52 protein-coding genes, 1 tRNA gene and 1 pseudogene are annotated in these 57,671 nt (G+C 38.8%); 16 read left to right on the forward strand and 38 right to left on the reverse strand.

Annotated elements, in window-relative coordinates:
• Positions 1–335: 335 nt before the first annotated feature.
• The 7 genes from AACQ83_RS15440 to AACQ83_RS15470 all read right to left on the reverse strand — a co-directional run bounded on the left by AACQ83_RS15440 (position 336) and on the right by AACQ83_RS15470 (position 5,169).
• Complete coding sequence (locus AACQ83_RS15440; protein WP_112878432.1) at positions 336–1,328, reverse strand: sterol desaturase family protein; 993 nt, start codon at positions 1,326–1,328, stop codon at positions 336–338.
• 21 nt (positions 1,329–1,349) lie between these two features.
• Positions 1,350–1,829: a hypothetical protein gene (locus AACQ83_RS15445; protein WP_112878433.1), complete on the reverse strand. Its 480-nt coding sequence runs from the start codon at positions 1,827–1,829 to the stop codon at positions 1,350–1,352.
• 62 nt (positions 1,830–1,891) lie between these two features.
• Entirely contained in the window at positions 1,892–2,371 is a 480-nt protein-coding gene (locus AACQ83_RS15450; RefSeq protein WP_112878434.1) for a Gfo/Idh/MocA family protein, read from the reverse strand.
• Entirely contained in the window at positions 2,364–2,606 is a 243-nt protein-coding gene (locus AACQ83_RS15455; RefSeq protein WP_158537785.1) for a pyrimidine/purine nucleoside phosphorylase, read from the reverse strand. Before AACQ83_RS15455 ends, AACQ83_RS15450 begins: the two co-directional genes overlap by 8 nt.
• A gap of 48 nt (positions 2,607–2,654) precedes the next feature.
• Entirely contained in the window at positions 2,655–3,257 is a 603-nt protein-coding gene (locus AACQ83_RS15460; protein WP_112878436.1) for a hypothetical protein, read from the reverse strand.
• 3 nt (positions 3,258–3,260) lie between these two features.
• Positions 3,261–4,007, reverse strand: a complete 747-nt coding sequence (locus AACQ83_RS15465; RefSeq protein ID WP_112878437.1) for a ferritin-like domain-containing protein — start codon at positions 4,005–4,007, stop codon at positions 3,261–3,263.
• A complete protein-coding gene (locus AACQ83_RS15470) occupies positions 3,991–5,169 on the reverse strand; it encodes an MFS transporter (RefSeq protein WP_112878438.1) in 1,179 nt (392 codons plus the stop codon). The genes AACQ83_RS15465 and AACQ83_RS15470 overlap by 17 nt, the downstream gene beginning before the upstream one ends.
• A 608-nt stretch (positions 5,170–5,777) precedes the next feature.
• Here AACQ83_RS15470 and AACQ83_RS15475 point away from each other — a divergent pair.
• Complete coding sequence (locus tag AACQ83_RS15475; RefSeq protein ID WP_240000829.1) at positions 5,778–6,113, forward strand: Abi family protein; 336 nt, start codon at positions 5,778–5,780, stop codon at positions 6,111–6,113.
• Between the two features lie 280 nt (positions 6,114–6,393).
• On the opposite strand, the gene bioH is transcribed toward AACQ83_RS15475, so the two are convergent.
• Positions 6,394–7,170 (reverse strand): pimeloyl-ACP methyl ester esterase BioH, encoded by a 777-nt coding sequence (gene bioH / locus AACQ83_RS15480; RefSeq protein ID WP_112878440.1) that lies wholly within the window; start codon positions 7,168–7,170, stop codon positions 6,394–6,396.
• A gap of 39 nt (positions 7,171–7,209) precedes the next feature.
• On the opposite strand from bioH, the gene gntX reads away from it, so the two are divergent.
• The 7 genes from gntX to AACQ83_RS15515 all read left to right on the forward strand — a co-directional run bounded on the left by gntX (position 7,210) and on the right by AACQ83_RS15515 (position 13,176).
• Positions 7,210–7,893, forward strand: coding sequence for a DNA utilization protein GntX (gntX, locus tag AACQ83_RS15485; protein WP_112878441.1), 684 nt, complete (start codon positions 7,210–7,212; stop codon positions 7,891–7,893).
• Between the two features lie 59 nt (positions 7,894–7,952).
• Complete coding sequence (gene nfuA / locus AACQ83_RS15490) at positions 7,953–8,528, forward strand: Fe-S biogenesis protein NfuA (RefSeq protein ID WP_112878442.1); 576 nt, start codon at positions 7,953–7,955, stop codon at positions 8,526–8,528.
• A gap of 127 nt (positions 8,529–8,655) precedes the next feature.
• Positions 8,656–8,991: a thiosulfate sulfurtransferase GlpE gene (gene glpE, locus AACQ83_RS15495; RefSeq protein WP_112878443.1), complete on the forward strand. Its 336-nt coding sequence runs from the start codon at positions 8,656–8,658 to the stop codon at positions 8,989–8,991.
• A gap of 8 nt (positions 8,992–8,999) precedes the next feature.
• A complete protein-coding gene (gene glpG / locus AACQ83_RS15500) occupies positions 9,000–9,848 on the forward strand; it encodes a rhomboid family intramembrane serine protease GlpG (RefSeq protein ID WP_112878444.1) in 849 nt (282 codons plus the stop codon).
• Between the two features lie 17 nt (positions 9,849–9,865).
• Positions 9,866–10,624 carry a DeoR/GlpR family transcriptional regulator gene (locus tag AACQ83_RS15505; RefSeq protein ID WP_112878445.1) on the forward strand — a complete coding sequence of 253 codons (759 nt, stop codon included), beginning with the start codon at positions 9,866–9,868 and terminating at the stop codon, positions 10,622–10,624.
• Positions 10,625–10,864: 240 nt separating this feature from the next.
• Complete coding sequence (gene glpD, locus AACQ83_RS15510) at positions 10,865–12,367, forward strand: glycerol-3-phosphate dehydrogenase (RefSeq protein WP_112878446.1); 1,503 nt, start codon at positions 10,865–10,867, stop codon at positions 12,365–12,367.
• Positions 12,368–12,696: 329 nt separating this feature from the next.
• Entirely contained in the window at positions 12,697–13,176 is a 480-nt protein-coding gene (locus tag AACQ83_RS15515) for an Hcp family type VI secretion system effector (RefSeq protein ID WP_112878447.1), read from the forward strand.
• Between the two features lie 244 nt (positions 13,177–13,420).
• Here AACQ83_RS15515 and AACQ83_RS15520 read toward each other — a convergent pair whose 3' ends face one another.
• Both AACQ83_RS15520 and AACQ83_RS15525 read right to left on the reverse strand, forming a co-directional pair.
• On the reverse strand, positions 13,421–14,116 hold the full coding sequence (locus AACQ83_RS15520; protein WP_112878449.1) for a hypothetical protein: 696 nt from the start codon (positions 14,114–14,116) through the stop codon (positions 13,421–13,423).
• Positions 14,117–14,389: 273 nt separating this feature from the next.
• Entirely contained in the window at positions 14,390–14,623 is a 234-nt protein-coding gene (locus AACQ83_RS15525) for a ribbon-helix-helix protein, CopG family (RefSeq protein WP_232832401.1), read from the reverse strand.
• Positions 14,624–15,049: 426 nt separating this feature from the next.
• On the opposite strand from AACQ83_RS15525, the gene AACQ83_RS15530 reads away from it, so the two are divergent.
• Positions 15,050–15,925 carry a hypothetical protein gene (locus AACQ83_RS15530; protein ID WP_240000825.1) on the forward strand — a complete coding sequence of 292 codons (876 nt, stop codon included), beginning with the start codon at positions 15,050–15,052 and terminating at the stop codon, positions 15,923–15,925.
• A gap of 466 nt (positions 15,926–16,391) precedes the next feature.
• On the opposite strand, the gene AACQ83_RS15535 is transcribed toward AACQ83_RS15530, so the two are convergent.
• A complete protein-coding gene (locus AACQ83_RS15535; protein ID WP_240000826.1) occupies positions 16,392–16,598 on the reverse strand; it encodes a hypothetical protein in 207 nt (68 codons plus the stop codon).
• Between the two features lie 406 nt (positions 16,599–17,004).
• On the opposite strand from AACQ83_RS15535, the gene AACQ83_RS15540 reads away from it, so the two are divergent.
• Together AACQ83_RS15540 and AACQ83_RS15545 are read left to right on the forward strand one after the other, a co-directional pair.
• A complete protein-coding gene (locus AACQ83_RS15540; protein ID WP_046396352.1) occupies positions 17,005–17,277 on the forward strand; it encodes a type II toxin-antitoxin system TacA family antitoxin in 273 nt (90 codons plus the stop codon).
• Positions 17,268–17,756, forward strand: a complete 489-nt coding sequence (locus AACQ83_RS15545) for a GNAT family N-acetyltransferase (protein WP_112878451.1) — start codon at positions 17,268–17,270, stop codon at positions 17,754–17,756. Before AACQ83_RS15540 ends, AACQ83_RS15545 begins: the two co-directional genes overlap by 10 nt.
• A gap of 215 nt (positions 17,757–17,971) precedes the next feature.
• On the opposite strand, the gene AACQ83_RS15550 is transcribed toward AACQ83_RS15545, so the two are convergent.
• From AACQ83_RS15550 to AACQ83_RS15575, 6 genes are read right to left on the reverse strand one after another with little or no spacing between them, the layout of a single operon-like run.
• The gene (locus tag AACQ83_RS15550) at positions 17,972–18,601 is read right to left on the reverse strand and encodes a bifunctional 4-hydroxy-2-oxoglutarate aldolase/2-dehydro-3-deoxy-phosphogluconate aldolase (protein ID WP_112878452.1); all 630 of its coding nucleotides are present in this window, start codon (positions 18,599–18,601) and stop codon (positions 17,972–17,974) included.
• 15 nt (positions 18,602–18,616) lie between these two features.
• Positions 18,617–19,561: a sugar kinase gene (locus tag AACQ83_RS15555; protein ID WP_112878453.1), complete on the reverse strand. Its 945-nt coding sequence runs from the start codon at positions 19,559–19,561 to the stop codon at positions 18,617–18,619.
• Positions 19,558–20,982: a glucuronate isomerase gene (gene uxaC, locus AACQ83_RS15560; protein ID WP_112878454.1), complete on the reverse strand. Its 1,425-nt coding sequence runs from the start codon at positions 20,980–20,982 to the stop codon at positions 19,558–19,560. Before uxaC ends, AACQ83_RS15555 begins: the two co-directional genes overlap by 4 nt.
• Complete coding sequence (locus AACQ83_RS15565) at positions 20,979–22,457, reverse strand: fructuronate reductase (protein WP_240000830.1); 1,479 nt, start codon at positions 22,455–22,457, stop codon at positions 20,979–20,981. The genes uxaC and AACQ83_RS15565 overlap by 4 nt, the downstream gene beginning before the upstream one ends.
• A gap of 42 nt (positions 22,458–22,499) precedes the next feature.
• The gene (locus AACQ83_RS15570) at positions 22,500–23,801 is read right to left on the reverse strand and encodes a TRAP transporter large permease (RefSeq protein ID WP_112878456.1); all 1,302 of its coding nucleotides are present in this window, start codon (positions 23,799–23,801) and stop codon (positions 22,500–22,502) included.
• Positions 23,802–23,828: 27 nt separating this feature from the next.
• Positions 23,829–24,335 (reverse strand): TRAP transporter small permease, encoded by a 507-nt coding sequence (locus AACQ83_RS15575; RefSeq protein ID WP_112878457.1) that lies wholly within the window; start codon positions 24,333–24,335, stop codon positions 23,829–23,831.
• Positions 24,336–24,631: 296 nt separating this feature from the next.
• On the opposite strand from AACQ83_RS15575, the gene AACQ83_RS15580 reads away from it, so the two are divergent.
• The 3 genes from AACQ83_RS15580 to uxuA all read left to right on the forward strand — a co-directional run bounded on the left by AACQ83_RS15580 (position 24,632) and on the right by uxuA (position 27,764).
• On the forward strand, positions 24,632–25,612 hold the full coding sequence (locus AACQ83_RS15580; protein ID WP_112878458.1) for a TRAP transporter substrate-binding protein: 981 nt from the start codon (positions 24,632–24,634) through the stop codon (positions 25,610–25,612).
• A gap of 117 nt (positions 25,613–25,729) precedes the next feature.
• On the forward strand, positions 25,730–26,491 hold the full coding sequence (locus tag AACQ83_RS15585) for an FCD domain-containing protein (protein ID WP_112878459.1): 762 nt from the start codon (positions 25,730–25,732) through the stop codon (positions 26,489–26,491).
• Between the two features lie 85 nt (positions 26,492–26,576).
• On the forward strand, positions 26,577–27,764 hold the full coding sequence (gene uxuA, locus AACQ83_RS15590) for a mannonate dehydratase (protein WP_112878460.1): 1,188 nt from the start codon (positions 26,577–26,579) through the stop codon (positions 27,762–27,764).
• Between the two features lie 337 nt (positions 27,765–28,101).
• Here uxuA and AACQ83_RS15595 read toward each other — a convergent pair whose 3' ends face one another.
• From AACQ83_RS15595 to AACQ83_RS15685, 19 genes and pseudogenes are all read right to left on the reverse strand, one after another.
• Positions 28,102–28,272, reverse strand: a complete 171-nt coding sequence (locus tag AACQ83_RS15595) for a hypothetical protein (protein WP_158537786.1) — start codon at positions 28,270–28,272, stop codon at positions 28,102–28,104.
• Positions 28,269–29,726: an anti-phage dCTP deaminase gene (locus tag AACQ83_RS15600; protein WP_240000827.1), complete on the reverse strand. Its 1,458-nt coding sequence runs from the start codon at positions 29,724–29,726 to the stop codon at positions 28,269–28,271. Before AACQ83_RS15600 ends, AACQ83_RS15595 begins: the two co-directional genes overlap by 4 nt.
• A gap of 535 nt (positions 29,727–30,261) precedes the next feature.
• The gene (locus AACQ83_RS15605) at positions 30,262–31,854 is read right to left on the reverse strand and encodes a serine hydrolase domain-containing protein (protein WP_112878462.1); all 1,593 of its coding nucleotides are present in this window, start codon (positions 31,852–31,854) and stop codon (positions 30,262–30,264) included.
• Between the two features lie 171 nt (positions 31,855–32,025).
• The gene (locus AACQ83_RS15610) at positions 32,026–33,621 is read right to left on the reverse strand and encodes a serine hydrolase domain-containing protein (RefSeq protein WP_112878463.1); all 1,596 of its coding nucleotides are present in this window, start codon (positions 33,619–33,621) and stop codon (positions 32,026–32,028) included.
• A 177-nt stretch (positions 33,622–33,798) separates the two neighbouring features.
• Positions 33,799–35,394 (reverse strand): serine hydrolase domain-containing protein, encoded by a 1,596-nt coding sequence (locus AACQ83_RS15615; RefSeq protein ID WP_112878464.1) that lies wholly within the window; start codon positions 35,392–35,394, stop codon positions 33,799–33,801.
• A gap of 307 nt (positions 35,395–35,701) precedes the next feature.
• The gene (locus AACQ83_RS15620) at positions 35,702–37,297 is read right to left on the reverse strand and encodes a serine hydrolase domain-containing protein (RefSeq protein ID WP_112878465.1); all 1,596 of its coding nucleotides are present in this window, start codon (positions 37,295–37,297) and stop codon (positions 35,702–35,704) included.
• Positions 37,298–37,598: 301 nt separating this feature from the next.
• Complete coding sequence (locus AACQ83_RS15625) at positions 37,599–39,191, reverse strand: serine hydrolase domain-containing protein (RefSeq protein ID WP_112878466.1); 1,593 nt, start codon at positions 39,189–39,191, stop codon at positions 37,599–37,601.
• A 370-nt stretch (positions 39,192–39,561) separates the two neighbouring features.
• A complete protein-coding gene (locus AACQ83_RS15630) occupies positions 39,562–41,151 on the reverse strand; it encodes a serine hydrolase domain-containing protein (RefSeq protein ID WP_112878467.1) in 1,590 nt (529 codons plus the stop codon).
• A 160-nt stretch (positions 41,152–41,311) separates the two neighbouring features.
• Positions 41,312–42,904, reverse strand: coding sequence for a serine hydrolase domain-containing protein (locus AACQ83_RS15635; protein WP_112878468.1), 1,593 nt, complete (start codon positions 42,902–42,904; stop codon positions 41,312–41,314).
• A 511-nt stretch (positions 42,905–43,415) separates the two neighbouring features.
• On the reverse strand, positions 43,416–43,574 hold the full coding sequence (locus tag AACQ83_RS15640; protein ID WP_158539352.1) for a hypothetical protein: 159 nt from the start codon (positions 43,572–43,574) through the stop codon (positions 43,416–43,418).
• Between the two features lie 8 nt (positions 43,575–43,582).
• The gene (locus AACQ83_RS15645; RefSeq protein WP_112878469.1) at positions 43,583–44,683 is read right to left on the reverse strand and encodes an amidinotransferase; all 1,101 of its coding nucleotides are present in this window, start codon (positions 44,681–44,683) and stop codon (positions 43,583–43,585) included.
• A gap of 653 nt (positions 44,684–45,336) precedes the next feature.
• Positions 45,337–45,642 carry a Cro/Cl family transcriptional regulator gene (locus AACQ83_RS15650; RefSeq protein ID WP_112878470.1) on the reverse strand — a complete coding sequence of 102 codons (306 nt, stop codon included), beginning with the start codon at positions 45,640–45,642 and terminating at the stop codon, positions 45,337–45,339.
• Between the two features lie 803 nt (positions 45,643–46,445).
• The gene (locus AACQ83_RS15655) at positions 46,446–47,384 is read right to left on the reverse strand and encodes an alpha/beta hydrolase family protein (protein WP_112878471.1); all 939 of its coding nucleotides are present in this window, start codon (positions 47,382–47,384) and stop codon (positions 46,446–46,448) included.
• A gap of 336 nt (positions 47,385–47,720) precedes the next feature.
• The gene (locus AACQ83_RS15660) at positions 47,721–48,170 is read right to left on the reverse strand and encodes a hypothetical protein (protein ID WP_112878472.1); all 450 of its coding nucleotides are present in this window, start codon (positions 48,168–48,170) and stop codon (positions 47,721–47,723) included.
• 114 nt (positions 48,171–48,284) lie between these two features.
• On the reverse strand, positions 48,285–49,421 hold the full coding sequence (locus AACQ83_RS15665) for a DUF6973 domain-containing protein (RefSeq protein WP_112878473.1): 1,137 nt from the start codon (positions 49,419–49,421) through the stop codon (positions 48,285–48,287).
• 52 nt (positions 49,422–49,473) lie between these two features.
• On the reverse strand, positions 49,474–50,133 hold the full coding sequence (locus AACQ83_RS15670) for an alpha/beta hydrolase family protein (protein WP_240000828.1): 660 nt from the start codon (positions 50,131–50,133) through the stop codon (positions 49,474–49,476).
• Positions 50,134–50,557: 424 nt separating this feature from the next.
• Positions 50,558–51,151 carry a hypothetical protein gene (locus tag AACQ83_RS15675; RefSeq protein WP_112878474.1) on the reverse strand — a complete coding sequence of 198 codons (594 nt, stop codon included), beginning with the start codon at positions 51,149–51,151 and terminating at the stop codon, positions 50,558–50,560.
• Positions 51,152–51,563: 412 nt separating this feature from the next.
• A pseudogene (locus AACQ83_RS15680) lies at positions 51,564–51,944 on the reverse strand (virulence RhuM family protein); the annotation flags it as partial.
• Positions 51,945–52,142: 198 nt separating this feature from the next.
• Positions 52,143–52,237: transfer RNA gene (locus AACQ83_RS15685), tRNA-Sec, on the reverse strand.
• 239 nt (positions 52,238–52,476) lie between these two features.
• Between AACQ83_RS15685 and prlC the strand changes: the two genes are divergently transcribed.
• Together prlC and rsmJ are read left to right on the forward strand one after the other, a co-directional pair.
• A complete protein-coding gene (gene prlC / locus AACQ83_RS15690) occupies positions 52,477–54,519 on the forward strand; it encodes an oligopeptidase A (protein WP_112878475.1) in 2,043 nt (680 codons plus the stop codon).
• A 5-nt stretch (positions 54,520–54,524) separates the two neighbouring features.
• On the forward strand, positions 54,525–55,268 hold the full coding sequence (gene rsmJ, locus AACQ83_RS15695; RefSeq protein ID WP_192881036.1) for a 16S rRNA (guanine(1516)-N(2))-methyltransferase RsmJ: 744 nt from the start codon (positions 54,525–54,527) through the stop codon (positions 55,266–55,268).
• 37 nt (positions 55,269–55,305) lie between these two features.
• Here the strand turns inward: rsmJ and gdhA are convergent, their stop codons facing one another.
• Both gdhA and uspA read right to left on the reverse strand, forming a co-directional pair.
• Positions 55,306–56,649 carry an NADP-specific glutamate dehydrogenase gene (gene gdhA, locus AACQ83_RS15700; RefSeq protein WP_112878477.1) on the reverse strand — a complete coding sequence of 448 codons (1,344 nt, stop codon included), beginning with the start codon at positions 56,647–56,649 and terminating at the stop codon, positions 55,306–55,308.
• A gap of 261 nt (positions 56,650–56,910) precedes the next feature.
• Entirely contained in the window at positions 56,911–57,342 is a 432-nt protein-coding gene (uspA, locus tag AACQ83_RS15705; protein WP_036779007.1) for a universal stress protein UspA, read from the reverse strand.
• Positions 57,343–57,671 lie beyond the last annotated feature (329 nt).

Raw genomic sequence — 57,671 nt, forward strand, 5'->3', positions numbered from 1 at the left:
ATGGTCAAACAATGTGATTGTGGGGCACCAAGCCAAAGAAATAAGCTTAAGAAAGCCAGCTGGTGTGATGATTACCGTGCAAAAGTTTTCTTTGGCTGAATATCAAACAAAGTATGCTCGCGCCCTGATGCTGCCAGAGTCGCGGCGTCTTCTAAGAGAAGCGTTTTAGCTTCAGAAAACGGGATAATATCGTAATCATTATCAGACATTTTTAAGACTCCGTTTAACTTCTTTCATTCGTTTTAACAAATTCAGTTAATTACAGGATACACAATGGATAGCAGTATATTCGTCGCTCTAACGCACTTGACAAAAGTGTGTATTTACAGGGACTGCTACCGGAGACCTACAATCATTTTCTTCAGTCGTTTTACAACTCGTTTAAAAGGAGTTACATACATATTTTTCACACCAGAATAATCATCGTATTTTTCGCCAGTTGCACCAAAAGTCAACACTTCATCTGCCTGAGGCATAATTTGTGTTTTAAATAAGCGATCCCAAAATGAAAAAATAAAACCAAAATTTTTATCATGGTGTTTAACAGAACTACTATGATGTAATTGGTGATATGCAGGGCTAACAAGAATATCTCTAATAAAAGGAGGATATCTTAAGTAAACCATAGAATGTTGTAAATTCAAACCAAACATAAGAAGTAAAAACATAAATACATTTTGCCCAGCAAAAAGAATATACTCGTTCTGAGCATTGAAAAAATAAGACACTCCACCTGCATATACACCTGTAAATAAACTTGCTATCAGAATAAAAGATCCTTGATTTACAGGGTGCGACCTATAAGCAGTTAAAGGTGTAAGATTTTCAGCAATGTGATGAATTTTATGGAATTCCCACAACACCCTGATTTTATGATATATAAAATGTTCGAAAAAAACTGCAAAGTCAAAAACAATAATTGCTCCTAAAGTCAAAACCAAGTTGAGAGCTATGCCAGGAATAACATGAAAATGAGGAATGCCAATGAATGACAGGAGATTTATAGTTCCTTCTTTAAATAATAAATCTGACGATAAAATAAGGGAATATGTAAATCCAAACACTATCTTGTCGACAAAATAAAAAATGAAATCATCCTTTGATGATTTAGATGTTAATTTATGCGCTTTAACTACTATTTTGCTGACTTTTAATGGATTGACCGATTTATTTTTATAGGAATAAAACAAAACGGCAATCAAAAAAGCCATAAACAAATAGCCAATGAACAACCCATGACTTGGTGCAAAAAACACAGTTAATCTTTTAAAAAAAGGAATAGCAATATCCTGATATATAAAATCAAAATAACTACTGAGATTCTCCATATTTTTTCCATTTGTTTTAGTTTAAATTTGCAGAGAATCTGATTGACATTGTATGGTTTCAATCAGTCTTATAGCATCTAAAGATTTTTTTTGAAGTTCATCAAGTATATATTTGTCTTTATTTCCTTTGATGAAATCAATAAAATTATATACCATTCTGTGATGTTGTAGATCTTTAAGGAATATTTTTTTATATTCCTTATCAACCAATGGCTTTAGTCCCGATGTCATTTTTACTCTCAAAAATGGCAGCATCTTACCATAGACAAAGGAGCCGCAATATGGCATTACAAAATCTTGAATGCTAATCTCGCCCTTTTCACCAGATATTGTTACTTCCTGCCTAGCTGTAGAACCCCGATAGGATGAAGCTATACTGAAAGTTATATTAGAGCTTGTTAAACCTATAGCATTAAATTCGAGAATAGCTCCTGTCTCTTTCTTCAAAACAAATGAGTTTAATTTAGATATCTCTTTTCTTTCAATAAGCGATAAAATCATACGAATAGAGTATCAACCAAGATCGCCAAGGGCACCTTTATCCTCAAGATAAAGGTTAAATTTTATATGTGAATAATCAGTACTCGGCCAAAAAAATTTGAGTCGATTCTGACAATTTTGCCCACATGTTTATTTATTAGTTTCGGTAATGAATTATATAACTCATTATGCACAAAGTGCGTTTCATCCATCCAAATAATATTTCTCTCTTTTGAGAGTTCAATAAATTCCGAGAGAAACACAGATGAAGGCAAAGGCTTTTCAACTAAAGTATGCTTTTTATACTCGAGACATAATCTCATATAAAACTCTTTTGTTGAACTGGGAGTTGCAATATAAACTGCATCCAGTCCCGGATCTTCGAAAAAAGCTTCAGGTACATTGTAGCCTTTTCCTTTTCTGCTACAGAACTCGCCACAAAATGATTCTGCGTTATTTTTACTTCTTGATAATACAGAATAAACTTTAACACCAATATTAGCACAACTCTTAGCTATGACTTTTGCCATTAATCCTGTGCCAATAATTCCTAAATTAATCATAAAAGCACCTATAATCTAAATGTTCTGTTACTTCGACTTCAAAGGTTAAATTTTTAGGAACAATAATTTCATCACCAGATTGTACTAATGTCCTCTTTCCCTCAATGATAAAATAGGCTTCTCCACTATAAATCCTAAAATGCTCAGTAGTTTCCGCAAGCCAGCGATATTTACCTTTTACCATAAAACCAAAGGTCACCAGATTATCATATTCATCTTGAAAATTTCGGATCACAGATCTCCCGTCAAAAAAATATATGTCTCTATAAATTTATATCGGCCATTACACATAGTAAGTACTTAGCTCCTTTATATAATCATCGTCGATACTTAGTTTTTCTTTAAAAGGTGATGTGATAACTTCAGGTACAGGATCGTAACCAAGATGTAACCTTTTATCGAATCTTAATGATAAATCCCGTGTATAACACAAAATAAGTTGTAATCTATTTTTATATGGACAAGGCTCTCTCCAGTGTTCAAATTTCTTCCCGTCTAAAATCAGAAGGTCACCAGATTTCATATTTACCGGTTTGTTTTCTACGTATAAACTCCAATCAGCTTCCTCTTTAGTATGTATGCCAATCGAGATAATGTAATCTACAGAGTTTCTATCCTTATGCTTTGGAAGTGCATATTCCTTTTTATAATTCCATAAAAAAGAATAACTCGGATATACTTTTTCATTTACAATGTCTGATACTAAATCACAGTAATGGCTCAGCATGGCTTCAAAATAAGGTGTGGCATAATACATATGGGCTCTGGTTGAGTCATTATTCCCCTTTAAATGACCTAAATTTTCTGAGATAGCTAAATATCTGTAAATAATATTTATTTCTCGTTCTGTTATTGCATTTTCGATAACATGAACACCATTGAACATTAATCATCTCTCCATTATTTTATTAATGAAGTTATCATGTCGGTTTTTAATTCTGGTTTCAATTTCATCAGCCGGGATACCGCTGATATCTGACAGCCAGTTAACCCCATCTTTATTAACGTGCAATATTTTCTTAAAAGTAGTCAGATGATCTATAACCATTTCTTTTTTAGCGGGTGACTGCTCGATAAGCTCCCTAAAGTATGTAATTCCCATTTGAACATGTCTCGCTTCATCCTGCATTGCTCCCTTATATATCTGGCCGATTAAGCTTTTATCACCGAAAGCGTGAATAAAAATGTTAAATTGCTCTAGAGCACCATTCTCAAGAAAAACATGACTGAGAAATGTTTCATCAAAACTTCTTAATTTGGCAAAGTGTTCAATACATATATCCCTAGTTTTCGGTAAATCCTTTATGCTGCCATTTGCTAAAATTGCATATTTCGCGAAAAGTTCAGAGTGTCTGGCTTCATCATTAACAGCTTGGGCTAGTCCTATTTTCAACGAAAAATCACCACATTGAAGCAGTAACTCCACAGCATTTTGCATTCCCAAAATTTCAACATGAACAGATAAACTCGCAACGACTATAGCTGTCTCGTATAAGCTTTCAGGGATCAAATCTCTCCCGGCCAAGTTCCAATTCAGATTGCTATCCCATGTTTGCTTAGTTTTTCCTTTCAAGTACAAGTCATAGTGTTTTGCATTGATAAAATCAATATTACTAAGCTTATTTTGGTTGTACATATTTATTCCTCTCCTCAGTTAATTTATGCTTTTTAAATAAAAAATACAGAAATATCACAGCAAGCAAGATGCTTGTTAATCTAAAAGTGAATTCGATAGAAATGAGTTTTGCAATATACCCACCAATAATTGGCATCAAAATTGCCACTACAGATGAAATCTTCTGTATATCTCCTGTAGCTTTTCCTACGTGCTCAAAACCAATAATATTTCTTACACCGTATCTAATTGCGAAAAACGTCACACCAGAGGCGATACCAACGAGAAAAACCAATAAATAATATGTAGCATAGTGATATGTTTTTGCGTCTAAAAAACCAAATCCCCAAAAAGCCACAAAATTAGCCATAACGGAAAATAATAAGACATTCTTGGCTGACAACCTTTTAAGTAACCAGCCAGAAACTCGCGTTCCTACTATGCCACCGACCCCGAGAAGTGAAATTATGTAGCCTATACTACTTTGATTTTGCCCAATCTTCTCGAAGAAGATACCGAGCATATCATTGCTAAGAAAAAAGGCTAAGTTTGACAAAGTATAGGCCGAAACAAGTAAATATAAATCCGGTTTATTTCGCAATTGCTGTACGAATGAGAAACGTTCTACAGCAGTAACATTTATACTTTTATTTACATCAAGCCGAGAAGTATTATCAAAGTACGATGTCAACATGCCGACCAGATTAAATGCCATTGATAATAACAGGACAAACCATAACCCATAGTTTGTGTTTAGATATACAACAAGCAATGGAATGATTATTCTGCTAAAGTTGGTAATATATCCATAAATCTCATAAAATCTTTGAGATTCATTATTATCTACATTCAATTTTGTGTTTGATATTCCAAGCCCACACCGACAGGTTGTCTTGATTAATGTAATAACATAAAGAAATATAATTGGATCAGCTACAGATAGAAAAGGCATGGTAATGCCATTAATAAAGAACAACAATGTCCTCCAATTTAATACATTTCCTTTGTCAAACAGCTTGCCGAATAATCTACTTGCCACCAGAAATGGAGCAGCGAAGCAAGCACCCAATATCCCCATTTCGGATGGAGTAGCATGCAGGCTATATATAGCTATGATGCTTAAAATAGCGTAATCAAGATAAGTATCAAGTTCGTGGACACCTATACTAATGTACTTTTTCATCAGTTATCACCCAAGTGAGGATAGGTATAAATAAATTTTTACACCTATCCTTGGTTTTTAAAGTTTTATATTAGCTAGCTAGAGGTTGATAGTCCATGATGTCTCATTTTTAAACTTTAGGTTGATATATTGCCTTTAAAAATCATTCAAATACATACCACATAAAAGATTGAATAATATTTTATCGTATTAATCTCATTGCCCACTTTGCTTTTATTTAATATATCTATTTAGTAGTATCACTAAACTCTGAGCTAACTGCCCTTTAAACAGATCTGAGGTTAATTAAAAAAATAATCAATTCAATGTGAGGTAGTCATCACCTGACCTTGCTGAAAAGATACTATAGATTGTGAATATCAACACCCGCGATAGCGTCAATCCACCGACGAGATCAGCGGGTTTTTTTCATGTACAGAAAAAACTTAGTAGAATTATTTTGTTAATAACACTTTCTCAACACTAATCATATGAGATTCTATTAAATTTCTGTTTATAACAAACCTTTCTTAACTCCAGCAGAGCTGGTAAATATTCATCTTGAGGATAAAGGTGTTTTATTTACTCATCCCTTTAATAAAGTTTTCGCTGAGAAAGCGCTATCCCTAATTAATTGGTATAGATTCAAATCATACTTATATCCTTATTTAAATCATTCAACGAAAGAATATTTGCCAGGTACTGAATTTAAAAATGGCTTTGACTTATATTTGTTTGACTGTGAATTAATAGAACTATGTAACAAATACATATTAAGAATAGAAGTTAAAGCAAAAAGTATTTTTGACCAAATCATAACAAAGTATCTAAACGACCCTTTTTGGTATCTCAGTGATGATGTATTCACACCAAATAAAGCACCATATCAGGAAAGAATGGAAATAAAAGCGCTCATGGAGAAATCTACTCAGGAATTCGCTGTTTACTATAAAAATAATGTCTAAGACTTTGATAAGCCCATCAGAAAAGTTCGAAGTTGAATTTAAAAATCTCATAAATAAATACAGTTATATAAATATTTTAACTCATTCAATGGGAATTCCCTCAGGATGGGACAAGGAAAATATATGGAATTAAAAGATAGAATTTGCCTTTCTTAGTAACAAATTGAATCCCTATGATTTATCTAATCGTCAGAAGAACTAACATTGAGCCGCCGCATTCACTCGGCGGACGCTTCACTTTTCCAAACTACGCCAATAAAAATCTGTTATCTCATCAACCTTACAATGCTTCTCTACTAGCAAAATCAGTCAACAACCCAACAAACTCATCAGGATGAGAAATAAAAGGCGCATGAGCGGCATGACGCATCATAGCTGAAACTGAACTCGGCCATTTTTCATCAAGAATATTGAGGATTTTTCTTGGCACCAACCCATCCAGATAACCGTAAATCCGCAGGAATGGGATGGCAAGATCAGCCAAAGGCTCCCTTAAATCTTCGGTACGCAAAATTTCCAGACCAACATGCAGCACTTCGACAGAAGGCATCGGCTGCGCCAGCACAACAGATTTCAACAATCGCGCATCTTGACGGGCGCTATCTGTGCCTAATGTCTGTAAAGCAAGAAAACGCTCAACTGTGCGCTGGAAATCTTCACTCAACTGATGTTCGAAATCGCGCAAAACCTCCGGCTTAATCCCCGGCCAGTCACTTTCTGCGCTAAAATGCGGTGAAGAAGCCACGGTAATTAATCCGGCAACCTTATCCTGATGGTCAAGGGCAATCCGGCTGGCAACTAATCCTCCCAACGACCAACCTAGCCATAGCGCATTTTCAGGCGCATATCGCCAAACTTCATCCGCCATGTCAGCAAGATTCATCGGGCCATATTTCTGGCTACGGCCATAACCCGGTAAATCCACCAGATGCAAACGAAAATGCGGAGCGCATCGCATTTCAATGGAACGCCAAACTTCCGCATTCAGCCCCCATCCGTGCAGCAACACAAGATCACGCGAATCTCCCGCAGAAGTCTGCCAAAATAGATCAGCCATTGTTATTCTCAACTTTATTTGCCATCAAGGAAGAAACCTATGCTAACAATGGTTGGGTACTGTTGGCTATGCCGTCAGCCTCTTTGGTTTCCACATCATGGAGTATGCAGTTTTTGCAACAAGCGGCTGAAACGTTTGACAAACATGTGCCCGTGCTGCGCTCTACCCTCAGAACTCTCTTCACTGCCTTGTGGACGCTGCCTCAAAAAACCGCCTCTATGGGAAAATATGATAGCGATTACCGACTACTGCCCACCACTGAGTGGCCTGATTCGTCGCTATAAATATCACGGTACCCCACAACTTGCGTCAGTTCTGGCGCGTCTGTTTCTGCTGCACTGGCAACAGGGCTATCGTGATGGACGATGGTATAAACCCAACATTCTGCTCAGTGTGCCACTGCATCGACGCCGGCGCTGGAAACGGGGATTTGATCAAAGTGTATTAATGGCAAAGCAGTTATCAGAATGGCTACAATGCGATTACCAGCAAAGCTTTCTACAGCGGACGCATGCTACACTACCGCAAAGAAATTTATCGGCAGCACGGCGTAAAATTAATCTCAGGAAAGCATTTCAGCTTTGTGGCTCCGTCGCAGGACAACATGTCGCCATACTTGATGATGTGATTACCACCGGTGCGACCATGACTGAAATTTCCCGTTTGTTAATTCGTGCTGGTGCCCATTCAGTGCAGGTCTGGGCGATTTGTCGAACCTTGTAGTCAATACGAGAATGGGCGTATTATAACCAACTATAGCAGTCAACTATTGAGCAAATGATATGATTAATATTACTGAAGCAGCACAAGCTCATTTTGCCAAATTACTGGCAAACCAAGAACCGGGTACACAAATTCGTGTATTTGTCATCAATCCAGGCACACCTACCGCTGAGTGCGGCGTATCTTACTGCCCGCCTGATGCTGTTGAAGCAACAGATACTGAATTGAAATTTGATCAACTGTCAGCTTACGTTGACGAACTGAGCGCCCCTTTCCTTGAAGAAGCTGAAATTGATTTTGTCACCGATCAGTTAGGCTCTCAGCTAACATTAAAAGCCCCTAACGCCAAAATGCGTAAAGTTTCTGATGATTCCCCACTTGTCGAACGTGTGGAATACGTTTTGCAGTCACAAATTAATCCACAGTTAGCCGGTCACGGTGGCCGCGTTAGCCTGATGGAAATCACGGATGATGGTTTTGCTATCCTTCAATTCGGCGGCGGCTGTAATGGCTGTTCAATGGTTGATGTCACCCTGAAAGAAGGGATTGAAAAAGAGTTGCTGAACATGTTCCCGGAACTAAAAGGGGTAAAAGACTTGACTGAACACCAACGCGGTGAACATTCTTATTACTAATAACGTATTACTGATCACTTATTACTGATAACAAATTTTCCCGCTCGGATAATCGTCGGGAAAACATTATTACAATAATAATCTAACGGGATAATCTCTAAGTTTTCAAGAGCAAGTCAAAATATATATGGAACATTTTCAAACCATCAGCCCTGAGCAGGCTTATCAACACTGGCAGGATAAATCCGCCATTATGGTGGATATCCGCGATCCACAGAGTTTCCGGGCGGGTCATGCATGTAATGCTTTTCATTTAACCAACGACACATTGAATGAATTTATGTTACAGGCCAATTTCGAGCAGCCGGTTATGGTTATGTGTTATCACGGTCATAGCAGCCAGAATGCCGCTCAGTATTTATTAAACATCGGTTTTGAAGCTGTCTACAGCATTAATGGCGGTTTTGAAGCTTGGCGCAGAGACTATCCTCACGCTGTTGACTCCTTACCTAATCCGGCATAACACACCTCATGATCCGCGTAATCGCTATTTCAAACCCGCGTCTAGCGCAAGCCTTTATCGATTATATGGCAACCCATCAGGTCCATCTCACTATGCGCCCCAGTCACGATGAGCAACACGTCGAACTATGGCTGGAAGATGACACTAAACTTACTCTAGTTCAGCAAGAGCTAGAGCAATTTACCCGCGATCCGCTAAATGAACGTTATCAAGCGGCCAGTTGGCAATCTGGCGATGTGAATCACCCATTGAAGTACCACAATAATCTGAATTGGCAATATTTAAGTCGTCAGGCAGGTCCGTTAACCATCACGGTTTTGTTCCTAAATATCGTCGTTTATCTCTGGATGCAATTTGCCGGTGATGATCAGGTGATGTCTTGGCTGGCATGGCCTGACGATAGCCAACATATGGAACTATGGCGTTGGGTCACTCACGGCTTACTGCACTTCTCACTACTGCATATCATCTTTAATCTCATGTGGTGGTGGTATCTTGGCGGGCAAACAGAAAAGCACCTCGGTACAGGAAAACTGTTTGTCATTATGATTGTTTCCGCTGTTTTCAGCGGCTGGGGACAATCATTATTCAGTGGTTCTCATTTTGGCGGCCTTTCTGGGGTTGTTTACGCTTTAATTGGTTATGTCTGGCTAACCGGTGAACGTGCTCCCGAACGTGGTATCGGTGTTCCCCGTGGTTTGATGGCTTTTTCGATCTTCTGGCTGATTGTTGGATACTTCGATGCATTTGGACTATCGATTGCCAACGCCGCCCATTTCTCCGGTTTAATTATCGGTTTACTGATGGCGTTGTGGGATAACCGTCATACATTCAAAAATAATAACCGACACTTTTAGACACTTAGAGGACTATCGTGAAGCAAACTCAACGGCATGATGCAATAGTTGAGCTGGTACGCCTTCAGGGCTACGTCAGCACTGAAGAGTTGGTTGAACACTTTAATGTCAGCCCCCAGACTATCCGCCGTGATTTGAACGACTTGGCAGATAAAAACAAAATACAGCGGCATCACGGCGGTGCCGCATTGCCATCAAGTTCGGTTAATACTGCCTATCATGACCGCAAGATCATGTGGTCAGAAGAGAAAGCACGTATTGCGCAACGTGTTGCTAGCCATATCCCGGATGGCGCAACGCTGTTTATTGATATTGGCACCACACCCGAAGCTGTCGCTCACGCACTGTTAAATCATAAAGCTCTGCGGATTGTCACTAACAACCTCAATGTCGCTACCCTGTTGATGACAAAAGAAGACTTTCGTTTAATTCTGGCGGGTGGGGAGATTCGTTCCCGTGATGGCGGGATTATCGGTGAAGCCACACTGGATTTTATTTCTCAGTTTCGGCTTGATTACGGCATTCTCGGCATCAGTGGCATTGACATGGATGGCTCATTACTGGAATTTGATTACCATGAAGTACGCATAAAGCGCGCAATTATCGAAAACTCCCGTTGTGTTATGTTAGTCACTGACCATTCTAAATTTGGCCGCAATGCTATGGTTAATCTGGGTAACATGAATCTCATTGATCATCTATTTACTGACCAACTTCCCCCGCCAAGCATCCAGAAAGTGATTGAGCAATATAACGTGCAGCTCGAACTCTGCTAAGAATTTTTTCTATATTCAGGGGATAGCACTATCCCCTATCTCCTTGCCGTTCCACAATTACACCATCTTTTAGCTTCTTCATTAATACCATGTAAATCATATGGATAAGGTAATATTTGTTATCTATATCACGTGAACATATTTTTTCTTAGCAAATAGTTGGCTATTGATCGATTTCTGATTACAATCTTGAGCGAAAGCGAGCATTAAAGAACTATTTCGAACATTTTAGGGGGATGCATGGAGACTAAAGACTTGATTGTGATCGGCGGCGGGATCAACGGTGCCGGAATTGCGGCAGATGCTGCTGGCCGGGGACTCTCTGTTCTGTTGCTGGAAGCACAAGACTTAGCCAAAGCCACATCATCCGCCAGTTCAAAACTGATCCACGGTGGCTTACGCTATCTAGAACATTATGAATTCCGTCTGGTCAGCGAAGCGCTGGCAGAACGTGAAGTTTTACTGAACCTTGCACCACACATCGCTTTTCCGATGCGTTTCCGCCTGCCGCACCAGCCACATTTGCGTCCAGCATGGATGATCCGTATTGGCCTGTTCCTCTATGACAATTTGGGCAAACGTGTCAGCCTGCCTGGCAGTAAAGGGCTAAAATTCGGTGCCAATTCTGTTCTGAAACCAGAATTGGTCCGTGGCTTTGAATATTCTGACTGCTGGGTTGATGATGCTCGTTTAGTTGTCCTTAACGCTCAAGAAGTCAAAAAACGTGGCGGGGAAGTCCGTACCCGAACAAAAGTGACCCGTGCATGGCGCGAACAAGAGGGTTGGATGGTTGAAGCCGAAGATCTGCGTACAGGTAAGACCTATACTTGGCGTGCAAAAGGTCTGGTTAATGCTACCGGCCCCTGGGTTAAAGAATTCTTTGACGATGGCCTGAAATTGAAATCACCTTATGGTATTCGCCTGATCAAAGGCAGCCATATTGTGGTGCCAAGAGTGCATGATGAGCCGCAAGCTTATATTCTGCAAAACGAAGATCACCGTATCGTATTTGTTATTCCCTGGATGGATGAATTTTCCATTATCGGAACCACCGATGTGGAATATCAAGGTGATCCAAAAGAAGCGAAGATTGACGATCAGGAGATTAATTATCTGCTGAGAGTTTACAACGACCACTTCAAGAAACAACTTAGCCGTGACGATATCGTCTGGACCTATTCTGGCGTACGTCCACTGTGCGATGATGAATCCGATTCACCTCAGGCAATTACGCGCGACTATACCCTTGACATTCATGATGAACAGGGCAAAGCACCATTACTGTCTGTGTTCGGCGGTAAATTAACTACTTACCGTAAGCTGGCAGAACACGCAACCGAGAAGCTCATGCAATATTATCCCAATGCCGGAAAAGCCTGGACCAAAAATGGTCAGTTACCGGGGGGTAATCTGGAAGGGTGCGATCGTGATGGTTATGCCCGTTTATTGCGTAAACGTTACAACTGGTTACCGGAAGGTGTTGCTGTACGTTATGCGCGTACTTACGGCAGCAACAGCGAACTGATTCTGCAAGGTGCTAATAATCTGGCAGATCTGGGTGAATCTTTCGGCCACGGTTTGTATGAAGCAGAGCTTCGTTATCTGGTTGATAATGAGTGGGTTGTTGAACTGGATGACGCAATCTGGCGCCGGACCAAATTGGGTATGTGGCTGAATGAAGAACAGAAGCAGCGCGTTGCAGCATGGTTGGCGGAGAATGCTAAACCACGTAGCGAGATTTGATTTTTCTTCACAGAAAATCATTGATCTTCCAGTTTAGAAAACGCGACTACCGCGAGAATATTAAAAACTTTCTCGCGGTTTTTATTACGTTGAACTTACGTCCTATTTTTCCAAACGTTATATTAGTCTTTACAATTCAAAATTGACACACAAATTAGCAAAATATTATATATATTAAGTGTAAAATACTGCCCTATTCTCCATGTTGGAGCAATTAACCTACGAACATTTTAAGATTCTTATATAAATAATACTTTTGATTCTTTTATATTATGGAGATAATATAGACACTTCTATTAACTGTTATGGGATTAATATAGGATGTTTATATGAGCTTTTCTATTTACTTAAAACTAACTGGCCGCAAACAAGGGTTAATATCATCAGGGTGTTCAACATCTGACTCCATAGGAAATAGATATCAAATTGGACATGAAGATGAAATTCAAGTTTTATCTTTCGTTCATAGTCTAACTAGAGAACAAAATTCTGATCATCACCCAGTAGATTTCATAAAAATAATAGATAAATCATCTCCTCTACTTGGCATAGCTATTTCTAATAATGAAGTTTTAAATGCTTTTTTTGATTTTTACAGAATTAATTCTTTTGGTGTTATGGAAAAGTTCTACACCGTTGAGTTAAGAGATGCTTCTATTGTTGATATATGTGCTAATTATCCTCACAGTATAGACAGTTCAAATGCAATACCATTTGAAACTATTTCTCTAGCATACAAAAGCATAACATGGAAACACCACATAGCTGGAACTTCAGGCTATAGTATATGGGATGATAGAGTGTACTAACACATTATTAATCAATGCCATACCTTATTGTTGAAGTTATTTTAACTTCAACAGTTTTTTCTTTACTTTTATTGTAACAAAATACGACGCTATAAGAATAATTATCCCTCCAATTATACCAAACCCTTCTGGGGTAATTACAAACCATGCTAAACAAAGAGCAAATGTTATGAAAATTCCAACAAGATCTATTACAAAAGATTTAATCAAGTCCATTTTTCTTCACCAATTATCTCATGTTAAGTTAAAGGTAAATTAGTCTTTCTATTTCATCTAAAAGTAATTTTTCATCTTCTAAGGTTATGATATTTTTTCTATAAATATTTATTAATTTCGACATGTATGGTTCAACCAAAAAATAAAGCATTTCTAACCCCTTTTTCTTTAAGGCTAAATATGTCACAGGGGATTCTATTTTTAATTTTCGTGCAGATCTAGCTGCTTTTTCAAAGATCCCATAAATAGCAAGGGAGTTTATTGATATGTTTAAAAATGTTGCTATTTTTGCCTTTACAGATGGAAGTGCATTTATCTTAACCGATATTAAACTTGTTATTGCAGTAGCTACACTAATCTTTGTTGCTGTTTGAACGCCATATGTTGCTACTACTAAATTAAATTTCTCAGATATAATTCTTTGTGTTCTCTCAGGAATAAAATCATACATTGTATTTATGATTGTAAACACAATATCATAAATGACATCTCCTTTTTTAAAAATCGTCTTAATAGCTGCATCAATCATTCTCTGGTCTTCATTGGATATCTGCTTACCATAAATATCTTTATACAAAAAAGCTTGAGAGTTTCTCAATCTAACTAAACCTAAATAAATATCCTCCATAGTTGAATATACAATTGGTGCAGATTTTCTTGTTACATTATCTATGTTTTTTGCTATAACATGATCAGCCTGTTTTTTGTATGACAGATAATCCATAATAGAACTCCTTAGCCACCTATAGAATAGTCATTACAACATAGACATTTTCATTAATATAACTAATATGTCAATAGAAAAAGATAATAGATGTCACAGTTTCTCATAGATAGTAAGTGCAACATAACTACGCTACGAGCAAATAGGCCCGTATTCCTTTAAGCCATTCATAATCTCATTGGCATGATCTTTAAACCTTATGTTATGCAATACTTGCAATCATACCGTCAATATCCTATAAATATTTAGTATCAAATAACGACTTCATAGCAGTCATTGCCACTCCTTGCGTAAATTATTTTGATATTCCAATCCATCCGATTTTTTATCCCCCCACAAACCGAAAGCACTATTATTCTGTTCTGAAATATTAGCATCAAGATAAGCATCTATTGCTTTTCGGATCTGTGCAGCACGTGACTTATCAGGAGAACGTTCCTTCAAAATCTCAAGCTTCCTAATCGTTTCTTCCGGTAAATCTATATTAATTCTTACCATAGCAACCATATTTATTTCCTCTTATCAGATATCAGGTGTATGTATCGTATACCTCATTAGTTCGACTGTCTATTTTTTGGTCCAAAAAATTATTTTGATAACTAATCAACAAATTTTACTCTGAAAATAGCAATTGATCATGTAAACAAAACATTTAAAACATGTGACTTTTCCATTTGCAATAATACCTAAAATAGCCTATAAATAAAGCTATTACATACATATTGATACGGCTTTTTTAATTCTATCTTTGATTAATATACGGAGATGAGAATAATCATATTTGATACTACTGCCAACTATCTCTTTGATTAACTAAAAATTCAAATAAAAACAAATTCTTAAGTTATTTTTAGGGAATAAAATTAACAAACGACTTGGTAGCAATAGGTCCCCCCCAAATTATAACTAGCGAGATATTACATGATTATAGATATGAATATTAATGAATTATTAACAGCCGAAGCCTCATTTATGCTGGGAACCCTGACGTTAGAATCTAACATTATCGGGGTTATGAAATACGAAGATGGCGCCATTTTGATAACCCAAGATAGTCCGTTCTACCCGAAGAACTATAAGTGGCCAGACCAACTACATGATAATGGCATAATCTCAATAGATGATAAAGAACTCGCCGTGACAAAAGTTTATACCACTGGCCTTATTGATGGTCATTTATATATAGACCAGGAAATAACGAAACAAGCAACACCGCCAGCTAAAATTATGCCAGCACACTACTTACCTGATTTACAGGGAATTTCTGAAAGAGATCTCATAGGGAAAACGGTAACTCTATCTGTGAACGATAAGACAAGATATAGGGTAAGTGCCACACACTCGATGGCTCACTTTATGTCTCTTTCTTTGAATAAAGCAACTAATCATATATGGTCTAAAGTATACGATACCGATGATTTAGGAAACTATAATTTAGATAAAGCCGCCATTTACCAATCTTCTATCACAGAACTTCAATCCATTGATATTTATCGCTTTGGTAAATCGATCAAAAAGAAAGGATTTGATGAAAATATATTAATTGAAAACCTAGATAAAATTAATAGGGAAGTTAATAACACACTTAATAATTGGTTATCTCAGGGTGCGGAAATAACCATTGAATATCAATCAAAAGAGATTAATGATACCAGATTATGGAAATCTACAATTGATTCTACGGTGGTCACTATCCCATGCGGAGGCACTCATATAAATAATATTAATGAGGTCAAAGGCGTAAATGTTGAAATAAAGATCGGTGAATCTGCTGATTTTATTCAAATAACGACTCGTTGTGAAATATAGAGCCATGAGCCTCAATTTGCTTTATTTATTTTTTATCTTATACCCTATGGATTTCAAGATGCATCGCGACGGCAAGGGAGCGAATCCCCGGGAGCATAGATAACTATGTGACCGGGGTGAGTGAGTGCAGCCAACAAAGAGGCAACTTGAAAGATAACGGGTATATATAATACTGGGCCAAAATTGGCCTATTATCAATAAATCGGTGCTAAGATTATGACATATTATAACTATCAAACATCGCTAATCTAAAGTTTATTCCTTATAATAAATAAAAAAGCAAAACCTTCTCATAAATCTATTTTATAAGGATTGAATGACTAATAGAATAACTGCAAAAAAAGAAGCAGATTTTCAAGTTCCTTCTTATAACCTATATCCCTCATCCTCTTACGCAAATAAAATATTTCATGAATATACTTCTACATAAATTAAATACTTCTCTGTTGTTCTACCATAAGAAATATCAATCTTTCTGTAATAAATCTTTGACAGTATATCCTTGATTGGGATGATTCGGTGTTTGTGGAAATGCCATCATTAGGTTCTGCTTATTAAGCAGTAGTTTTATATGGTGCTGTCTGAGATTCTTTGCAGAACGATTAAGTAGTATGCTTAACACATCAATACGGATATAGTGAGACTCACAAAGTTTCATAATAATCGATTGCATTTGTTCTAGCTCTAATCGACGATTTTCATAAGCTGGGTTTCAATTGCATTAAGATATTTTCAGGTATCAAGCTCACTGTCGGTAATTCTAACAAAGTTTGTTCTGGTGTCTGACGTTCATATAAATTAGGCCGACGCCAGTCAGCAGAAGACCATCCACTATACCCAATGGATTTCAAGATGCATCGCGACGGCAAGGGAGTGAATCCCCGGGAGCATAGATAACTATGTGACCGGGGTGAGCGAGTGCAGCCAACAAAGAGGTAACTTGAAAGATGACGGGTATATATATTTGTAACCCAGCATGCTTACGTTTCATAAGATTTCAAATGGAGACGCTAAATGTATATCTATCAATTACACAACTGCTATAATGACTGTCTACCAATTTGCTACACAGGTGATTTATGAGAACACAACCTAAAGAAACCCCGATCAACATCCGGGCGAAAGCCTTCCAGCGGGAGCTTATTGACCATGCAGCAAACCTGCTCTCAAAGACCCGAACTGATTTCATCTTGGATGCTGCCTGCCGCGCAGCCGAAGATGCCATACTCGATCAGCGCCACTTTTTCGTTAACGACGAAAAATACCATGTGTTCATGCAGATGCTGGAACAACCGCTTTCTGATAATGAAGGTTTTAAAAAACTGATGGGATATAAAGCTCCGTGGGAATAAGCACACCTGAAATATTAACGGCTGAACATAATATAAATGATTTTTATTGCCAGCATGAAACATTAAACGAATGGCTTTCACGCCGGGCTTTAAAAAATAATAAGCTCGGCGCGAGCCGCACACTTGTTATTTGCAAGGAAGGTACAAAAGACGTTATCGGTTATTATTGTCTAAGCGCCGGTTCAATTAATCATATTGAATCTACACCATCGCTTAAACGCAATATGCCAGATCCTATCCCTGTAGTGCTTCTCGGCCGTCTGGCTGTCGATGTGGAATATCAGGGGAAGAAGCTCGGGGCATTGCTTCTCCAAGATGCTTGGAAGCGTGTCGCCAGCACGGCAGAACAGGTGGGCATTTCGGCTATAATCGTCCACGCACTTGATGAGAGCGCTCGAACGTTCTATACGCGTCTTGGCTTCGCCCAGTCACCGTTGGAGCCATACACGCTGATGCTTCCATTAGGCAAACAGAAGTGACTGTTCCCCGCCGTAAAAACGGCGAGCTCTCTTGCTCTGTTTCTAACCGCTTAAGCTTACCAGATAATTAAATAACAGGTCATTAGAAGTTCAAATATCACCACTTAACAAAATTGAAAATTATTAAATACCAAAAAGAATTTTTACTAAATCCTTTCTTCTCTTTGGCATATTATCGGAATAATATTTTATTCCAATGCAATAATAACTACTCCTTAAGTATTAACCAAATCCACCGCTTCACGAGTCAGGCGGCCAATTTCCTGCCAATTTCGGTTATCCACCAGCGCTTGACTAACCATCCATGAACCACCACACGCCACAATACGCGGTACAGCAAGATAATCGCGGATATTGTTTGGTCCGATACCTCCAGTAGGCATAATTTGCAGTTCGGTATAAGGTGCTAATATTGCTTTAATCATTGGCAAACCTCCAGAAGGTTCTGCCGGGAAGAATTTCAGCAGTTTTAACCCCAATTCCATTGCGCCTTCAATCGCACTTGGATTATTCACACCCGGAATAATAGGAATATTTAATTGCTGACAGGCTTTGACCGTATTTGGATTAAAACCCGGAGAAACCATAAAATCGGCGCCAGCCTGTTTCGCAGCAACCACTTGTTCACGATTCAGGACGGTTCCCGCACCAATCAGCATATTCGGCTGAGCCTCTCTCAACAGACGAATAGCTTCCGCCGCTACCGTAGAACGGAAAGTAATTTCCGCTACCGGCAAACCATTATCAGCTAACACCTTACCTAGCGGAATAATATCTTCCGCACGCTCAACAGTAATCACAGGTACAATTTTTAACTGGTGCAACTGCTCAATCATCTGTCTCATCGATTTTTCCTACTGTTAAAAGAAACCATCAGTCACTGTCTTAGTGTCACTGACTGGAATAATCGCCCCTTTATGCTGAATAACGCTACCAGCAAGACGATGCCCCATAATTGCCGCTTGTTGTATTGGGCAATCCATCAAAAATCCTGCCAGAAACCCAGCATTAAAGGCATCTCCTGCCGCCGTAGTATCGACCACGTCAACAACCGGTGCCGTTGGGATTAGCTCAATCGGCGTGTCCTGTATCAAATGCTGATAATAGCAACCGGCAGCCCCCGCTTTAATAACAGCTTCTTTAACGCCTGCTTGTTTAAGGCGAATCATGGTTGCTGTAACCGATTTATCGCCCCACAACTTACATTCATCTTCATCTGTCACCAGTGCCAGTGAGGTAAAGGCGAGTAATTTCTGATAGCAGTTCTTGGTTTCCTGCACACTTTCCCACAATGTCGGACGGTAATTACTGTCGAAAACGATGGTTTTTCCCTGAGCAGCCAGTTCAGCCAGCAAGTTTAGTAACTTTTCACGATCATCGGCAGGCAAAATAGCCAGGCTGATGCCACTGAGATAAATGGCATCCATCCGCTGTAATGCTTGCATAACCGAAGAGAAATCAGGATGGCGCACCATATAACGAGCAGCGGAATCACTACGCCAGTACAGAAAAGTCCGTTCTCCCAGTTCATCGAGTTGAATCAAATACAATCCCGGTTGATGAGCCGGATCACGCAAAACCAGATGGGTACGAATACCCTCGTCTTGCCAACGAGTGATCATCCCTTCACTGAGGGGATCCACCCCTAACGCCGTCACAAAATGAACGGCAATCTCCTGTTGGCTTGCACGTGCTAAATAAACCGCACTGTTCAGGACATCACCACCAAAAGCCTGATGCATGGTAGCGAAAGGGGTGCCATTAAGTTCAATCATACATTCACCAAGGAATGCAATCTGTTTCATGAGTTTTCTCCCGGCAAGGCAAAATAACGACGGGCGTTATTAAAGCAAATATCCTCAACCATCTGCCCTAACATGGCTTTGTGGTTAGGAATTTCGCCCTTTTCTGCCCATTGCCCCAACAAGTTACACAGAATGCGACGAAAATATTCATGCCGCGTGTATGAAAGAAAGCTACGAGAATCGGTCAACATACCCACAAATTGACTCAGCAGCCCAAGTTGGGAAAGTTGTTCAAGCTGACGCAACATGCCATCTTTCTGATCATTGAACCACCAGCCCGAACCAAACTGAACTTTACCGGCGATACCGCCACCTTGAAAGTTACCGGCCATCGTTGCAATTACTTCGTTATCTCGTGGATTCAAGCAGTAAAGAATCGTTTTCGGCAACTCATCCGTCACATCCATACTGTCCAGCAAACGAGATAATGGCCAAGCGATATTGTTATCACCAATGGAATCAAAGCCGCTATCCGCGCCAAGTAAGCGGAACATACGGCTATTATTGTTGCGAATAGCGCCGATATGCATTTGCATCACCCAACCACGAGCGGCATATTGCCGGCCAAGCCATACCAGAATCGCCGTGGTGTACTGTGCAATTTCAAGCTCAGAGAGCGTTCTCCCTGCCAGCCGTTTTTGCAGGATGCCATTTAATACCGCTTCATTAGGAATGGGAGCATAGCGCAGATTTTCTATGCCGTGATCAGCAGCCCGGCAGCCATGAGCAGCAAAATGCTCAAGCCGACGCTCCAACGCGTTCAACACATCAGCAAAAGCAGCGATCGATACATCAGCCACTGCCTCAAGCTGTTTGATATAGTCAACGAAACCCACCAGCTCAATTTTAAACACCCTATCAGGACGCCAGCTTGGCAATATTTCGATATCGAAACTCTCATCTGTCGCGATTTGGCGGTGATATTGCAGAGAATCCACCGGATCATCCGTAGTTCCAACCATACGCACATTCATTTGCTGCATAATGCCACGCGCTGAAAACGCCGGGGTTGCCAGTTTTTCATTACATTGATGCCAGATTTCATCAGCAGTTTGCGGTCCGAACAATGTCCCGGTAATACCAAATGGACGACGTAATTCCAAGTGAGTCCAGTGATAAAGCGGATTCCCTAATGTTAGCGGTACTGTTTTTGCCCATGCCTGATATTTTTCAGCATTACTGGTTTGCTTGCCGGTAATCAGTGATTCATCAATACCCGCACAGCGCATAGCCCGCCATTTATAGTGATCCCCTTCTAACCAAATCTGACCAAGGTTATCAAACCGGCGATTTTCAGCAATTTCACGCGGATTAAGATGACAGTGATAATCATAAATCGGCATATCTGCGGCATGTTCATGATATAGCTGACGGGCAGTTTCATTGTTCAGAAGAAAATCGTCACCCATAAAATTTTTCATCTCTTTTTCCTGTGAGCTAAATCGAGTGCCGCCACAGCATGACGAGCGCCGCAATCCAATAATAATTGATAAGCTTCGGTAACTGCCCGGACAAAATGCGGATTAGCTAACACTGGGTTGCCAAAAATCGCCAACAACGCGGGTACTACATCAGCAGATAACCCATGTTGCTGATAAATAGATTTAAATTGCTCAACGAGCGGATCACGCACATTAATCAATTTGCCTTGTTCATCTTTTCCACTGACATAACGCATCCACCCGGCGATACCCAAAGTTAAATGGCGGTAATCGCTGCCGTTTGCCAGATGATAAGTGACAGAATCAAACATACGTTGTGGCAGTTTCTGGCTGCCATCCATTGCTATCTGCCAGGTTTGATGCTTAAGGTTGGGGTTACTAAAACGCTCAATCAGTAGATGAGCATACTGGAAAAGATCGGTTCCTACCGGCATCGTCAAAGTTGGCGCTTGTTCTTTCAGCATCAGATCCAAGGCAGCTTGCCGGTAATCGGGGTTCGCCATTGTGTCAGCAATATATGTATATCCTGCCAAATAGCCCAGATAGGCTAAAAATGAGTGGCTGCCGTTTAACATCCGTAATTTCATAGTTTCAAAAGGCACCACATCTTTAACAAACTGCGCCCCTGCTACATCCCAGTTTGGACGGCCATTGGCAAAGTTATCTTCAATTACCCACTGACGGAAAGGTTCACAGGTGATTGCACACGGATCATATACCCCCAACTGTTCAGCTATCTGCTCCAACGATTCTAATGTGGCCGCAGGAACAATACGGTCAACCATAGTGCATGGGAACGTCACATTCAGTTCAATCCATTGGGCTAACTTTTCATCACGTAAGCGGGCAAAACCCACCACCGCTTCACGGGCAACTTTGCCATTCTCTCTGACATTATCGCAGGACATCACCGTCAATGGCGGCAAGTCACGTTCATAACGCAGACGAAGCGCCTCGACAATATAACCAATGGCCGATGTCGGTTCGGTTGGGTTAGCTAAATCCCGTTGAATGAATGCATTATTCACATCCAGTTTGCCGCTGGCTGCATCGATGCAATACCCTTTTTCGGTAATCGTCAGAGAAATAATCGCCACTTGCGGCTGCGCTATAGTTTCCAGAATACCTTGCTGACCGACAAACTCAGGGTGCAAAGCATCAATCATAGAGCCGATAATTTTCAGCTCCGTTTTTTCCGCCCCTTTCTCCGCAATGGTACACAAGCAATCCTGCTCTTTAAGTTGCTGAATCAACCGATGACCGGAGAACAAACTAACTTCACAAATTCCCCAGTCACTGCCCGTTTTTTCCAACATATGGTGAGTAAAAACCGCCTGATGTGCGCGGTGAAAAGCGCCACATCCCAGATGAACAATACGGGTAACCAATTTTTGACGATCATAAGAAGGCAGAGAAATAGCAGGATTGATGTTGCTGTTGGCTATATTACGGATCATAGAACAATTCCTGTTTAATGACGCGGATTACCTGAATGCTCAGTCATTCAGTAACATCTGAGGCAACCACAAGCTCAGTTGCGGTATAAAGGTCACCAACATCAACGCGATAACCAAAGCGCAATACATGGGGACTAAGGGTTTCAATACCTTATTAATGCTGACTTCACCGATAGAACAGCCAACAAACAGCGCACTCCCTACCGGCGGTGTACAGATACCAATAGCCAGATTAAAGGTCATAATGATGCCAAAATGTACCGGATCAACGCCCATATTCTGCGCTACTGGCAGGAAAATCGGCGTAAAAATCAGAATCGCCGGTGTCATATCCATAAAGGTTCCGACCAACAACAGAATGAGATTAATGACCAACAGAATAACCAGGGGGTTTTCAGAAACCGCCATAAGTGCATCAGCGATCAAATAGGGCAGATCCGCATTCGCCATTGCCCAAGACATGCCCATTGATGCACCAATCAACAACAAAACAATGGAAGTGGTCACCGCAGAATCCAAAATGATTTTGGGTAATTGGGTGATACTGACTTCACGATAAATCAATACTGCTAATACAAAGCTATATAACACGGCAATCGCCGAGGCTTCTGTGGCGGTAAAAATACCCGCAATGATCCCTCCCATAATAACCACAACCAGCATCAGAGAAGGCAATGCGCGAACCAATGTGGTGAAAAACTCGTTCCATGTCGGCTTAGGTGATACCGGATAACCACGGCGTTTGGCAATAATTGCCGCCACAATCATCAAGGATAGGCCCATCAAAATACCGGGAATATAACCTGCCAAAAACAGCGCCGCAATTGATGTGCCACCAGAAACCAGTGAGTAAACAATCAAGGTGTTACTTGGCGGGATCAACAAACCGGCAGGGCAGGAAGCAATGTTTACCGCAGCAGAATATTCCGGCTCATAACCCTCTTTTTTCTGCATCGGCGCCATCGTTCCACCGACCGCCGCAGCCGATGCCACCGCTGAACCCGAAATCGCACCGAAAAACATATTCGCCATAATATTGACGTGCACCAGAGAACCGGGCAAACGGCCACCTATGACTTTTGCCAGATTAATCAAACGGGCAGCAATTCCCCCCTGATTCATCATATTCCCCGCCAGAATAAAAAACGGGATAGCGAGTAAAGAAAAGTTATCAACACCGACTGCCATACGTTGCGCAACCACGGTAATCGCCGCTTCCAGTGGCAAAGTCATCATAATTGCCAGTAATGATGATAAGCCAATCGCAAAGGATACCGGTACACCCAGTGCCAGCAACACGGCAAAACTACCAAACAACGCTAAAACCACTTGCCAATCCATAAGCCCATCCTCTTCTGCCTGGTGACTTTATTGATTTTCAGAAATAACCGCGTCTTTACCTGAAAAATTCCGAATCAGAGCAATAATGTCTACCAACACATAGCAAATCATCAGAACACCGCTAATTGGCAGACATAAATAGACATATCCCATCTGTAATCCCAGCGCGGGAGTGATCTGCCCGGTTTCAAGGGTTGAGATCACCAGTACCGATCCGCCATACACCAATACGATCGAAGCAAACAGAGCGATCGCGGCCTGGATCACCAAACCCACACTATTTTTTCCTGTTCCCTTAAGTTTTATCGTTAACAAGTCGATAGCTAAATGACGATGTTGACCTGTGGTATATGCCGCGCCAATCATGGCAACCCACATAAACAGATAACGAGCGAGTTCATCGGTTACCGTACTCGGCGTACCAAACACATAGCGGGAAACCACCTGCCATGTGACACAAAACACCAAAAAAACGGAAAGGCTGACGGTAAAAAATGCCAAACCTTTATTGATGCAATATACAAGGTTTTTCACGGGGCTTTGTCCTTATTGACCTCAATGGATGCCCTATTTGATTGACCAAATGGACAAACTGTCTGACCAAAATCAGTAAAGGAAGCTTTACGTTGCCTGGATTATAAGATCCAGGTCAAAAAAACATCCAGTGAGCGGGATCACAAACTGACTGGTTCACCATTTGGTCCGATTATTTTGTGATATTGGTCAACCAAATTACTTTTACTTTTTGACGAAATCCGAAGTGATGCTTATGGTTTGACCGTCAGTTCAGTTGTGCCCGTAACCTATTTACAACAATTGGAGAACGAATAATGAGCAATGCTAAGCGTATTTTATCTACTGTAATCGGAGCGATATTGGCCTTAGGCGCGTCACAAGTTATGGCAGTAACAACATTAAAACTCAGCCATAACCATAACCGCGATCATGCAGTGCACAAGGCCATGACTCAGTTTGCGGATGAAGTTCGCCAAAAAACGAATGGCGATGTTCGTATTCGGATCTATCCAGACGCACAATTGGGTAACCAACGGGAATCGATGGAACTAATGCAAAATGGCGCGCTGGATTTAGTTAAATCTAACGCCGCAGAACTGGAAGCTTTTTCGCCCGCTTATTCCGCTTTTAACTTACCTTATCTGTTCCGCGATAAAGCCCATTACGAAAAGATTAAAAACGGCGAGATTGGTAAAGAGATTCTGACATCCAGCAAAAACCGTGGCTTTATTGGCATAACCTACTATGAAGCCGGCGCTCGCAGCTTCTACGCCAAAAAACCTATCCGCACGCCTGAGGATCTAAAAGGCATGAAAATTCGGGTTCAGCCTAGCCCAACCGCCATTTCTATGGTGAAAAACTTAGGTGGTAACCCAACACCGCTGGCTTATGGCGAACTGTATACTGCTCTACAACAAGGTGTGGTAGATGCCGCAGAAAATAATATTCCCTCTTTTAGCCTGAGCCGTCACAGTGAAGTTGCCAGATACTTCTCGCTGGATAACCATACTATGGTGCCAGACGTCCTTGTTATTTCTACTAAATCGCTAAATAAGCTGTCAGCAGAGCAACAAAAAATTCTCATCAATGTTGCCATTAACTCCTCTCAATATATGACGCAATTGTGGGAAAAATCAGAGGAGAAAGAGCGCCAGAATGCAGAGAAAATTGGAGTCAAGTTCGTCGATGTGGATCAAAAATCGTTTGAAGAAGCGGTCAAACCGATGTACGACGACATTAAGAAAAGCGACCCAGTGCTTTACCGCATGGTGGAGCGCATCCGCGCAGTCAGATAATTATTGGTGAAGGCCATTTGGCCTTCGCCCTTAAGTGGCATTTTTGGTTGACCAATTTCTATTTTTGATTATTATCTACACAACACCATCGATAATCACGACAACAATAGTGACACCATGAAGCATTTACTTGAGCCAAAACGTCCTTACCAAGAAGTTGGCATTTCATTAAGAGAGATGATTGCCAACCAGCAATATCGTATCGGGGATCGCTTACCTCCAGAGCGAGAACTTGCTGAATTATTAAGAGTTTCCAGAACCGTTGTGCGTGAAGCATTAATTATGCTCGAACTAGAAAACCTTATTGAAGTCCGCAAAGGTTCCGGGATCTATATTATTAACCGCCCTCACCTACCCACTTCCTCTTCATGCTCAGTTAACGCAGCAGGACCTTTCGAGCTATTACAAGCTCGCCAATTACTGGAAAGTAATATTGCCGAATTTGCCGCCATGCAAGTGACGCCAAATAACATTGCTAATATGCGTCGAGCATTACAAAAAGAATCCGAAGATTTGGCCTCCGGTGAAGATGAATCCGGCGACAGAGAATTCCATCTGGCGATTGCGGAAGCAACCCATAACAGTATGTTAGTTGAACTGCTTAAACAATCTTGGGCATGGCGGGAAAATAATCCCATGTGGCAGAAACTGCACACGCGAATTACCGATAAAGATTATCGTAAAGAATGGCTGGATGATCATCAGATCATTTTATCCGCCATGATCAAAAAAGATCCGGCGGCAGCGAAACAAGCCATGTGGCAACATTTGGAGAATGTGAAATTACGTTTACTGGAATTATCTGATGTTGATGATCCCTATTTCGACGGTTATCTCTTTAATTCATATCCCTATGAAATAGCAAAGAGGCGTAATTAATTTAACGAAATAATTAATAATTTTTTATATCCAATTATTCTGGTGGATTTTTTTCATTCTGGCATTTGCATAAAGGTAAATAACAATGGAACAAACCTGGCGTTGGTTCGGCCCAAATGACCCTGTTTCTTTAGATGATATCCGTCAGGCTGGTGCAACCGGCATCGTTACCGCATTACACCATATTCCTAACGGACATGTTTGGAACAAAGATGAAATCCTGACTCGCAAAACCCTCATCGAAAATAAGGGGCTTATCTGGTCAGTTGTTGAAAGTGTGCCTGTTCATGAAGAGATTAAAACCCAGACCGGTCACTATCAGCAATGGATTAATAATTACAAAACTTCACTGAAAAATTTGGCGGAATGTGGCATCGATACCGTCTGCTATAATTTTATGCCCGTGCTGGACTGGACACGCACCGATCTTGAATACACACTCCCTGATGGTTCTAAAGCCCTACGTTTTGATCAAATTGCCTTTGCCGCATTTGAAATCTATATCCTCAAACGTCCAAGTGCAGAAGCTGATTACACTGTCGAAGAACAAGCTCAGGCAAAAGTCTATTACGACAACCTGTCTGCTGCTGATATTGAGAAACTCACTGCGAATATTATTGCTGGCCTGCCGGGGGCCGAAGAGGGCTATACGCTAGCAGAATTTCAGGCGCAATTAGATCGCTACAAAGATATTACCCGCGATAAACTGCGTGAACGCTTAGCTTATTTCCTGCACCAGATTGTTCCTGTATGTGAAGAATATGGTTTACGTCTGGCAATTCACCCGGATGATCCGCCGCGTCCTATTCTGGGCTTACCACGTATTATTTCCACTATTGAAGATATTGAATGGCTAGCAACCATTGAACCAAGCCCGGTTAACGGCATTACCATGTGTACTGGTTCCTACGGCGTTCGTGGCGATAATGATTTGGTTGAGATGATTAAGCGCTATGGCAACCGAATCTATTTCACTCACCTGCGTTCTACCCAACGGGAAGAAAATAGTAAAACTTTCCATGAAACCGCTCATCTGGCAGGTGATGTGGATATGTATAACGTAGTGATGGAAATCCTGCGTGAAGAATATCGCCGTAAGGCGGCTGGAGATAATCGTTTAATTCCAATGCGCCCTGACCATGGTCATCAAATAATTGATGACCTGAAAAAACAGACTAATCCCGGCTATTCCTGTATTGGCCGATTAAAAGGTTTGGCAGAAATTCGCGGTCTGGAATTAGGTTTAAGGAGAGCGTTTTTTGAAAATAAATAATGGGTTTGAGTAATTAGCTATATACCCTATGGATTTCAAGATGGATCGCGACGGCAAGGGAGCGAATCCCCGGGAGCATAGGTAACTATGTGACCGGGGTGAGCGAGTGCAGCCAACAAAGAGGCAACTTGAAAGATAACGGGTATATTTATTAGTAACCCTATAAAGGGTTACTTTATTTAGATGAAGTTACATTAAAGTAATTGACTACAACTTTATATACAGGCTCATTTTAAGCTAAAATTTTAATTTATTATTTTAGTTGATTTATTAAGATATAAATTTGGAGTGAAAAAATTCCTATCGGACCACATATTTTACAATAAATAATAATAGGTTATGCCAATTTATTTTTAGCTTCATCTGTCGTATAAACCTTAGACTTATCTTCACCAGATGTCTGCGGATTACGAAAGGATTTCAATCCACCTTTCTTCCAATCTGGCCATTGTTCAACTATTTTACTCGCTTCATTTAAATAAGCTAAGAACTCTTCTCTCTTAGTCATTTTTTTAACTCCTTTATTAAATTATTCACGTTAGCTGCTGACTCGGTCTCTTTTTCTATATAAGATAATGATAGCATCTTCATCCTCAACCTTCCATCCTTCCTATACCATTTAATAACTTTACCATCCTTATTTTTTCTTTTTATTTTATATCCTATCCCCAAATTTGTTGAAAACAAATTAAAGAAACAGCGAGGCCCAACACCCACAAATGGTTCAAAAATCACTTTATTATCAGAAGATTCATCTTCAGGTGTTGAAATAGAATCAACATGGAAATCAAAAGCTTTACTTTTAGGATAAGGTTCAATATATACAACTCGCCTTATACCACTAGCAACAATATGTTTTGCACAATTATGACAAGGAAACGTAGTACAATATAATATCCCATTATGAGTACTAATATTACTTCTCGCACATGCCAAGATTGCTTCCATTTCAGCATGTACAACCCTTCCATATTCGGTAATATCCTTTATCTTGCTTTGCAGGAGATATTCCTTAAATACTTCTTTTTTTTCATCCACAATATCTTTAAGTATATCTTCAATAATTAATCTTTTCTGTTTCGCGTTTGAATCTTCGCCTATTTTATAATCTCTACCATTTTCAGCATCTTCGATTATATCTCCCACATAATCAGGCCAATATAATCCCCCGCCGAACCGTGGCACATCATTAGCCCCAGTTGAGATTATGCTCTTATCTTTCGTTAATACAGCACCAACCTGGCGGGAAAGATCTCCAGATCGTAACGAAGCAGAAAAAGCCATAAACATAGCATACTCATCAAAGGTTGGAGTAACATATGGATTACCAAAAATAAGATCTAATATTCTCCATATATTATTGTCGGTCCTGTTTTTATTTCCATCATAGCTTACAAAAAAATCAGATAACTCATAAGTATCTCTGGTATGCTGCCCCCATTTATTCCCTTCATCGGAATCACGATTAATCAATTCTCTAGCCTTTACTTCATCAATACATTTATCAACGGTAAGATTTCTCAATCTCTGAAATTCACTCGTATATACACCTATCAGGAAAAACCCATTTGCATAAATCTCCCTTAATGCATTGACTTCATCCGGGTGTTTGAGAGAATGTATAATATACGCCCTCCTAATAGACGGTATTGATAAAAAGCGCTTCTTCTCTCTTCTTTTATTTATTTCTGCTACCGCAGCTAATGCCAATATAGAATTATCCTGACTAATCTCTCTTAAATAATTACCCTCCGACATTAAACAACTTATCCTTTCATAATTATCCTTCGTTGAGGGAATATCTCTTAATACTGAAATAATTTCAGAAGATATTCTTATCTCCTGTACATCATATCTGAACGCATTAAGCTTCTGTGTTATAGAGTCTTTAATTATATCCAAATCCGTTCCTACAGCACCAACTAACCCAATAACGATCTCAGAATCAAAATCAGGAGACATCTGATCATTCCCAGATAGATATGTTTTATTTATAGTAACCATGTTAAATATTTATTCCTATTATCGTTCTGCTCTATTTAAAATAGCCGTTAATTACATTTATAAAAAATTGACAATAACATTCAAACAAATATAATTTCGTAGCTAAATATAGATTTTTCATTTACTATACACTGTACATTCTGATTTAAACTATTCTTCTAACACTAGGTTAGGAAATATGAACTAACATCACATAATTTACCCTTTTCCATAAATTTACCTCCCTTCTATTATAATAAAAACTAAATTTTATCTCTAATTAGAGGGAAGGTGTATCCTTAACCTATCAAGGACGATGAGAATATAAACCAAAAACAATCTATGAAGCAATTAAAATATCACAATCAGGTCGGACAGGCAGAACATCGTCATAATAGTTCCGCCTGAAAATAAATAGATTAAATAGAAAATATCTTTATGATCTCAATCTAATTCCCTCATCTTTCTAGAAAAATACAGTTCTTAATTCATATTTACAATCCTATCAATTAAACTAAACTGAGATAAACTCTATCTTCCAGCAACGTGAATCATTGAGATAAAGGCGAGGTTTATCCGTATCAGAATTCCATTCGAAATCAACAATAAGTTGAGTACTGGGATGAAAATAACTATTTTCGTAAACCCACCGTAAGACTTCTTTTTCCCCAGGCAAGATAACCGCCTCAATATAAATCTCATCACCCGATACTTCAATATTAATCATTGATTCTGTTTCATGATTATAATATCGACCTGATAATCGCTGAATATCAATATCACCTTTATCAGTCATTTTCCTCAAATAAAAAACATTGCCATTTTCATCAATCTGCTCCAGTGCGATAACACTATTATTTTCAATGACAGGTCTGAATCGAATTTCTCCACCCTTCTCTTGGAATGTTCCATCAGCGTTAAAGGTTATCGGATTACCTTTCTCGAATAAATTACCTAGTAAATAGCAATCTTCTTCCTTAGTAATAATATAGGGATAGGGATCTGCCCCTTTGAACATACCGGTGATATCAATATTACTGGTTCGACAATGCTCTGGCTCAGTCATATCAGTATTAAATAATACATTAAGACATTGATTAGTCAATTCAACGGTATTAATACCTGTTGCAGCAGTAATCACGATACCTAATTTAATATCAGGTAAAACACAAACCTCAGCTTTAAAACCACCATAAGAACCATCGTGACGTATTATCTTTTGCCCTTCACGTTGGCTAAGCATCAAACCGTAAGCATAATTGTTACGATTGCCATTGGTTAAATTTGGTGTATGGGATAATTGCGGCAACATATCCCGAACAATCGATGGTGAATAAAATGCTTTCATCCAGCGACATAAATCACTGACTGTAGAACGTAGCCCCGCACTCCCTATAGTTGAATCGTTATGATCCGATCTTATCCATTGATTTGCATCTTCGTTGTAGACATAACCTATTGCCCGGTCTGAAATAACCTCAGTCACCTCATCATAGAAAGAGGTATTATTCATCTTTAATGGAATAAAAATATTTTCTTTCGCATATTCTCTTAACGATTTACCTGAAACCACTTTGATAATTTCCGCCAACAAATTATAACCCGTATTGCTATAGCGAAAATATTCCCCAGGCGTAAAATTAAGCTTTCGTTGCCGTTGAATCAGTTTTCTCAATAAATCCATACTGCGGTGGTCAAAATCTGAGTTTTTACCTGCCAAGCCATAAGGAACATATTTATCCCGTAACCCACTGGTATGATGAATAAGATGCTCAATAGTAATATCAGAGAAATGTGCTGGGAAATAATCCACATATTTTCCAACTTTATCCTTGACGTTGAGCTTTCCTTCTTTTTCCAGCAAAGCAATACAAAAGGCGGTGAATTGTTTTGAGACACTCGCCATATAGAATTTCGTATTTGGGGTTACAGCAGCAGAATGTTCAATGCTAGATTGCCCGATATAGCGCTTATAAATGGTTTCATTTCCGTGGGTAATAGCAACTGCGAGAGCGCCACCTTTTTTCTTATTTTCAATATCAATTAAATTATCTATTTTATTAAGAAGAGACTTAATATTATCTCTAGATATCGTCAATTTCATCATTAATTTCCTTACTTAAGGTTATATAAACAGAATATATATAGTCTGATAATACGGTGTAACAGGGCAGAACACGAATATGAAAATTCCATCTAAGATAATTACAATCTAATATAATTCAATCCATCCTTCCAAAAAAACACGGTTCTTAATTCATATTTACAACCCTATCAATTAAACCAAGACGAATTCTATCTTCCAACAATATCCATCATTAACATAAACACGAGGTTCATTTGTATCAGAGTTAAATTCAAAATCAATAATCAACTCTGTCGCCGGAAGAAAATAACTGTTCCCATAAATCCACCGTAAAGCTTCTCTCTTTCCCGGTAAGATAATTGCATCAATATAAATCTCATTACCTAATACTTCAATATTGATAATCGATTCTGTTTCATGATTATAATAACGCCCTGACAATCGATGAATATCGATATCACCTTTATCGATCATTTTTTTCAAATAAAAAATATTGCCATTTTCATTAATCTGTTCTAATGCAATAACACGGTCATTTTCAATGATAGGTTTGAAGCGGATTTGCCCACCTTCCTCTTGAAATGTGCCATCCGCGTTAAAGATAATCGGATTGCCTTTTTCGAACAAATTACCTAATAAATAGCAATCTTCTTTGGTAATAATATAAGGAAATGGCTCCATTCCTTTGAAAATACCGGTAATATCAATATTACTGGTCCGACAAGGCTGTTTGTTTGGTTCAGGAACACCGGTATTAAACAACGCATCAAGACACTGCCTGATAAACTTATAGACATTAGTATTTGCTGCGGAGGTAATAGCGATACCTAATTTAGCATCAGGCAAAATGCACATTTCTGATTTGAAACCACTATAAGAACCACCATGTCGCATTATCGTTTGCCCTTCACGTTGGCTAATAATCAAACCGTAGGCATAATTGTTACGATCGCCATTAGTTAGATCTGGCATATGGGATAACTGAGGCAATAACTCCTGAACAATCGATGGCGAATAAAATGCCCTTATCCAACGACACAAATCATTTACCGTAGAATAAAGCCCTGAACCACCAACCACCGCATCATTGAGATCATATCTTCTCCACTGGCGCGACGCCTCGTTATAAGCATAACCCATTGCCCGATCAGAGATAATCTCGGTTATATCATCATAGAAAAAGGTATTTTTCATCTTTAATGGGGCGAAAACATTTTCTTCCGCATATTCTCTCAATGATTTACCTGAAACCACCCTGACTATTTCCGCTAATAAATTATAGCCCGTATTACTATAGAGATAATATTCTCCAGGCATAAAATTAAGCATTTGTTGCCGTTGAACCATTTTTCTCACCAAATCAATATGACGGTGGTCAAAGTCCGAGTTTTTACCTGCCAGATTATAAAGCCCAAATTGATCCTGTAATCCACTGGTATGGTGAATAAGATGTTCAATGGTAATATCAGAGAAGTGCGCAGGAAAATAATCCAAATATTGTCCAACTTTATCCTTGACGCTGAGCTTTCCTGCTTTCTCCAACAAAGCTATGCAAAAAGCGGTGAATTGTTTTGAAACACTCGCTAAATAGAATTTAGTATTAGGTTTTACCGCCACAGTATGTTCGATGTTAGCCTTTCCTATATGGCGCTGATAAATAGTTTTATTGCCGTAGGTAACAGCAACTGCGAGAGCGCCACCCTTTTTCTTATTTTCAATATCAATTAAATTGTCTATTTTCTTAAGAAGAGATTTAATATTATCTCTAGATATCGTTGATTCCATCATGAACTTCCTTATTTAAGGTTATAAGACAGAGCATATATACGATCTGATATACCCGTTATCTTTCAAGTTGCCTCTTTGTTGGCTGCACTCGGTCACATCGTTACCTATGCTCCCGGGGATTCGCTCCCTTGCCGTCTCGATGCATCTTGAAATCCATAGGGTATATCACTTTATAAATTAAACTGCGACAAATTCTATCTTCCAACAACGTGAATTACTGATATAGAGATGAGATTTATTGGCATCAGTATCTAATTCAAAATCAATAATCAGTTCAGTACTGGGAGAGAAATAACTATTCCCGTAAATCCGCCGCAAGACTTCCTTTTTACCAATATAAATTACCCCATCAATATAAATCCCATCGCCAGAAGCGGAAACAGTAATCGTTGCTTCTGTTTCATGACTATAATATCGCCCTGCAAATCGCTGAATATCGATACCTCCGTCATCAACCCTCTTTTTAAGATAAAAAACATTGCCATTTTCATTAATCTGTTCCAATGCAATAACACTGTCATTTTCAATAACAGGTCTGAACCGGATTTTCCCATCCTCCTCTTGGAATGTTCCATCAGAGTTAAAGATAATCGGATTGCCTTTCTCGAATAAATTACCTAATAAATAACAATCTTCTTTGGTAATAATATAAGGATAAGGTTTTATTCCTTTGAAAATACCCGTAATATCGATACCACGAGTCCGACAAGGCTGTTTTTCTAGTTTAGTACCATTGGGATTAAACAATACATCAAAACACTGTCGAACAAACTTAGAGACATTAGTATTCATTGCAGAAGTAACAGTAATACCTAATTTAGCATCAGGCAAAATACAAACTTCTGATCTGAAGCCGCCATAACCACCATCATGTCGTATTATCTTTTGCCCTTCACGTTGATTGATCGCAAAACCGTAAGCATAATCGTTACGATTGCCATTAGTTAAATCTGGCGTACGAGACAATTGAGGCAATAGATCCTGAACAATCGATGGTGAATAAAACGCTCTCATCCAAAGACACAAATCATTCACTGTAGAATACAGCCCCGAACCTCCTACCACCGCATCGTTGAGATCTTCTCTTATCCATCGGTTCGAGTCCTCGTTATAGGAATACCCCACTGCCCGGTCAAAAATAATCTCGGTAACATCATCATAGAAAAAGGTATCTTTCATCTTTAATGGGGCGAAAACATTTTCTTCTGCATATTCTCTCAGCGATTGACCTGAAACCACTCTGACTATTTCCGCCAGTAAATTATAGCCCGTGTTGCTATAAAGATAATATTCTCCAGGCGTAAAATTAAGCGCTTGTTGCCGTTGCGTCAGTTTTCTCACCAAATCAATATGACGGTGGTCAAAGGCTGAATTTTTACCTGCCAGGCTATAAAGTAAAAATTGATCACGTAATCCACTGGTATGGTGAATAAGATGCTCAATGGTAATATCAGAGAATTCTGCGGGAAAATAATCCAAATATTGTCCAACCTTATCCTTAACGCAAAGCTTTCCTTCTTTCTCCAACAAGGCTATGCAAAAAGCAGTAAATTGCTTTGAAACACTCGCCAAATAGAATTTAGTATTAGGTTTTACAGCAACAGTATATTCAATGTTAGCCTTTCCGATATAGCGCTGATAAATGGTTTTATTGCCGTGGGTAACAGCAACAGCAAATGCTCCACCCTTTTTTTTATTTTCAATATTAACCAATTCGTCTATTTTCTTGAGAAAAGAGTTAATGTTATCTGTAGATATCTTCGATTCCATCATGAACTTCCTTATTTAAGGTTATAAAACAGAACATATATATTCAACCTAATAGCAATACATATGTGGGCAGTACTGTAAGACGTAAACAGGAAACATCCAAGTAATAATGACTATCATTTAATGTATGAATGGCAATATAAAGTAACTACGGAAGATGATGTTTTCAAAAAACAGACAGAACATAAATATAATAGTTCTGCCTGGAACAAAATGCATCTAATAGGAAATATCTTTAGGCCATCAATAGCATTAATTTCATTCTGCTATAATAATGCCGTTCTTCTATTCTGACTTATCACTTTATAAATTAAACTGCAATAAATTCTACTCTCCAACAACCCCAGTCATTGATATAAAGGTGAGGCTTATTCATATCAGAGTCCAATTCAAAATCGATAACAAATTCAGTACTCGGGGAGAAATAACTATTACCGTAAACCCGCCGTAAAACCTCTTTGTTCTCAGGATAAGTAACCCCATCAATATAAATTTCATCTCCAGAAGCGGAAATAGTCACCGTTGCTTCTATTTCATGACTATAATAATTCCATAACAATTTCTGAATATCGATAATATCGTCATCAGTCATCTTGTTAAAATAAAAAACATTGCCATTTTCATCAATCTGTTCCAATGCGATAACACTATTATTTTCAATGATAGGTCTGAATCGGGTTTTACTTCCCTGCTGTTGGAATGAGCCATCAGAGTTAAAAGTAATCGGTTCGCCTTTTCCGAATAAATTACCCAATAAATAGCAATCCTCTTTGGTGATAATATAAGGATAAGGCGTTGCCCCTCGGAAAATTCCTGTGATATCGATATCACAGGTTAGACAATGTGGTTTTTCCGGTTCAATTATATTCGTGTTAAACAACACATCAAGACACTGTTCAATCCATTGAATGACATTAATATTCGTTGCAGAGGTAATAGCGATACCTAATTTAGCGTCAGGCAAAATACAAACATCAGATTTGAAACCAGCATAGGAACCATCATGCTGTATTATTTTTTGCCCTTCGCGTTGACTGATAATCAAACCGTAAGCATAATTATTGTGATTGCCATTGGTTAAATCTGGTGTACGAGATAATTGAGGCAACAGTTCCTGAACAATGGATGGTGAATAAAATGCTCTTATCCAACGACACAAGTCATTCACCGTAGAATAAGCCCCTGTGCCACCTACCACCGAACCATTGAGATCATATCTTGCCCACCGGTTCGGTTCCTTGTTATAAGTGTAACCCATCGCCCGATCAAAAATAATCTCTGTGACATCATCATAGAAAGAAGTATCTTTCATCTTTAACGGAGCGAAAATATTTTCTTCTGCATATTCTCTCAATGATTTACCTGAAACCACACTGACGATTTCCGCCAGCAAATGATAGCCCGTGTTGCTATAAGTATAATATTCGCCAGGCGTAAAATTAAGCGCTCGTTGCCGCTGCGTCAGTTTTCTTATCAAATCAATATCATGGTAATCAAAACGCGAGTTTTTACCTGCCAAGCGATAAAGTAAAGATTCATCACGTAATCCACTGGTATGATGAATAAGATGTTCAATAGTAATATCATAAAATTCTATCGGGAAATAATCCAAATATTGCCCAACTTTATCTTTGACGCTGAGCTTTCCTTCTTTCTCCAATAAGGCAATGCAAAAAGCTGCGAATTGTTTTGAAACACTCGCCAAATAGAACTTAGTATTAGGTTTTGCAGCCACAGCATGTTCAATGCTGGCTTTCCCGATATGACGCTGATAAATGATTTTATTGCCGAGGATAACCGCAACGGCGAGAGCGCCCCCCTTCTTTTTATTTTCAATATTAACCAGTTCGTCTATTTTCTCGGTAAATAACTTAATCTTATCTGTAGATATAGTAGATTTCATCATGAAACTCCTTATTTAAGGTTACAAAATAAAATATATACGGCCTGATATCAATACATATACAAACAGTACTGTAAGACGTAAATAAGAAATATCCAAGTGATAATGGTTATCATTTAATATGTGAATGGCAATATAAAGTAATTATCGGAGCTGATGTTTAAAAAAACAGACAGAACATAAACATAATATTTCTGCCTGGAACAAAGTGCATCTAATAGAAAATATCTCTAGCTCCTCAATAGTATTAACTCTATTCTGCTATAACCATATCGCTCCTAATTCTAATTTATCACTTTATAAATTAAACTGTGACGAATTCTATCTTCCAACAACGTGAATTACTGATATAGAGATGTGGTTTATTGCTATTAGGATCTAATTCAAAATCAATAATCAGTTCAGTACTGGGAGAGAAATAACTATTCCCGTAAATCCGCCGCAAGACTTCCTTTTTACCAATATAAACTACCCCATCAATATAAATCCCATCGCCAGAAGCGGAAACAGTAATCGTTGCTTCTGTTTCATGACTATAATATCGCCCTGCCAATCGCTGAATATCGATACCTCCGTCATCAACCCTCTTTTCAAGATAAAAAACATTGCCATTTTCATTAATCTGTTCCAGTGCAGTAACACTGTCATTTTCAATGATGGGTCTGAACCGGATTTTGCCTCCTTGCTCTTGGAATGTACCGTCAGAGTTAAAAATAATCGGGTTACCTTTTTCGAATAAATTACCTAACAAATAAGTCTCCTCCTTGGTAATAATATAAGGATAAGGCTCTTTCCCTCGGAAAATACCGGTGATATCGATATCACTGGTTAGGCAATACGGTTCTTCTGGCTTAATATCGGTGTCAAACAAGATATCAATATTCTGTTCCACCCATTTAGAAACATCAACACCTATTGCAGCGGTAATCGCGATACCTAATTTAGCATCCGGTAAAATACAAACATGAGATTTGAAGCCAGCATAAGAACCACCATGTTGTATTATCGTTTGCCCTTCGCGTTGACTGATAATCAAACCGTAAGCATAATTATTGCGATTGCCATTGGTTAAATCTGGTGTACGGGATAATTGAGGCAACAGATCCTGAACAATCGATGGTGAATAAAATGCTCTCATCCAACGACACAAATCATTCACGGTGGAGTGACCCCCACCACCACCCACAGCAGAATTATTGATATCGTCTCTTACCCACTGGTGCAGCTTATTATTATAAGCATAACCTATAGCCCGATCAGGAATAATCTCGGTTATATCATCATAGAAAAAGGTATCTTCCATCTTTAATGGAATGAAAATATTTTCTTCCGCATATTTCCTCAACGATTTACCTGAAATTACGCTGACTATTTCCGCCAGTAAACTATAGCCCGTGTTGCTATAGAGATAATACTCCCCAGATGTGAAATTAAGTGCCTGTTGCCGTTGGACCAGTTTTCTCACCAAATCAATATGACGGTGATCAAAGTCTGAATTTTTACCTGCCAAGTGATAAAGTAAAAATTTATCCCGTAACCCGCTGGTATGGTGAATAAGATGTTCAATGGTAATGTCAGAAAATTCTGCGGGGAAATAATCCAAATATTGTCCGACTTTATCCTTGACCCTGATCTTTCCTTCTTTCTCCAATAAGGCTATGCAAAAAGCCGTGAATTGTTTTGAAACACTCGCTAAATAGAATTTAGTATTAGGTTTTACAGCTACAGCATGTTCAATGCTAGCTTTCCCAATATGACGCTGATAAATGGTTTTATCGCCGTGGGTAACCGCAACGGCAAGAGCCCCTCCCTTTTTTTTATTTTCAATATTAACCAGTTCATCTATTTTATTGATAAATAATTTAATATTATCTGTAGATATTGTTAGTTCCACCATTAATTTCCTAATATTTAAAGTTATACAAGTAGGGCACATATATACAATCTGGTGATACAACATATGCGGGCAGAACTATAAGGCATAAACAAGAAACATCCAAGTGATAATGATTATCATTTAATGTATGAATGACAATATAAAGTAACTGTGGGTGAAAATCAAAATTAGCTAATTTTTACAAATAGTTATTTGATTTCATAAATCATTTTCGATCTAATGTTTACAAAAAATAGGCAGAACACAAATATAACCGTTCTACCTAGGATAAAGTGCATCTAATATAAAATATCTCCAGACTATCACAATAGTATCAATCCTATCCTACTAACGAAATACTGTCCTAAATTTTTATTTACTAACCTGTCAATTAAACCGAAACAAATTCCAAATTCAAGCAGCGCGAATTACTGACATAGAGACGACATTTATTTGAATCTGGATCAAACTCAAAATCAACAATAAGATTAGTTCCTGGGGATAAATAACTATTCCCATAAATATGCCGCAAAACCTCTTTTTTTACCGGATGGATAATCGCATCAATATAAACATTTTCATCAGCCGATATAATATTAATTACCGCCTCTGTTTCGTAACTATAATAACACCCTGACAATAGTTTAATATCGATACTCTCTTCATTATTCATTTTTTTAAAATAAAAAACATTACCATTTTCATCAATCCGTTCCAGTGCGATAACATTGTCATTTTCAATGATAGATCTGAACCGGGTTCTACCTCCTTGCTCTTGGAATGTACCGTCAGGATTAAAAGTAATCGGGTTACCTTTTTCGAATAAATTACCTAAAAAGTAAACATCTTCTTTGGTAATAACATAAGGATAAGACTCTATCCCTCGGAAAATACCGGTGATATCAATATTATCGGTTAGGTAATGCGGCTTTTCTGGCCCAACATCGGTATTAAGCAATATATCAATATACTGATCCACCCATTTAGCAACATTAACACCTATTGCAGCGGTTATCACAATACCTAATTTAGCATCTGGTAAAATACAAATATTATTTCTGAAGCCAGCATAAGCACCACTGTGTTGTATTATCGTTTGCCCTTCGCGTTGACTGATAATCAAACCGTAAGCATAATTGTTACGATTTCCATTGGTCAAATCTGGCGTACGGAATAATTGAGGCAATAGATCCTGAACAATAGATGGCGAATAAAACGCTCTCATCCAACGGCACAAATCATTCACGGTGGAATGAACCCCTGCACTACCCACCACAGAATTGTTGATATCGCTTCTTATCCACCGTTGCGAACTCTCATTATAAGTGTAACCCATCGCCCTGTCAGGGATAATCTCGGTTATATCATCGCAGATAAAGGTATCTTTCATCTTTAATGGGGCGAAAACATTTTCTTCTACATATTTTTTCAACGGCTGGCCTGAAACTACGCTGATGATTTCCCCCAGCAAATAATAGCCCGTGTTGTTATAAAGATAATATTCCCCAGTGGGGACATTCAATGCCTGTTGTCGTTGAATCAGTTTCCTTACTAAATCAGCATGGCAGTAGTCAAGATCTGAATTTTTACCTGCCAGACCATAAAGTAAAAACATATCCCGTAACCCACTGGTATGATGAATAAGATTTTCAATGGCAATATCAGAGAAATGCACGGGTAAATAATCCAAATATTGTTTGATTTTATCCTTGACGTTGAGCTTTCCTTCTTTCTCCAGCAAAGCTATACAAAAAGCCGTGAATTGTTTTGAAACACTCGCTAAATAGAATTTAGTATTAGGTTTTATAGCCACAGCATGTTCAATACTCGCTTTCCCGATATGACGCTGATAAATGGTTTTATTACCGTGGGTAACCGCAACGGCGAGAGCGCCACCCTTTTTTCTATCCTCAATATTAACTAATTCATCTATTTTTTTGATAAAAAATTTAATATTATCTGTGGATATTGTCAGTTTCATGATTAATCTCCTAATATTTATAAAAAACAGACAGAACATAAATATAATAGTTCTGCCTGGAACAAAGTGTATCTAATGGAAAATATCTTTAGGCCCTCATAATATTAATTCTATCCTACTCACGAAATGCTGTTATAAACTTATATTTACTAACCTGTGATTAAATTTCAACGAATTCCACATTCAAGCAACGTGAATTACCGATATAAAGACGAGATTTATTCGTGTCAGGATCAAATTCAAAATCAACAACAAACTCAGTACTGGGAGAGAAATAACTATTCCCATAAATACGTCGCAAAACCTCTTTTTTTACCGGATGGATAATCCCATCAATATAAATATCATCACCAGACACTATAATATTAATTACCGCCTCTGTTTCGTGACTATAATATCGCCCTGACAATAACTGAATATCAACACTACTTTCATTGTTCATCTTTTTCAAATAAAAAATGTTACCAATTTCATCAATATGTTCCAGCGCGATAACACTGTCATTTTCAATGACAGGTCTGAACTGGATTTTACTTCCTTGTTCTTGGAATGTACCGTCAGAGTTAAAAATAATCGGGTTACCTTTTGTAAATAAATTACCTAAAAAATAAAAATCTTCTTTAGTAATAATATAAGGGTAGGGCTCTATCCCTCGGAAAATACCGGTGATATCAATATCACTGGTTAAGCAATGTGGTTTTTCTGGCTCAGCATCGGTATTAAACAATATATCAATATACTTATCCGTCCATTTACCAACATCAACATCGGTTGCAGCAGTCATCGCGATACCTAATTTAGCATCTGGTAAAATACAAATATTAGCCCTGAAGCCAGCATAGGTACCACTGTGTTGTATTATCCTTTGCCCTGCACGTTGGTCGATAATCAAACCGTAAGCATAGTTGTTACGATTGCCATTGGTTAAATCTGGTGTACGGGATAATTGAGGCAGCAAATCCTGAACAATAGATGGTGAATAAAACGCTTTAGCCCAACGACATAAATCATTCACGGTGGAGTGAACCGCTGCACTACCCGTCACAGAATTATTGATATCGCTTCTTATCCACTGTTGCGAATTCTCATTATAAGTGTAACCCATCGCCCGATTAGAGATAATCTCGGTTATATCATCACAGATAATGGTATCTTTCATCTCTAATGGAGCGAAAATATTTTCTTCTGAATATTTTTTTAACGACCTACCTGAAACCACTCTGATGATTTCCCCCAGCAAATAATAGCCCGTGTTGCTATAAATATTATATTCCCCAATGGGAGCATTTAGTGTCTGTTGTCGTTGGATCAGTTTTTTCACTAAATCAGCATTGCAGTAGTCAAAACTTGAGTTTTTACCTGCCAGACTATAAAGTAAAAATACATCCCGTAACCCGCTGGTGTGATGAATAAGATGCTCAATGGTAATATCAGAGAAATGCTCGGGTAAATAATCCAAATATTGCCTGACTTTATCTTTGACATTGAGCTTTTCTTCTTTCTCCAACAAGGCTATGCAAAAAGCCGTGAATTGTTTTGAAGCACTCGCCAAATAGAATTTAGTATTAGGCTGTATAGCCACAGCATGTTCAATGCTCGCCTGCCCGATATGGCGCTGATAAATTATCTTATCATCGTGGATAATAGCAACTGCGAGAGCCCCACCTTTTTTTTCATTTTCAATATTAACCAGTTCATCTATTTTTTTGATAAATAAATTAATATTATCTTTAGATATCATCGATTTCATCATGAATTTCCTTATATAAGATTATAAAACAAGACATATATATGCAGTCTGATAGCAATAAATATGTTGTAAGTACTGTAAGACGGAAATAACCAACATCCAAGTAATAATGATTATCATTTAATATATAAAGAGAAACAGAAAGTAACTGCGGTTACTCATCAGAACAGATGAATTCGTACTAACAATGATTCACTACCAGCAATTATTTCAGAACTCATACTTAAATTCAGAATTAAACAGACTGTTACTATTCATAATCATAGCAATGATGGGGAGGAAAAGAAATACAAGCAAAACGCATGCACACTGTGATTAATCTTAACTGTGTGCATGCGGGTATTCATCTCTTACATTTATACCCGTCATCTTTCAAGTTGCCTCTTTGTTGGCTGCACTCACTCACCCCGGTCACATAGTTACCTATGCTCCCGGGGATTCGCTCCCTTGCCATCGCGATGCATCTTGAAATCCATAGGGTATACATCCGTCATATATAAATGTAGAGGCATATTTAGCTATAGCCAAATATTGGGGAAGCTTTCAATATCACAATCACTTTTACAATAGTGAAATTATCCCAATACACAACTAGTGTAATAGTGGCTACCATATGCAAGATACTTAATGCAAACATTGCTGCATCCCAAAGGGAATATCTCCAGATAGCCATCATTATTCCTAGTCAAGATAAGACTGTAAAGTTCCGCGCCGTCTTACATCCACTGTTGCACAATGGAAGGAACCGCCGAACGTATTAAAATTCCTGAAATTACATGGAATAGGCGTAAAGCCCCAGCGTTTCATCGCAGCGATCATTGGTTCATCCTGCTTTTCAACAATCACTCGCTGTTCATCCAACATCAGAATATTCATGTTGATCCATTTACTGGTCGTATACAGAGGATGGTCATCAGGAATAACTGGTTTCGGTGCATGTAATACATCCCAGTTCCTAAACAATTCAGGAATTTTTAATACTTTTTCTGGGTGAATTAACAGTTTTCCTGGCGCCATAGGAACAAAGGTGGCATCAATGTGCATAGGGCTATCATCGTTAAATTCAAAAACATGAATACGATATTCATCACCTATATGACGACGAAGCCATTCAATACCAAATTCGTTTGTAACATGGCTCTTTTGAGCAATGATGTCTCTCCCACATCGAATAAAATCCGCAGCATCAAAAGTCGGTTCAAACTCAGTTATAGCAAGGGGAACACGCTCCTTGCTATTAGGCTGATGCCATTCGAAATTATATTGTTCCTCGGTCAACTGTGGCTTTGGCCCGGCGCTCCATTTTGCACCTTTCTTAAAGTAATCTTTAAGTAAAGTCTTATATGCCGCTGTCTCAAAATAACGGGAACGCCATGCTAGCGGGCATTCAATAATATCATTTCCAATAACTAACAGCACATCGCGAGGCATTGCACAATAAAACCCTGTACTACTCCAGCCTGGTGCGCCAAATACCTGAGATTGGTCTTGCGGATCTGGACGACGTACTGTCACACCTTCACCTTCAAGAATATGGACAAACTCTTCTAACTCTCTAGATGCTGCATCAATTTGCTCTTGCGGGAATGACCGACCTGCATACCGATGAAAATTAGCAATCTGATTCGGTGGTAATATTGGCTCTATCGCCATATGCCAACCGGGAAATCTGGCGCCATCAACGACACCGACAATAACCTCCTCAAGTGGATCCCATTCATTAAAAGAACAAACTGGGGAAGTATTCTTACTATTACAATCTGTTACATTTGAATCAAGCATGTCGTCTCCTGATATTTTAATATTATGTCGCTTTAAAACTATAACAATTGTATTAATTGCGACCCTATTTTCATCAAAATAAACCTCTTAGAAAAAATTCAATTTCAATATATCATCATACATAATATTATGGATTTACATTTCTTTCTGTTTAAAAAGTCAAATTAACTATGATTTTTTTAGATCTGCCAAATCCAACAAAAAAATCATAACATTAGCTATTTAAAACAGTAAAAAACTATTAAAAAATTTATTTTTTCATCATAAAACTTTCAATTAAGGTAATAATATAAAAAACAACTTTATAGTTTCACTTTGATTTTATCACTCTAAAATAATAATATAAATTTGTCTTCGAGCAATAATATATGGACATTTAAATTTGTAAAGGAATTAAATTTAAGCATTGTAAAATAGAGTTAATGTGATTGTTTGCTTTATAATTATCACCGTTAAAACATTACCATAAATAAACCACAATTTATTTATAAAATATAGATTATTTAATTTCACAATAATTCATTCAAATAGGAACAGGAAGAACGTAAATATTCACGTTCTTCCTACGGTTAGGTGCATTTGATAATTGATTATATCGCTCAAACTAAATCCAATTATTCTACGCACTCATTTAGAAATTTAACAAATACTTCTTAAATTTCAACACCTACTATATATTTGATCTTAGTAAGATTACTTTTTGCGACTTTTACTTTTACATCTAATTTTTCATGAAGAACACGTAACAGAGAAAGATAGAGTAACACAATCTTGTCTTTATCTTTATCACCATCAACAAGTAATAGATGAAAATCATCAACTACGCCTAAAATATTTAGACTAACGATAACTGAGCTGGGTGACAGAATATCAATATTGACCTTCTCTACTTTACCCACTTTAAGCTCATCATCGACAATCAGCTCTTCATTTAATAAAATATCTTTCTTAATTATCATAGCATAAACTCCAAAATTTAATCTAATCAATTGATAAATAACTTATATCGCTCAAAAACACATACAATAAGCTATTTATCTTGCCCACACAAAACGGTAACCATTTTCACTAGAAAACAAGGTGTTTATCAGGAATTTATCCAGCATTTAGATAATATCTACAGCATTTTTGGTGCCATATTGATGCTTTATCTAATACATATAACTATAGATGCCATTAATGTATTGTCAATAAAATAAAAAAATAAATTTAATTAATTTAAAATCAATATTTTATTACCCAATAGAAAATAAAAAAGATATTACATCCTATAATGAGCAGGATATTTCAGTAATTTTTTCAATCGAATATAATGACAGAGATAAATAATAATGAGAAATAAACAGCTATTTCTCTCTACTCTACAAAAGCTAAAGTCGAGAACATCATTTCATAAACAACAAATAATTCATAACGTTTTAATACTATATTTTATAGAAATAACGAGCGGTATATTAATCAAGTGATGATTTATAGTAAATATTATAATTACATCCCATTCACCCATTATAATAACAAGAATATAAAATAAATCTCAAGCAATTATATTATTAAATTTATTACAAATCACTAATCATCAATTTGTTATTTATATATATTTTATTAACAAATGAGATATGGAATTAACAACAATCACTACGAAAAAATAATATCCAAAAAACGTGGTGTCAATTTTGACTATACCACGTTTTATTTCCAAATTTAATATCACTTCCCAATATGAAAAAATCGATGAATTAATACTATTTTAGATAACAGACGGTTATCCATAATCCCTAGATAACCAATTCTTTATATCTTCAACTATAGGAGTAATTTGCAAAACACCTTCACTATTCCTAAATCCATGACTGAGACCTGGGTATTGATAAAAGGTAATATTATCTTTCTTTAATTGTTCTTCCATTTTTATCGCTGAGCCAGGGCTGACGGAATTATCATTTAGTGTTTGAATAATCAAGATAGGTCTTTTAGTTTGACTTAACACTTTATATTGATCAATACCAAGTGAGATTCTCCACCAATTAGCACCGTGATTACTCATCTCTATATGACCCATATTATTCCCGGTAGCTATTTTTTGCTGAAAATCCCTAAATCCTTTAATTGCTTCATCGATATGCTCTGGTGGCACCTCACTCCTCATACTATGAATAACATCATCAGCGAAATACCGACCTCCACCATTCAGTGACACTGTTTTATCAATATAATTGACTTGTGATGTCATTAAATTAGCAACCACAGCTCCTTCACTTCCACCTAAAATAACGATCTTCTTATATTTATTCTGATGTTTCAGATAATCAATGATCTGAATATAATCCTTAACTCGCTGCTCTGGTGTATCCAACCGAATATAAGCCTTAGGACAATCTAAACGCTCAACAACATCAGACCAAGGGAGTGATGCATTAATGCCATATTTTTCCACAGTCAGAACATCACTATCGGGATAAATATCACTGAATGTGTTATTCACAAACTTATTATTAGCGATACTATTACAATCAGAACCCTGTATCAGCACCAATAGATTCTTACCACCTCTTTGCTTAAGATAGTAAGTTATTTCACTACCATCATGACGGAAAAACTGTTTATGCGTATTTGTATTTGAGTAAGCGAAACCTATACAACACGAAAAAAGTAAAACAGATGTCAGAATTTTCTGTTGTAAATTAAAACAATATGCTTTCATTAATCTCTCCTTTAATTAACATATACAAAGACCACAAATTGACGATATTGTTCCCGTCAAAAAAACTTTTAAAATTTGAAAGCAAGGTTCAGAGTTTTTTATCCAAAGTGCTAACTATAATCACTAAACAACCATATATTTGGAGAGAAGAAATGAAAACGACTTTATCCATAAAACTCTATTAGCCGCGCATTTCTGGCGACAAGAATCAAGTGCAGGGTATTGATGTTGTTGTTAGTTTTCATTTATTTAGCTGGTATGGTGTATTGTTGCTATTATTTAGTAAACCCGGCAAATATCACCGGGTATTATGATGCGTTTTTTAACATCAAGACATCATGATGGTTTTCGGAATGATGAAGGGTTCCTCTGAACCTGCTGCTCATTAATGGAAGAAAATAAATAGTAAATTTTGTCCTCTACTGATGGGTCTCTTTTCATTTTTATGACAATTTTGGAATCCTCTCTGGGAACACGATAATAAGCTATAAGCCCTTTGTCCTGATTTTCATAATCAAAATCGAGAACCAAGATTTTTTCATCCCCTGAATCCGGATAATAATAATACTCTTCGAAATAAACCACTTGCCCATCCTTAACAAAGATAATCTTGGAAAAAATATCAGTCCTTTCCTTTAAATCCGCGCCAATGACAGACTTAATTTCGTCAAGATTCCAACCACTATCAATAATATACAACGTGTCCCATTTAAACGGCGTGATTTTGCTAATATTAACCAAGCAGTCTGTATTTTGCTGGCAATGTTTATCAGCATAATCAAACATACTCTTAACAATGCTAAACTGTCGGTTACTACTGAACATAAAAAAAACTATCAGCAATGTACATGAAAAAAAATAATTTTATTTTTTCTGCTGTTCCAATTGCATCGCCAATAGTTACTCAGGTGAAAAGCCATCTTCATTTCCTCTTTCAAATACCGAGTTCATATAAGAAAACTGCTCATCGGTGATTTTTTCTTTGACAATCTCAAACCCCATCGCATTTTTCTTGGCAACATACAGTCCCTCTTTATGAAAGCGATTCAACACTGCCTTGGCCTGCGCTTTCATGGACGAGTTCCTGCTTTGTAGGCCAATCCTACGCCCTATCTGGTTATTGAGTAAATCAATTGTCTGATCTGCGTCCTTAAGGGCAGCAAACTGCCGGATGTTAAGATCTATTTTAGGATCACTTTCATGAGCATTGCCTGCATGGAGTGCAACTTCTTCACCATACCGAGCAGCAATGGTAGCTTGCCATAGTGTATGCCGGAAGGCATTGACTTGGGAGCCTTCCTTATATTTATTATCCAGTAACGTACCATTGGGGTTCGTTTTACTATTCCCCTGGGTCGAAAAACGCACCGCATTAGTCGTGATATTGGTAGCACCTCTTTCGTAGAGCCCAATATCATAGGCTGCAATAGGGTGCCGCATCGCAAATAAGATTTCCTTCATTTTCTGAGGCAAGTTATTGCTCTCTCCAGTATAAGCACCATACCAATCTTCAGGATAGCTAGCATCTTCCTCTGTTTTATACCCATATTTTTTATCAAAATCAGCCAGGTATGTAGTTAATTTTTTTATTTTACCTACCTCATTATTAATATTACCATTTGCTTTTATTAATTCATTTAAAACAAAAAGATTTCTTTCTGTCAGCGGCATATTATCATGTAGCTCTTTTATAGCTTTATTATAATTTACTTCTCCTATAGATCCTTTAAGATTATTATAAAACTTATCATATTTTGAATCTCTTGCATCCCTTCCATAAACAAATATTTGTAAAACAGCTTGAATTTTAACTGGTAGTAATCTAAATGAATTTATCTTCTGCTCTAGAAAAAATCGATCATCAAAAAATTCTCTCAGAGTATTCACATTTGAATTAATTCTTCCTTCAAACTTAGATACATAACTCATTACAACAGGTAATGTTGAATTAAAAACATACCCATTAGCCATAATTGGTCTGGTGATATGTGGATTACCCATCAAAAATGCTTTTTTCTCTGAGCCAAATTTTTTCATCCCCCTCAATATATTCTCACAGTCTCTTTTTAAAACCGGGCAATCTTTTCTTTCACAATAACCAATTCTTTATATCTTCAACTATAGGAGTAATCTGCAAAACACCTTCACTATTCCTAAATCCATGACTGAGACCTGGGTATTGATAAAAGGTAATATTATCTTTCTTTAATTGTTCTTCCATTTTTATCGCTGAACTAGGACTGACTGAATTATCATTTAGTGTTTGAATAATCAATACAGGTCTTTTAGACTGACTTAACACCTTATATTGATCAATACCGAGTGCGACTCTCCACCAATTAGCACCGTGATTACTCATCTCTATATGAATCATATGATTCCCAGCACTTATTTTCTGCTGAAAATCCCTAAATCCTTTAATTGCTTCATCGATATGCTCTGGTGGCACTTCACTCATCATACTATGAATAACATCATCAGCGAAATACCGACCTCCACCATTCAGTGACACTGTTCTATCAATATAATTGACTTGTGATGTAATTAAATTGGCAACTATTGCCCCTTCACTGCCACCCAAGATAATGATCTTGTTATATTCATTCTGATGTTTCAAATCACCAATGATCTGAATATAATCCTTAACCCGCTGTTCTAGAGTATCCGATCTAATATAAGCCTTAGGACAATCTGAACGTTCAACAGCGTCAGACCAAGGGAGTGATGCATTAATGCCATATTTTTCCACGGTCAGAATCACTATCAGGATAAATATCACTGAATGTGTCATTCACAAACTTATTATTAGCGATACTATTACAATCAGAACCTTGTATCAGCACCAACAAATTCTTACCGCCTCTTTATTTAAGATAGTAAGTTATTTCACTACCATCATGGCGGAAAAACTGTTTATGCGTATTTGTATTTCAGTAAGCGAAACCTATACAACATGAAAAAAGCACAACAGAAAGATTATTGCCGCTTTGTCCGCCTCAGATTTTATAGATAGAAGGGTATCTTTGACTTTGTTTAGCGATAAGTCCGTATTTACAAGGTTGATCAAAGCTGAAAATAAAATAAGGATATTATTATGACTCTTGCTGCCGGGATTGACATCGCTAAATATAAAACGGACTCGCCCTTAGGTAAGTCCGTATGAAGTTGTTGAATCAATTACTGACACCTATCTGTTTCATAAGCTCGCCCTCATCCCAGAACAGATACTCTTCATCCATAACGACGCCTTCAAATCCTTTAGCTTTGACTTTGGTCCAGTGCCCAAGCGTTGCCATAGGGAGGTGATAAGACTTACCTGTAGGTTTGATAACCTTACCACCACCCAGATCCATGGGTTTCGTAAATGTTCCATCAGTAAATCCCGTTACAGCAGTCCATTCTCCATCATTTGTACCAAACCGCACCGGGTGCTCTGTGATTCGGTTGTCAGGGGCAAATGTCCACATATACTTCAGATCGTCAATGTGCTTTTTAATGCCCTTGGTAGTATGACCATCAGGATAGTGAACAATAATGTCCATGGCATGGCTCTTATGTAGCTCCCACCATTTTTGGTTTGTATAGACATTGAAATCAAGGTCGTCAAAGTTAGCCAGATTCTTTGCCAGAACTGCGGACATACCTTTAACTTTAGGTGCGGGTTGATTTACTTTCGTGCCGGGCCAATTATTCTGCACCGCAAACACTATTGGACTGGCAGTAAACAGTAAAAGTGTGAATAACGATAATCTCTTGCGACTTTTCATGATCTTTCCTCTTTGTTAGTGCTAAAGGAACTAAAAGATTGTTCTATAACGAATTAAGTACTGTTGGACCCCCTTACATTGGATAGATTAAAAATGGTAGTTCATCAGTTTGCTTGGCCTTGATTAGATGGAGAAGAACCCTCCAAAACAACACGATTTAATCAAAGAGAAAATAACTAAACTGACTCACACACCGGATAATATCGTATAGAAAATCATCAAGGCCCCCGATACTACGCCTAATAGAAAAGCCTGTAAATAGTCACAACAAGTAATTATAACGATGAAAAACAAACCAATGTCGATTGGCCGTTTCGATCACAGGAGTCGCATTTGATGATTAATTTATTGATTTAATGTTGATAATTTGTGTTGGATAAATGAATAACCCCCATAAACACCCCCAAATGGTTTTGATCAGGTATTCCTGGAGCGTCTGGGTTGCCCACTGGCGGAATTGAGTGCCTCGGGGAGAGCGGACACGGTAACCGACAGCAAGAATGACGGGCAGGCTGTAGTGAAGCATATTGCGGCTTACCTGACGATTTCCTTCCTGTTGAACTTGTAAGTAAGACTTACAGGTTGCATTTTGTTCAAGCTCGCCTTCTTCGTAGATCGCTTTAATGTGTTGCATAATGGCCTGGGGAGTGACCCGGTAAAGGTTCGCAATGGTTGCTTGAGGTAGCCACAATGTCTCTTGCTCAAAGCGACATTCAACACGCACTTCGCCGTCATCACTAGCAAACATAATAAATTCGCCTGCCGGGGATTGGGTTAAGTGTTTATCTGTCATGCCGCCTCCGCTTTCATCTGACTCACAACGCTGTAATCCGCTTAGTATGCCAGAGATCTATGTTGAAGCTCATTACGCGTATAGCGTTTATTTTGCTGGCAACGGTTGATATGAGTTGATTACAGTAGAATAATTTTGCTTATTTTTCTGGTGTTACAAGGGATTTGTTGACGCTGGGAGAGTTCACAAGAGGCTAATTGGCGGAAGATCACAGGAGTCGAACCTGCCAGAGACCGCTGGCGGCCTCATCTGGATTTGAAGTCCAGCCGCCCCACCGGGGACGATGATCTTCCATATCAATACAAAGAATTATGAGAAGGAGCTAATCATAACGCATATTATCTGGCTTCTGAATCCGTTTGCTGAAATCATTCTCAATTTCCTAAAAAGCATTAAATTTTATTGTTCATAAGCTCAACATTCGCGTTGAGTTTGTCGAATTTTACCTACATCTTATTAGCCGATACCCATTACGATACAGGGTTGCTCCGCTCAGCAATGTATCCAAACACACATAAAAAGGACGTTTTATATGACTAATCCGTTACTCGTTCCATCAGGTTTACCAAAATTTTCTTCTATTAAACCAGAACATGTTGTTCCGGCTGTAAAAGAAGTCATTGCCAATTATCGCCAAACCGTCGAAAAAATCTTGGCCGAGAATACAGTTTTTACCTGGGATAATCTGTGTCAACCACTGGCCGAAGCAGGTGATAAACAGTCCCGTGCATGGTCACCAGTCAATCATCTGAATGCAGTTAAGAACAGCCCAGAATTACGCGCCGTCTATGAAGAAAGTTTACCGTTACTGTCCGAATTCAGTACCTGGTTAGGTCAGCATAAGGGATTATATCAAGCCTATAAGTCATTACGTGAAAGTGCTGAGTTTGAGAAGCTTTCTGTGCCTCAACGCAAAGTTGTCGAAAATGCACTGCGTGATTTTAAACTATCAGGTATTGGTCTGCCTGAAGAGAAGCAGAAACGCTATGGCGAGATCAGTGCACGTTTGTCAGATTTAAGTTCGCAATTCAACAATAATGTGCTCGATGCCACTATGGGCTGGACTAAATTAATCACTGACGTGAAAGATCTGTCCGGCCTGCCTGAAAGCGCAATCGCCGCCGCTAAAGCACAGGCAGAAGCCAAAGGACAAAAAGGCTGGTTACTGACTCTAGAAGCGCCAAGTTATCAGCCAGTTATCACCTATGCAGATAACCGTGAACTGCGTCGGGAAATTTATTACGCCTACAATACTCGCGCATCCGATCAAGGCCCAAATGCAGGTAAATGGGATAACAGCGAAGTGATAGCCGAAACCCTCGCGCTGCGCCATGAACAGGCTCAATTGCTTGGTTTAAAAAATTATGCTGAACAATCCCTTGCAACCAAAATGGCAAAAACCCCTAAGGAAGTGTTGGATTTTCTGAATGATTTGACAAAACGCGCGCGTCCACAGGGAAAAGAAGAAGTAGATGAATTAAAAAGCTTTGCTAAATGGCATCATTGCGCCCATAAGCTGGAAGCCTGGGATATGACTTATTATGGCGAAAAACAAAAACAGTACGAATTCTCTATCAATGATGAGCAATTACGTCCTTATTTCCCAGAACAAAAGGCTGTTGAAGGTCTATTCGAAGTTATTCGCCGTATCTATGGTATTACTGCCAAAGAGCGCCATGATGTAGAAACCTGGCATCCGGATGTCCGTTTCTTTGATCTGTATGATGACACCAATGAGCTGCACGGTAGCTTCTATATGGATCTGTACGCACGCGAGAATAAACGTGGCGGCGCTTGGATGGATGAGTGTATCAGCAAAATGCGTCGTTCCAACGGCGAACTGCAAAAGCCTGTCGCTTATCTGAACTGCAACTTCAATAAACCTGTTGGCGATAAACCAGCGCTGTTCACCCACAGTGAAGTCAACACTCTGTTCCACGAGTTTGGTCACTGTCTACATCTGATGCTGACCCAGATTGAAACTGCCGGCGTTTCTGGTACTAATGGTGTACCGTGGGATGCGGTAGAAATGCCAAGCCAGTTCATGGAGAACTGGTGTTGGGAACCAGAAGCACTGGCATTTATCTCTGGTCACTACGAAACTCAAGAACCTCTACCACAATCCATGTTGGATAATCTGTTAGCAGCGAAAAACTATCAGGCTGCTATGCGGATCTTGCGTCAACTTGAGTTTGGTCAGTTCGATTTCCGCCTGCATGTTGATTATGATCCAAAGAAAGGTGCTCAGACCATGAAGACTTTAAAGGAAGTGAAGAAATTGGTCTCGGTAGTGCCTTCACCTGAATGGGGCCGTTTCCCACACTCATTCACCCACATCTTCTCCGGTGGTTATGCTGCGGGTTACTATAGTTATCTATGGGCTGATGTGTTGGCAGCCGATGCTTACTCCCGCTTCGAGGAAGAAGGTATTTTTAACCGCGAAACCGGCCAATCTTTCCTTGATAACATTTTGTCCCGTGGTGGTTCCGAAGAGCCAATGGAACTGTTCAAACGTTTCCGTGGCCGTGAACCAAAACTGGATGCAATGCTGCGCAAGGCCGGTATCAAAGGATAATTAAGGTGGGTATCTGTTTAATCTGTGAACAAGGCGCTGATAACAGTGCCTTATCTCAACTGGTAGAGCGCTGGGGGTTGGTACATAACGAAAGCGCTATTATAGCGTTGGTCCTTACCCCTCAACGCCTTGAACTTCGCAAACGAGATGAACCAAAGCTAGGTGGCATCTATGTCGATTTTGTATCAGGTACAATGGCCCATCGCCGCCGCTTTGGTGGCGGACGCGGTGAAGCTATCGCTAAAGCCATAGGGATCAAAAAAGATTATCTGCCAACAGTCGTAGATGCTACCGCAGGCCTGGGGCGCGATGCCTTTGTACTGGCATCTCTGGGTTGTCATGTAAGAATGCTGGAACGCCATCCTGTAGTCGCGGCATTGCTGGATGATGGGCTACAACGGGGGTATCAGGATGAAGAAATTGGTGGCTGGCTGCAAGAGCGCATGACACTGCTCCATACCTCCAGCATTACAGCGCTGGCCGATATTACGCCACAGCCCGATGTCGTTTATCTTGATCCCATGTATCCACATAGGCAGAAAAGTGCACTGGTGAAAAAAGAGATGCGGGTGTTCCAATCTCTGGTTGGCGCTGATGAAGATGCTGATAGTTTGCTATCCCCTGCACGCGCTTTGGCAAAACGCCGCGTCGTGGTAAAGCGGCCTGATTATGCAGAACCCTTAGCTGGAGTCGCTGCATCAGCAGCTATCACCACGAAAAACCACCGTTTTGACATTTATCCTTGTTAAAAAAATCAGCCGTATATTGCGGCTGATATCTTTTAGCCTACAGAATACCTTGAGCAAGCATGGCGTCAGCAACTTTCACAAATCCAGCAATATTCGCACCCTGAACATAATTGGTCTGTTTACCCTCGCCACCATACTCAACACAGGCGTGGTGAATATCTAGCATGATGTGATGCAAACGTGCATCCACTTTTTCAGCCTTCCAACCTAAACGGGCCGCATTTTGTGCCATTTCCAGACCAGATGTTGCCACGCCACCCGCATTGGCTGCTTTACCTGGTGCAAATAGCACACCGGCTTCAATAAAGGCTTCAGTTGCTGAAATAGTTGCTGGCATATTCGCCCCTTCAGCAACAGCTTTAACGCCATTCTTGATAAGAACCTTGGCCGCATCCAAATCCAGTTCATTCTGGGTAGCACATGGCAAAGCGATATCAACTGGCACAGACCACGGTTGTAACCCTTTCAAGAAAGTCAGACCCCGCTCTCTGGCATATTCTTCCACTCGGCCATAGTGTTGGTTTTTTATCTCTTCAAGATGAGCCAGCTTCTCTGGTGTGAAACCCTCCTCATCGACCAAGGTACCGCCGGAATCCGAAGCGGTTACCACTTTCGCTCCCAATGCCATACATTTTTCAATCGTATATTGCGCGACATTACCAGCACCGGAAACCGATACGCGCATATCTTCAAAACTCATGCCATGACGTTTTAACATGGCATTGACGAAATAGACCAGACCATAACCAGTTGCTTCCGGGCGAATCAAACTACCGCCAAAAGAGAGACCTTTGCCAGTAAATACACAAGCCGTGTTGTTAGAAAGCTTCTTCATCATCCCTGACATAAAAGCCACTTCACGGCCACCCACACCAATATCGCCTGCGGGAACATCGGTATCTGGCCCCAAATGGCGGTACAATTCTGTCATTAATGCCTGACAAAAACGCATCACTTCGCCTTGGCTTTTTCCTTTAGGATCAAAATCTGAACCGCCTTTACCTCCACCCATTGGTAAGGTTGTCAGCGCATTTTTCAAGGTTTGTTCAAAGCCCAAGAATTTCAGAATAGAGAGGTTCACTGATGGATGAAAACGCATACCACCTTTATATGGCCCAATGGCTGAGTTGAACTGCACTCGCCATGCACGGTTTACCTGAACTTTACCGTGATCATCTACCCAACAAACCCGGAACTGGATAACCCTTTCTGGCTCCACCATACGCTCCAATAAGCTGTGTTCGCGGTATTTTGGATTTTGTTCAAGAAACGGCCAAAGAGAGGTGAATACTTCCCGAACAGCCTGGAGATATTCTGGTTGATATTCATCCCTGCGTTGAATCGATCCAAGAAATGAAGACAAAGATAGTAAACAGCTCATTTAGTTATTCCTTATTTCTACTTCGGTTGTGATGGGACCCCAGTCATTTTCTAATAATTATTTTTGTCGAAAATGTGAGGTAAGTTGTGTTTGCCCTTTGAATATATCACTGTTCTATATTCATCTTTCAAGAAGTTTTTTTGCAGAAAGGTAAAAAAAATTTCTTGATTGCATCGGGTATAAACCAAACAACACTCCATTTCACCCAAAAAAATGCCTGCATAAGCAGGCAATTTTATCGAATAACTTTTCAATCTGTTGTCATTCATCATCACGCAGAGGAACAATCAGCATATCAACATGAACCGTGTTAATTAACTGACGAGCAGAAGACATCAATTTGCTCCAGAAATCCTGATGATGACCGCAAACAACCATATCTATGTCATATTTCTTAATTGCATCAACGAGTACTTGCCCCAGATCACCGCTACCACTCAGGGTTTCCTGAATGTCATAGTCTGAATCTGCAGAGAGAGCTTTCAGCGCACTGCGGGTCTCGTCAGTAATACGTTGCTGCATATCACCGAGATTAACATCAATCAAACCGGTGTAGAGATCGGAATAGTTAACATCAACATGGATCAGGGAAACTTTGGCATTGTCCGGTTTAGCCATAGAAACAGCTTTTCTCACCAAAACCTGACTTTCCGGGGATAAATCAACCGCAACAAGAATATGTTTGTAAGCCATAAGCGAACTCCTTCCATAATGCCGAATTAGTGAGTTGGCAGGGCAAATTGCCACTATCCTGTGTTTATTACTACTGAGAATGCTCTTCAAGTACTGTTTCGATCACAGCTCATCGTATTTAGCGACTGGACAAAGAACATCCACCAAACAACATATACCACAATTGCTCTTCCTGCCACTTGATGGATAACAAAATCCTACTCTGAATTTATGACCTTCCTTGAAACTCAATATATTTACGCGAACAACTAATCAGTCTCTCTAGAGTTGTATGGTTGGATAAAACTGACTAGATAAGTGTTTATGATGTTTTTCTGCCAGTTTTGTCC

Origin of the sequence: Photorhabdus sp. S10-54 (assembly GCF_963878145.1) — a bacterium.
Taxonomy (GTDB): domain Bacteria; phylum Pseudomonadota; class Gammaproteobacteria; order Enterobacterales; family Enterobacteriaceae; genus Photorhabdus; species Photorhabdus kayaii.

What these genes read in the sequence shown, in the direction of transcription:
- AACQ83_RS15655 (WP_112878471.1), bottom strand. Translation starts at nt 47,384, where the DNA reads ATGAAAGCATATTGTTTTAATTTACAACAGAAAATTCTGACATCTGTT.
- AACQ83_RS15570 (WP_112878456.1), bottom strand. Translation starts at nt 23,801, where the DNA reads ATGGATTGGCAAGTGGTTTTAGCGTTGTTTGGTAGTTTTGCCGTGTTG.
- glpD (WP_112878446.1), top strand. Translation starts at nt 10,865, where the DNA reads ATGGAGACTAAAGACTTGATTGTGATCGGCGGCGGGATCAACGGTGCC.
- prlC (WP_112878475.1), top strand. Translation starts at nt 52,477, where the DNA reads ATGACTAATCCGTTACTCGTTCCATCAGGTTTACCAAAATTTTCTTCT.
- AACQ83_RS15460 (WP_112878436.1), bottom strand. Translation starts at nt 3,257, where the DNA reads ATGTTCAATGGTGTTCATGTTATCGAAAATGCAATAACAGAACGAGAA.
- AACQ83_RS15650 (WP_112878470.1), bottom strand. Translation starts at nt 45,642, where the DNA reads ATGATAATTAAGAAAGATATTTTATTAAATGAAGAGCTGATTGTCGAT.
- AACQ83_RS15540 (WP_046396352.1), top strand. Translation starts at nt 17,005, where the DNA reads ATGAGAACACAACCTAAAGAAACCCCGATCAACATCCGGGCGAAAGCC.
- AACQ83_RS15515 (WP_112878447.1), top strand. Translation starts at nt 12,697, where the DNA reads ATGAGCTTTTCTATTTACTTAAAACTAACTGGCCGCAAACAAGGGTTA.
- AACQ83_RS15615 (WP_112878464.1), bottom strand. Translation starts at nt 35,394, where the DNA reads ATGATGGAATCGAAGATATCTACAGATAACATTAACTCTTTTCTCAAG.
- AACQ83_RS15585 (WP_112878459.1), top strand. Translation starts at nt 25,730, where the DNA reads ATGAAGCATTTACTTGAGCCAAAACGTCCTTACCAAGAAGTTGGCATT.
- uxuA (WP_112878460.1), top strand. Translation starts at nt 26,577, where the DNA reads ATGGAACAAACCTGGCGTTGGTTCGGCCCAAATGACCCTGTTTCTTTA.
- AACQ83_RS15450 (WP_112878434.1), bottom strand. Translation starts at nt 2,371, where the DNA reads ATGATTAATTTAGGAATTATTGGCACAGGATTAATGGCAAAAGTCATA.
- AACQ83_RS15625 (WP_112878466.1), bottom strand. Translation starts at nt 39,191, where the DNA reads ATGGTGGAACTAACAATATCTACAGATAATATTAAATTATTTATCAAT.
- glpE (WP_112878443.1), top strand. Translation starts at nt 8,656, where the DNA reads ATGGAACATTTTCAAACCATCAGCCCTGAGCAGGCTTATCAACACTGG.
- AACQ83_RS15445 (WP_112878433.1), bottom strand. Translation starts at nt 1,829, where the DNA reads ATGATTTTATCGCTTATTGAAAGAAAAGAGATATCTAAATTAAACTCA.
- AACQ83_RS15520 (WP_112878449.1), bottom strand. Translation starts at nt 14,116, where the DNA reads ATGGATTATCTGTCATACAAAAAACAGGCTGATCATGTTATAGCAAAA.
- gntX (WP_112878441.1), top strand. Translation starts at nt 7,210, where the DNA reads ATGCTAACAATGGTTGGGTACTGTTGGCTATGCCGTCAGCCTCTTTGG.
- nfuA (WP_112878442.1), top strand. Translation starts at nt 7,953, where the DNA reads ATGATTAATATTACTGAAGCAGCACAAGCTCATTTTGCCAAATTACTG.
- AACQ83_RS15465 (WP_112878437.1), bottom strand. Translation starts at nt 4,007, where the DNA reads ATGTACAACCAAAATAAGCTTAGTAATATTGATTTTATCAATGCAAAA.
- AACQ83_RS15610 (WP_112878463.1), bottom strand. Translation starts at nt 33,621, where the DNA reads ATGATGGAATCAACGATATCTAGAGATAATATTAAATCTCTTCTTAAG.
- AACQ83_RS15525 (WP_232832401.1), bottom strand. Translation starts at nt 14,623, where the DNA reads ATGGTTGCTATGGTAAGAATTAATATAGATTTACCGGAAGAAACGATT.
- gdhA (WP_112878477.1), bottom strand. Translation starts at nt 56,649, where the DNA reads ATGAGCTGTTTACTATCTTTGTCTTCATTTCTTGGATCGATTCAACGC.
- AACQ83_RS15600 (WP_240000827.1), bottom strand. Translation starts at nt 29,726, where the DNA reads ATGTCTCCTGATTTTGATTCTGAGATCGTTATTGGGTTAGTTGGTGCT.
- AACQ83_RS15535 (WP_240000826.1), bottom strand. Translation starts at nt 16,598, where the DNA reads ATGCAATCGATTATTATGAAACTTTGTGAGTCTCACTATATCCGTATT.
- AACQ83_RS15595 (WP_158537786.1), bottom strand. Translation starts at nt 28,272, where the DNA reads ATGACTAAGAGAGAAGAGTTCTTAGCTTATTTAAATGAAGCGAGTAAA.
- AACQ83_RS15580 (WP_112878458.1), top strand. Translation starts at nt 24,632, where the DNA reads ATGAGCAATGCTAAGCGTATTTTATCTACTGTAATCGGAGCGATATTG.
- uxaC (WP_112878454.1), bottom strand. Translation starts at nt 20,982, where the DNA reads ATGAAAAATTTTATGGGTGACGATTTTCTTCTGAACAATGAAACTGCC.
- bioH (WP_112878440.1), bottom strand. Translation starts at nt 7,170, where the DNA reads ATGGCTGATCTATTTTGGCAGACTTCTGCGGGAGATTCGCGTGATCTT.
- AACQ83_RS15635 (WP_112878468.1), bottom strand. Translation starts at nt 42,904, where the DNA reads ATGATGAAATCGATGATATCTAAAGATAATATTAATTTATTTATCAAA.
- AACQ83_RS15550 (WP_112878452.1), bottom strand. Translation starts at nt 18,601, where the DNA reads ATGAGACAGATGATTGAGCAGTTGCACCAGTTAAAAATTGTACCTGTG.
- AACQ83_RS15660 (WP_112878472.1), bottom strand. Translation starts at nt 48,170, where the DNA reads ATGTTTGATTATGCTGATAAACATTGCCAGCAAAATACAGACTGCTTG.
- AACQ83_RS15470 (WP_112878438.1), bottom strand. Translation starts at nt 5,169, where the DNA reads ATGAAAAAGTACATTAGTATAGGTGTCCACGAACTTGATACTTATCTT.
- uspA (WP_036779007.1), bottom strand. Translation starts at nt 57,342, where the DNA reads ATGGCTTACAAACATATTCTTGTTGCGGTTGATTTATCCCCGGAAAGT.
- AACQ83_RS15555 (WP_112878453.1), bottom strand. Translation starts at nt 19,561, where the DNA reads ATGAAACAGATTGCATTCCTTGGTGAATGTATGATTGAACTTAATGGC.
- glpG (WP_112878444.1), top strand. Translation starts at nt 9,000, where the DNA reads ATGATCCGCGTAATCGCTATTTCAAACCCGCGTCTAGCGCAAGCCTTT.
- AACQ83_RS15645 (WP_112878469.1), bottom strand. Translation starts at nt 44,683, where the DNA reads ATGCTTGATTCAAATGTAACAGATTGTAATAGTAAGAATACTTCCCCA.
- AACQ83_RS15630 (WP_112878467.1), bottom strand. Translation starts at nt 41,151, where the DNA reads ATGAAACTGACAATATCCACAGATAATATTAAATTTTTTATCAAAAAA.
- AACQ83_RS15675 (WP_112878474.1), bottom strand. Translation starts at nt 51,151, where the DNA reads ATGAAAAGTCGCAAGAGATTATCGTTATTCACACTTTTACTGTTTACT.
- AACQ83_RS15620 (WP_112878465.1), bottom strand. Translation starts at nt 37,297, where the DNA reads ATGATGAAATCTACTATATCTACAGATAAGATTAAGTTATTTACCGAG.
- AACQ83_RS15605 (WP_112878462.1), bottom strand. Translation starts at nt 31,854, where the DNA reads ATGATGAAATTGACGATATCTAGAGATAATATTAAGTCTCTTCTTAAT.
- AACQ83_RS15440 (WP_112878432.1), bottom strand. Translation starts at nt 1,328, where the DNA reads ATGGAGAATCTCAGTAGTTATTTTGATTTTATATATCAGGATATTGCT.
- AACQ83_RS15530 (WP_240000825.1), top strand. Translation starts at nt 15,050, where the DNA reads ATGAATATTAATGAATTATTAACAGCCGAAGCCTCATTTATGCTGGGA.
- AACQ83_RS15665 (WP_112878473.1), bottom strand. Translation starts at nt 49,421, where the DNA reads ATGAAAAAATTTGGCTCAGAGAAAAAAGCATTTTTGATGGGTAATCCA.
- AACQ83_RS15640 (WP_158539352.1), bottom strand. Translation starts at nt 43,574, where the DNA reads ATGGCTATCTGGAGATATTCCCTTTGGGATGCAGCAATGTTTGCATTA.